Source organism: Bacteroides sp. AF39-16AC, assembly GCF_003602735.1.
Taxonomy (GTDB): domain Bacteria; phylum Bacteroidota; class Bacteroidia; order Bacteroidales; family Bacteroidaceae; genus Bacteroides; species Bacteroides uniformis.
In genome coordinates, this window is record NZ_QTLN01000009.1 from 102,370 (window position 1) to 160,040 (window position 57,671).

Genomic DNA, 57,671 nt, shown 5'->3' on the forward strand with positions numbered 1-57,671 from the left:
TTTAAATTTATAAATTTAAAGTTTTCAATTATGAACAAAAAGTTTCTAAGTGTAATCCTGTTCAGCGCCTTAATGGTTGGCACTGCAGGAACGTTCACTTCTTGTAAGGACTATGATGATGACATCGAAAACCTGGACAAGAAGACCAGTGACTTGAACACACAGCTTACGACTTTGCAATCTGCTTTGGATGCCGCTAAGTCTGATATCGCTGCTGCCAAGTCTGCTGCTGATGCTGCCAAAGAAGCTGCTGCCACTGCAAAAGCAGAAGCTATACAGGCTGCGGTTGACAAGGTTAATGAGATGTTGAAAGATGCTCCAAGCCAAGAGGCATTAGATGCATTAAAGACTCAAATTTCTGCCATCGAAACAAATTTGGCTACAATTTCAGGTACAGTAGATGCTAATGCAGCTGCCATTGCTCAGTTAAAGATTCAAATGGTTGCTGTTGAAAAGTACAAAGAGCTAATCGATGCTAATGCTGAAGAAATTGACAAAATCAATGTTGCAATTACAGCTATCAACAAAGCAATGGAAGACGTGGCAACTACAGCTGATGTAAAAGCCATAGATGACAAAGTTACCGCTATTGCTGCCCAAATTAGCAGTATCAATGATGGTTTAGTAACTCTGCTTACTAAAGAATTAAGAAGTTTAGTATTCTATCCCGAGCTGTATGTAGGCGGTATTGAGGCTACTGAATATGAAGCGATGCGCTATACGTATAAGAAAACTTCTACTACTACTGAAATAGAGTTTAATGACGAGCACTCGCCGGCCGTAAAATGTGTAATTACAGAACCTGTGGCAAATTGGAACTATGTAGATGACAAAAAAGATGTATTTGCTCCGATTGATACAGTTAAGTATCACATGAATCCTTCAAGTGCATTGATTGATAAGTTGGCTGATCTTAGCTTTGTCTCAAGAGAAACAGAATACATTACACGTGCAAATGACTCCAAGTTGAAATTTAAGGTTGAAAACATGGAGCAAAAGAAAGACGGATTTATCAGTGTAGGATATTCTCTTGATAAGACTGTTATCTATGACAAGAAATACGATAACGCTGAAAAGGGAGAAGCTTCTATTTTTGCTCTGTCCGCCAATGTAAAGAAGGCTGACAAAGACACTACCATTACTTCTGATTACGCAATGGCGTACATTTCTGAGGTAACTCCTATGGCTATTGCTTACAAGAGCAATGACCTTGTTGATGGTCGTGTCAATACTGCCGTTGAATGTTCTACAGCTAATAACCCTGATGAATTATGGACTAGCGTAAAAGATGCAATCACACATGCTCCAACTTTGCAAGTGGCATACGATGAGTCCATTGACTTAAAAAAGGTATTGGCCACCCATTATGATTGGAACACTGAAACAAAGAATAAAGGTACACATAAAATTTGGCCTTACGGTGCAGAAGCCAAATTCGGTTTGAAGTATGACTTTGCTTTAATTCAGTATAAGACCGGTAATAATGTGACTTCTGACAGCAAATATGTACAACAAGACATTACAAGTGGTGTCATCACTCCTTCTATCGTAAATGAAAAGGGTGAAACATTGAATCAACAAGGAATCTCTTCTGTAGGAAAACGCCCGTTGATCCGTGTTCGCGTACTTGATAATCAAGACCGTGTTGTTTTGGTTGGTTACATCAAATTGCAAATCATCAAAGAAGCCGGTTATAAGATTACGGACGAATTCCCGAAAGACGCTAAATTCGGATGCGACGGAGTTAAGCTGGATTTGACTTGGGCTGAAATCTCTTATCAGTTGCTTGAGAATACCGCTACTCAATCCAAAGACGAATTTGATGCTCTCTACAAATTTACTCAGAATAATTCTGTTGGTACACAATTTGAATTGACAAGCAGTAACGAATGGAAGGCTATCACAGATGCCAAGAAGATTTACGGAGAAGTTGAGGAAGTTGCAGATCCTCACGGAACTACCAATACAATTTTGCGTTGGACTCTGTCAATAAGTGATATGCAACGTATTTATCAAGAAAGCGATTCTCACTCAAAGACTATCTACGTAAGATATGAAAGTAAGCAGGGCGAAACAGCAAATGCTCCGATTTACATGCCATTGAAGGCCACTGTTCTGAAGCCGGTAGGTGCTGTTAAGACCAAGATTGCTGAATACTGGTACGAAAATGGTACAACTACTCGTTTGAATGTGGCTTATCCGAAGGATGGCGGTAACACATTGCAGTATGTAGTTGAACTTGATCAGGTATGGGAAGTAGTAGGTGATGCCAACAAACCTCAATTTGGTCCGACTGCAGGTTTTGCTTCTTATACAGATGCTATATTTGCTAAACAAGCTGTCAATAGTGCAGCCGGTGGTTACAAGTACTTCTTTGCAGCTACTAACGACGAGTACGAATTACCTGCAACTGGAACATTAGCTAAACCTGGTTATTTCTTGTATGTTGATAATACAAAGGCGACAGATATCTTCGCAAAACAATATGATGCAAGCTATGACAATACATTGGAATATGCATTAAAATCAGATCAGGGTGTCTATACGAATACAAAACTGTATGCAGGAAAGACCCGTGCAGCCAAAGTAGAAATTGCAGAAATTAATCAAGCAACAGGTAAGATTACATACAAGCAGAATTCTACATCTGAATTCTTGTTGAACTATTATGGTCACTCCAATGCACAGTTGGTTGCACAAATCGGTGTTGTGCCTTATACTCCGTGTGCTATAGCAATGGCTACGCAGAACAGTGTATATCCTGCCAAGTTCTTGCGTCCTATTGATGCCAACCCGGTAGAAGACGGTGAGTTTACTGATGCCGAGGCAAATGGTTCTAAATTGAATATCGCAGACTTGTTCCACTTCTCCGACTGGCGTGATAAGAAGTTTGTTGACTTTGATGCTGATCCGGTGGACTACTCAAACGCTTGGTTGTTTGCATATTATAATGTAAAACAAGTTAAGGTGCTGATTGATAAGATCACTACTGATATGAACGGTCACGATATCAACAACAAGTTGTTGTCTCAGGTGTCAACAAAAGTTAAGTTCTCTCAATTGAATCCATCTGGCGCAGATGTGACTGGTACTGGTGTAACTGTTAGTTTCGCTGCTTACAACAAGCAATCTGCTGGTACGAAAGCAACTTACGATGCTATCAAGGCAGCTATGGGACAAATCAAGTATGAGAACAACGGTAACAACGTAGGTACTTTCAAGGTACGTATTCCGGTTGAGTTCACTTACGATTGGGGCGTTATCCAGAAAGTGTGGGTAGATTGTGTGGTTAAAAACACCATCGGCAACAATTAATGATGTAAATAGTTACATTATACTACACTAATGAAAGAGGGGTATGTTCATGAGGGCATACTCCTCTCTTTATAAATAGAAATGCAATGAAAAAAAGAGTAATAAATCTCACGCTATTTATTGCGACTGTTCTTATCGGTATGAATTCATGTACCAATAGAAAAGCGAGTGTAACAGAAGACGTTTATAATATTAGCTCCCAAGATACGGCTGTTGTCTTGAAATTAGCTTCTTCGTGTATGGACGCTCTGCAAGAAGGCAGAACAGAAGCCGCATTGGAAATGATGTATGTTACACGGAATGATACTCTGATGCCAATCAGTAACGAACAGAAAGTGAACATGGCAAGACGATTCAAGCTTTTCCCTGTATTGGATTATACTCTGGAAAGCTTCGGTTTTTCTCAGTACACCGGAAATGAAGTGAAATTCAGGGTGAAATTTGCTGAAGAAGATGCAGCGGACAATAAGCCTGCTGCTTATACCAGCCTCAGATTCTGTCCGGTGAAGTATAACGCAGACTGGTATCTGACCATCGAATCCGAATAAACGAGGTAGCAATTAATAGGTTGGAGGATGTTTCTGAATAAATATCCTCCTTTCCATAGAATTACTATTGCATGTTTTCTATCAGCCGTTCTTTAACAGCTTTATAGCCTTCAATAGGGTCAAAAGGCTCATCTGGACGAAGAAGCAATTGAGTATCACCCAGAAAATCCGGATCAACCATCTTTTCTTCCATATTAGCAACGAATTGTTTGTATGTGGGAGGTTGCTGAACTGCAAAACTCATGTAGCGATGATAGCAGCGCATGAGTTCGTTTACATCAACTTCTGCTTTTGTCAATGCTACATATAAGTCAAATAAGTCACGCCCTTTTTTACGTTGGTATAATGCTCTCAGTTTCGTGCCCAGAAGTTCATTAAGCCGATAGGTTGTAATCTCACATTCTCCCGTGAACCAACTATTCTCAACTATAAAAGGAATCTTTACCAATCCCAGCTCATTGAAGTGCTCAAAGCAATTAATTTCAATCTTCAATCTTATCTGGATTGTTGGCGGAAACTCTGATTCCATTCTGAACAGCATTGTATTATTATAGCGTTTCTGTTTAGTAACACGATTCGGTAAAAAGTCCAATACTTCTCCTAATCTGAACATAATGGGCTTGATTGGTCCCGGATTTATTTGTACTAAATCAATGTCTTCACTATAGCGTGGCTGTGGAGAAAGATAAAGTTTGTGTAATGCCGTTCCTCCACGAAAGGCTAACTGTGAAGAAAGGAATTCATCACTAAAAATGGCAACCAATGCACGTGAGATGATTAAATCCTGCTCGATTTGCGCATTATCATTCCACGGCACCTGCTTACTCCATTGTATGATAGAGGCTCTGTTAATCATATGTCATCAACTTCTATATTTGTATTTATTTTTATCTTCCAGCGCGTATTCTTCTCCTGGACATCAGCACTATGGCGCGTGCTGAGGAATACGTATTTGAACGTTCTGGTGTATTTGCATAACAAATCATATAAATCATTGGCTCGTTGTTCTTCTTGCAACACTACATCTAAAATGAATCCAAGCCGCTGAATTGCCGCTAAAGAGGTGTATGCAAACAAAGATTCTGAAATCTTCGAAAAGTCTATCAATTCCGACAATTCTTCCAGTATGGTTGCCGCACGTGACAAGCCACCAATATGTTGTTCATATTGTACAAGATCTACAGCCGTCAGCTCTGCATTCGAATAGTATATGGTACCCGTTTCTGAATTTCTTGTTAGAAGAAACTCAGAAGGCATTTTGTTTCTATAATTCCACACCAACAGATTATTCTTTGTAGGAGATACTGAGGACTTAGGCAAAATTGTTGTGACAGAAAACCTCTGTGGACGTTGATGAGCTGAACCGAGAAGCTCTGCTGCATTGAGAAGACTTATATAATAGGGCTTATCCAAATAAGACATCAGTTGGTCAATGTAGTATATAGGAGGAATAATACCTTTTGCCGCATATTGGGGGGGCATAATTACATAGAACCCTCGATATACAGGTACTATGATTTTTTGCGTAGAAAGGCGGAACAAATCATTTTTGATAGATTGTTCTGTTATATTGGGGAAAAATCGTCTTACAGTACTAAAGGAAAATGTAGGTGTTCCCCCAATTTCTAATTCTCTTATCCATTCTCGAATTGACATATCCGTCCTTTTTGGTGCAAAAGTAATCAAAAAACGATTATCTTTGCACTATTTCGGGACAAAATTTAGAATCATGCCAAACAAATTAAATCTCATTAGTTTCAAGTACAAGTTCCAATAAAAGTAATAGGTTGATTTTATTCTAATTTGCTACACTCATAATTTACTTTATCATATCCAACTGTTATTATAAAATATTTAGTCCGATATAACAAAAGTATTCAATGGGAGAGCATTCTTTTTTTTATTTCTCCTCTCAATTGTATATAATTGCAAGATAAATCTTTTATAAATTATTTCGAAATGAGAAAGAATGAAATTACCTTACAGGAGATGTTCTCGACAATCGTTGAAGAACTTCGGGAAAGCGGGAGATGGGGAACGGCACACATCTACCAGGCCTCCTCAAATGCGTTCTCCGCATTCACCAACTACCAGGCGCTGCCTCTGCGGAAGTTAAGCCCTACGGTACTCAAACGCTTCGAAAACCACCTGCGACACAGGAACTGCAGCTGGAATACGGTATCTACTTACATTAAGACAATCCGCTCCACCTACAACAGGGCTGTGGATATGAAGTGCGTACGCTATACTCCCCGGCTCTTCGAACATGTATATACGGGTACACGGGCCGATAGGAAGAAGGCTTTGGAAACATCGGATATCAGCTATCTGGTACGCGAAACGGAAATGGGGATGCAGGAAAAGGCATTTCCCAATAACCTGCAGAAAACCAGGATATTCTTTGTACTCATGTTCATGCTGCGAGGCATTCCGTTCGTCGATTTGGCCTATCTGCACAAGAGGGATTTGCAAGGCAATACACTATCGTACCGCCGCCGAAAAACGGGACGCGCCTTGACAGTGGCGCTTACCCCCGAAGCCATGCAGATGATACGTCTGATGGCCAGCAGGAATCAGGATTCGCCTTATCTATTTCCCATACTGCACAGCGAGGAAGGCACCGAAGCGGCATACCGGGAATACCAGTCGGCACTCAGGGGATTCAACCAGCGGCTGGCTGTACTGCGGCAGTGTCTGGGCATGAAGTCGGCACTGAGTACCTATGCGGCAAGACATACCTGGGCCACAATGGCTTATCATTGTGAAATTCATCCGGGTATCATTTCGGAAGCCATGGGGCACTCCTCCATCACGGTGACAGAAACCTATCTGAAGCCTTTCAGCAGCAGAAAGATTGACGAGGCCAACCAGAGGGTAATTTCTTTTGTAAGAAGCGGAGCGTGTACAGTATAAAAGACGTTACTTCTTTTGATAGGATAGAATAGATTTGTCGCACATTTTCCGGAATCTTCAAAATGAGTTTTGAGGAACGGAATGGCGTTGTCTTTACGGAGCTCCCATCGGTGCTATCAATGGACTGTCATTCAACCTTTTGAACTGAAAGATACATACTTTCATTCTTTGAAAGCCTCATTTCATCCCTTTCCCACTGTCATCTTTCTGGACTTCCAATCCTCTTTCCAATATCCTAACGGGCTGATTTTTACTATTTTGAACAAACCCCACCTATTTTATCCTTATTCCTTGATTATTAATGGAATTAACAGGATTTCATTACCTGCGAAGTAACGGAAAAAACACATATAAAAATGTGAGGAAAAATACTGTAATCGTAGATTTTATTATTTTTCATTTTTTAAATTTATAAATTTAAAGTTTTCATTATGAACAAAAAGTTTTTAAGTGTAATCTTGTTTGGAGCCTTGATGACGGCTACTACAAGTACGTTCACATCTTGCAAGGACTATGATGATGACATCGATAATTTGCAGGAGCAATTGGACAAAAAAGCTACAGCTGAAGACTTGAATAGCAAAGTAAGCGCATTGGAAAGTGAAATTGCTGCTGCTAAGTCAAGTGCAGAAGATGCAGCGAAAAAAGCTCAAGAAGCTTTAGATAAAGCTACAGGAGCTGGTACTGTTACAGATGCTGACTTGGAAGCTCTAAAAACTGATTTAGAAGCTAAAATAGCTAAGTTAGCAGCTTTAAAAGATGTTGAGGAACAAATTGCCAACCTTAAATCTGAACTGACCAATGCTATTGCAGGTAAAGCAAGTCAAGAAGAATTGAAGGCTCTTGCAGAAAAGGTGGCTAAATTACAAAATGAGGCATTAAATCTGATCGGCCGTCAATTGACTAGTTTAGTGTTTAAGCCTGATTTCTATTATCAAGGTATTGAAGCTATGTCTGCGTCTACATTTGCGTATAAGGCTTTGACATTGAAAGTTGTTAATGCTGATGCGGATTTTTCTAAAGATGCGGCAACAATTGCAACTACGCAGTCTTATTTGACTCCAGGATTGACTGCAGATTATCACATGAATCCGTCTACTGTAGATATAAATAATATCGCAGAACTGACATTTATCTCCGATGATAAGAAATACACTAAAGCTGCAGGTGCAGTAGTGAAAGCTGAAGTTATTGGTAAAAGCTTAGCTCCAAACCAACCAGGTGTTTTGAGAGTAAAAGCAAAATTGACTGACGGTAGCATTAAAGACATTGACAAAGATGGACTCGTAACAGTATTGGCTTTGCAAGCTCATTATAAAGATGCCAAAGTAGATACTATAATTACTTCTGATTACGCTGCTGTAAAAGCGCAAGAAATCAAAGATTTAGTATTGGCAAACGCAAAAGTACAACCTAATCATGCTGACGGAGAAGGTCACTTGTATACGACTGCAGCTGAAGCTATTCAGAATGAACCTCAAATTCAAGTTGCATGGAACAGCGAAGGTGTAGATGTTGCTGAATATATTCAAACACACTATACAACAACTACCAATCAAGATATCGCTTGGGATAAAAATGCAAATGAAGGTCTTGTTGAGAAAGATGGTTTCAAGTATATTTATGAATTGGTAGGTTATTTTGCCGGACAAAATGAGACTTCAGAAAGTGCCCATGCAAATTGGAAGGGTGCTATATTGAGACCTCAAATAACCAAAGGTGGTAAGCAACAGGCATTTGGTGCTGAACAAAGCAAAGCAACCATAGGTCGTATGCCGTTGATTCGTGTCATCTTGAAAGATACTGTACAGAACCAAAATGTAGCCGTTGGTTATATTAAAGCTGAAATTACAACAACTCCGGAAGAGAATGAAATTACTGTTATTGATCCGTTCAACTTTACTGAAGGATATACCGTTAATTGCTCTCAAGATAATTTGATTAAGAAATTAACTTGGGATCAAGTGGAAGAACAAATTTTAGCTAAACTTGATATTTCTAAGGAAGAGTTTGAAAATACTTATAAACTTGACGCTACGGATAGCGATGCAAAGCAATTCACTGGGGCAAGTGCAGATGCAGTAGAAGTTGCGAAGAAGATTGGGGTAGTTTCTAAAACAACTGCTGATACGGAAGGCCATATGACAGAAGTATTGCAGTGGACAATAGGAGCTAATGACGCTTATGAACTTTTCACAGAAAAAGCAAGTATAAATGCTGTCGTTCGTTTTGTTAAGGAGAATAGCAATAAAACTGCACACTATGTGTATGTAACATTCAACTGGACACCGAGTCCACGCAATGTTACTCCAGCCGGTACTATTGCCAATACTACAAAACTTGACTATGCTTGGTTTGCAAGTGGTAGTACAGAAGCTAAGAGCGGTTATGATGAAATCCATCAGAACGTAAAAGTACCCAATAAGGGTGAAGGCGCAGATAAGTGTACTTATGTAAATGACCTTTTGAATGTATTTGAAGGCAATAAGGTTACTATCAGTGGAGTAGATGCAGTTTATGCAGATTTCCAAGATAATAAATTAACTAAAACATTCCAGTTCGTTACTCCGCGCATAAAGGATGTTTATGGCGTTTCTAAACATAACAAGTACAGATTATCTGTTTCTACGGATGGATTAACTTTATCTGCAACTAAGCTGGAGAACAATCAACCAACCGGAGCTTCTCAAAAGATAGCAGTAATTAGCAATTCTGCTGTGACATATCAAGAAACTGATTACGCAAAAGATATCTTGAACTATGCTGGTCGCACTGAAATGAAAGATGGTGAAACTCTTTGCGGTCGTGTTAAAGTTGTTGCAACAAACGAATGCAAAAAGGACTTGAAATTGAGCAATTATGAATTTGATGTGAAATTTATACGCCCTATTAATGTAACTTCTAAGGATAATGAAGGCTTGAAAGATGCTATTAATGACGGTGACAAGCTTGACTTCAGCAAGGTATTAGCATTTACGGACTGGCGTAATAACAAGGAACAAAATGAGTTCAGTCCGGAAGGATATAACTACTATACTTACTATGGAGTTGAGAAGATTGAAGTAGATGAAGCTAATATCACAACTAATTTGAATGGTGGAACATTGGGTGAAACATTGTTGAGCTCTAAGAGTAATAATATCGAAATAACATATACTCCGTCTACAGAGCCTATTGATGGTACACATATGGGTATTCTAAACTATAAGAACAATGGTAATGAAGTTGGTAACTACCAAATTCAAGTTCCTGTAAAAGTAACTTATAAATGGGGTGTTATTGAAGTTAATATTGTTATTGATGTTCACGGAACTGTCTAATCATTAGATTAAATAGAAATCTCCAATAGAAAGAGTGCCTTCAAAAGAGGGCACTCTTTTTAATCTATAAAGACGTCTACATATTGAAATTATGTGGTCAGTTCACTTGGAGTGAAGTGAAGAAGCTATTTCTCTTTCATTTTTTCGCTATATATTTTAATATAGCTCCAGCCTATTGATACCAATCATAATAATATGCCCCCAAAATCACCTAACAAAAATAGATAAAAGAATGAAAACGATAAAGTCTTTAAGTATACTGTTGTATGTACTTGTTTTGATGACAGCTTGTAAACAAGAAAAGAAAAGAGTAGAAAGTATTGCCCCCAAAACATCCTCTATCATGGTACTCTCACAGCGAGATACAGCAACTGTGACTGAGCTTGTAAACCGATTCATGACTTTAGCTCAAAATAAAGAGTATGCCGAAGCTGTAGCCATGCTATACAAAATGGATGCTAAAATACCTAATCAAGCACCAGAACCTTTAGATAATGAAGACATGCAACATATTAAAACATTATTTGAACTCTTTCCTATCTATAGATATAAAATTGATAATATACAATTTAAAGAAGCCGAAGATAATGAAGTAAGATGCACCGTTTACTTTACCGAAACTAGAAAGACCAATTGGTACTTTAAACCAGTACGCTATCTAGGGAATTGGAAATTATGCATGAAAGATTCAGGAATGGGTGATAAAGCCATCTGATAAACTTTTCAATTCCCATCAAAAACGCAAGAAAGGCCCTCCTTTTTGTAGGAGAGCCTTTCTTATATTATATTCCACAAATCGTTTTACTACATTTAGAAGAGATACGCCGCAGACACCTGCCAAGTCTTATTCTTGGCACCGATGGCATCACCCGCATTCTTCCACGTAAATGAGTCGCCCATCGGGAGCTGATAGGTCACGCCAACCTGGAGATGCTTCAGCAGCTTCACACCGGCACCCAGATTAAGTGCCACTTGAGCCTTCTTGCGGTCTACGTAATCCTTCTTCTTGAAGTCGAAGAAGAAATCGGGACCGGCAGCTATATAAATACCCAACAAGCTACCCAAGCCAATGGTATATTTCAGATTTACGGGTACTTCCAGTCCTGTTTGCTTCACCTCGTCCTTGCCGCGCTGAGAGAACAGCAAAGCACCATCAACACCCAAGCCTACAATGGGAATGGTAAACTCAGCCATCGGACCAATAAAGAAACCGGTAGAATTATCCTTGTTTCCCTTATATCCGCCATCCCAATCTATTTTCGTCATATTCACACCACCCTTAACACCCCACTTCAATAGTTGGGCCTGGGCAGGCATAGCCATAAACATACAGCATACAGCTATCACGAAAGCACTAAAAATCTTTTTCATAATCAATTGTGTTTAATATTACGGGACAAATATATGCAAATTCTTCCTAAAGAAACAACGTATGTTAGCATTTGTTCATTTACGAGAACAATGAATCACAAAACGCATTACCTTTGCAACCTGAATCAAAGAAAGATACCACACAGATAAAATAAAAAGCTATGATAAAAATCAGAAAGACGCAACCCACAGACATTGCAATCCTTATGGACATCTTTGAACAAGCGAAGCACATCATGCGGAAAGACGGAAATATGCTGCAGTGGAGAGGCAACTACCCTTCCAGGGAAATCGTCATAGCAGACATCGAACAAGGAAACAGCTATGTGTGCACCGACGATACCGAAGAAATTATCGGAACCTTCGCCTTTATCCGTGGAAACGACCCCACATATACGCATATCTATGAAGGAAAATGGGTGGAAGATACGCTTCCTTACGGCGTCATTCACCGGCTGGCAAGTACAGAACACAGCAAAGGAGTGGCCAATGCCTGCCTGCAATGGTGCTACGAACAAATACCCAACCTACGTGCAGATACCCACCGGGACAATCATATCCTGCAATACATACTGAAGAAGCACGGATTCAAATATTGCGGCATCATCCTTCTGGCCAATGGAGACGAACGGCTGGCATTCCAAAAAGTAGAAGGATAGACAAGGAAACCACGAATCTTTCATTTAAAGGAGTTATCAGCCGACAAGTCGGCTTAGGAGTTAAAGCCAATACTCGTGCGTATGTATTCACAGAAGTATCGGCTTTAACTTCTTCAACTCCTGACGGAGCGGAGCGAAGTGATAACTCCTCCAATTCCTTTAAATGAAAGAACCGGGCAAGAAAACTCAAATAATCATAACCCTTCAAACATTATCTGCCATATAATTGTATATATAGCAGGTTTCCACAATGTTGTGGAAAACAAAAACAAGATAACATATGAAGGATTATAAACGTATGACAGTCGGCGAAATCGTAGCCGACAACTTCAACAATGCCGGGATATTTGATAAATATGGCATTGATTTCTGCTGCCATGGTTCCGCACTGCTTCCCGAAGCCAGTAAAACTGCCGGAGCCGATATGGAGAAGGTGATAGAAGAAATAGAGCATCTGGCTCCGACAACCTCCGAAAATATTGATTTCAAGAGTTGGCCTCTGGACTTATTGGTGGACTATATTCTCAAAATCCACCACCGTAATATCCGTACACAAGGTCCCGAGATTGAAGAACTGCTGGATAAAATATGTCGCGTACACGGTGAAAAACATCCGTCACTCTACAATGTGCAGGCTCTCTTTCATGATTCCCTCTCCGACCTCAATGCCCATCTCGACAAAGAGGAACTGGTACTGTTTCCCTACATCTATGAGATGGTAAAGGCTAAGCTGGAAAATACTCCCCTGCCCGAATTCCACTGTGGAAGCATCGAAGCTCCCATATCCGTCATGATGGCAGAACATGACATTGAAGGAGAACGCTATCGCCACATAGAGCATCTGACCAACGGCTATACAGCTCCAGAAGATGCCTGCAACAGTTACCGCCTCGTACTCCAACAGCTTAAAGCATTTGAAGAGGCCTTGCACCAGCACATCCATCTGGAAAATAATATCGTTTTCCCACGCTCCATCAAAATGGAAGCAAAATTAAGAGAACAGCCATGACACAAATCAGAATCAAACGGGTATATGAAGAACCCAATGCAACAGACGGCTACCGTGTATTGGTGGACCGGCTGTGGCCTCGCGGCATAAAAAAGGAACATCTGAAATACGATGTCTGGGAAAAGGATATTACCCCTTCACCTGAATTAAGAAAATGGTTTCACGAAGACCAAGCGGAACACTGGGAGGGGTTTGCAGCCATGTATCGCAAGGAACTGGAAAATTCGGAAGCCGCCCTTAGGTTCATTGACACCATAAAACACCACCATACCATAACCTTACTATATGCTTCCAAAGCACCGATATACAACCATGCACGCATCCTGCAACGGTTTCTGCAGGAGCACTTAGACTAATTACTCACAATCTTTACAGTAAAAGCAAAGATGAACTGTAACTCTGGAAAGGCTGTTCAACGAATTGGTGCTACAAGGACACAAACTTCTTTTTCAAGTCGTCCACTCCCATTCCCGTAAAATAATCCTCGATAAAGTCCCAGCGCTGTTCATCCGTCAGCTTATCTGTTCCGAAGAAGAAAGAGAACAAGTCAATCTGCTCCTGGAATATCTGCTCGTTGGTATCCAGAATCAGATTGCGGTAATCATCGCCAAGCGCAAGTTCCTGCAGAGTTTCGGGGTCATTGAAACGGACAAATACGCAAGGCGTACCGCCACCCTCCACACTGAACGAAAGGCAGTCGAGCATAGAAAGCAGATTAAGCAGCATATTCAAGTCCGAGAAAGGAGTGCAATAAAACAACAGGCGGTCTCCCTTACTGCCCACTATACGTTGGCTAAACAGTTTTTGATAGCGCGACAGAAGCAAATCAAAGCCTTTGGTCACCGTAAAAGAGAGTTCATTGGAATCTTTCTTTTTCACACTGCTGATATAGCTCACACTGCGGCCTTCCTCCGTGCGGCTCTCCAGCAGGGAACCGATAAAGCGTTTGGCAGAGCGCACGTCCATGCCATGCTCGGCAAAGACAGCCCGCAGTTCTTCTTCATCAAAACGTCCTTTCGACTTTATCAATGCCGTTTTCAGCATCATTGTCAGGCTCTTGAACAAGGCATCCATCCGCTCACGGATGACAGTGGCATCTTCCTTTAACAACACCTCATGCTTGCCTACAGATACGGCACGGGCACCTTCCCGCAACGTTCCATTATTCAGCTTCTGTTTGAACTCCTTGTAGCCAAGCTCCGGGAAACGCTCTTCCCAAAGCGCTTCCAGACGTACGACGTAAACCCCGTCCTCCCCTTCTACCTTTGTCAGATAGCTATGGAATTCACGGGCAAAGACATCACCCGTCTTGTCCTGGACATATCCTTCGGTCAACAGATTCTTGGGGCTGATTTCAAGCAGATGCCTTCCATAACGCTGCATCAAATCGTCTTCCAGCCAAAGCAAGGCAGTCTTGATGAGCTGTCCCAACTCTGCTTCATACTCCAGCTTGTTCTTTGTACGCGGCAGTTTCACCACAAACTCGAAATCGGACAAAGACACCATGATTTCCGGTTTCTCCCCTTTCATGCGGTACACTTCCATGAGCTTTCTCAGAATAAGCACCAGCTGTTCCTGGGCAATGTTCCCCGTCTGATGCAGACGCTTCATATAATAGAAATCCCGTTCATGGTAGTCGGTAGCGGCAATGCCATGTATCTCCGTATCACGCGCGGCACGCCCTATCTCCTGAATATAGTCGACAAACGTACTGGATGGCGCCACATGGTATACACGGTCTATATCACTGATGTCCACTCCCATACCAAAGGCTTTCGTAGCCACAATCAGTTTCTTGGTCCCTTCCTTGAACTCCTGCACAATGGCAGCTTTCTGTTCCTTTTCCTTCTTGCCATAATAGGAAGCCACCAGACGCCAGTCTGCCGGCTTCACCCACGTCTTCAGGCGCATGTCGATGCCACCCGCAAAAGGATAATAGAGCAATGTCTTGTGTCCGTCCAGGAAGTCCTCGACCCGCGCAGCCACCACGCGCTGCTTTGCCTTGTCGTATGTCTCCCCGTCCTCCATCTCCATCTGACGGATGTCAAAGCCAATATTCCGGCGCTTCACCGTACCTACATAAAGCACACAAGGCTCCATCTGCAAGGAACGGATAGTCTCGAATATCATGTCATTGCCCCCTTTGGGATTCCAGACAGCCGTAGCGGTCAATGCAAACAACGGGAAATTATAGCCGAGAGTCTGTTTCAAAGCAGTCAGGTAGCGCCCCAAGAACCAGTAGTCCACACGGAACTCCTTGCCCCATGTCGTTACCGTATGCGCCTCATCGACCACCACCAGACCGATGCGGCGCTCGCCTACAAAATGCTTGATGTCGTAAGAGAGAAGCAATTCCGGCGAGAGATAGAACAAATCAATCTCCCCCTCACGCACCTGCCGGTAAACCTCCATCTTCTGTTCCGGCGATAAATCGGACGAGGCGTATGCCACACGCGCATACCCCAGTTCCTGCAGACTTTCCACCTGGTCTACAATCAACGCCTTCAAAGGGGAAACCACAATGGTAAGCAGATTATACTCCTTCCCCAAATAGATGGCAGGAAGCTGGAACAACAAGGATTTTCCGGAGCCGGTAGGGGCAGTCAACAATATATTGTCTACCTGCGTTTCACTTTTCCAAGCCTTTTCAGCCTCCAGTATAACGTTCTCTATCAGCTGTCCCTGCGAAATGCAGAGTTTCTCTTTTCCCTTGGACAAGTCATCGTAAATCTCAAGATTACGAAACTGTTCGTAGCCGTAAGTCTCCTTTAAAATCGTGTTTATGGTTTCGCGGCAGTTTTCAGGCAGATACCTTCCCTTCAAATCCGGTAACCGGCGTGTCGTTGCTTCTTGTACATTCATTATTATTGTAGTGTGGGGGTATTAAAAAGAAAAGAAGTAATTCTTCAACCATAGTTATCGGTTTTGGAATTACTTCTCCCTATGTTTCAAAATATTACCAGACATACCGGTAAGTTTTTTCTTTTAAAGCGTATCAATATTCCTCCTCATTGAAGAAAAAGTCCTCTTTGCTGGGATAATCGGGCCAAATATCTTCTATGCTTTCATAAATCTCGCCCTCATCTTCCATTTCCTGCAGATTCTCAATCACTTCAAGCGGAGCACCCGAACGCATGGCATAATCTATCAATTCATCCTTAGTTGCCGGCCAAGGAGCATCTTCCAATTTAGATGCTAATTCCAATGTCCAATACATAGTCTCTAGTATTAAAATTGTGAATATTAAGTCCTATTTCTATTTTTCGGCAAAAGTATAACAATTTATTTCACTTGCAACTATTATTCCAAAATATTTCACCTTTTTTGTCGTCTTGATTCATTTTACGGGAAAGGACGAACAAATAATCAGACAAACGGTTCACGTAAGCCAGTAATTCCGAAGAGATTTCCACTTGTTCGGCCAGAGCAAGAATCCGACGCTCTGCACGACGGCAAACCGTACGGCAAACGTGGCAGACTGCCGCACCGCGACTTCCGCCGGGAAGAATAAAGGCTGAAAGAGGAGGTAAAAGAGTATCCAAACGGTCTATCTCCCGCTCCACCATTTCCACCTGCTCCGAGCTGATGATACTGGCTTCTTTCAGCTCCATTTTCTCCCGGTCTGTGGCCAGATGAGAGCCTACGGCAAAAAGTCTGTCTTGCACTTGCTGCAGAAAATCTTTATCCTTTCCGTCAAGCAGGTACGTGATGAGAAGACCCAGATTGGAATTCAGCTCATCCACCGTACCGTATGCCTCAAGGCGGATATGCGTTTTAGGTACACGGGTTCCGCCTACAAGAGAGGTGGCTCCTTTATCTCCGGTTTTGGTGTATATCTTCATAAGGAATTAATGTTTAGGGGTTAGGGATTAATGTTTAGCAGCCAGTAAGTGGAGCTAAGCACTAATCACTAACCGCTAATCACTATTGAAACGCCTAAAGATAATCAAAAGTTGACAATATAGTCTTGTTTTATCTTTGTTTTATCGAAGAATATGATACCAAGGTCATAAAGGTCGAACGTAATGCCCACCCGTCCGTCCTGCTTCATGCGCTTCCAGAGGGCAAACATCTGCGGAGTGTAACGGATACCCTCAATCACAAAAACAGACTTTCCCCTGGTACGGGTGGAACAGATGCGGAAGACCTCCTCTACAAAATCGGGATGACGATAATCGTGCAAATAAAGGAAATCAACGGGAACACCACTCTCCAGAAAGAGCTCGGAAAGGTCGGAAGCCGAGGTATAATCTGCCCCCTCCTTCCCCGCTTTCAGATAGAGGGCAGAAGCGGCAAGCGTACCGGCATCTACAATGGTCTCCGGCTGGGTATAGTTTACCAGACGGAACAGAAGGCGTTTTACTTTCTTCGATTCGTACTTCCAACGTTTATCTTTCTCCAGCTCCAGTTGCTTCTGTGCCTTGGCCAGCTCTTCATATTTATAATAAGCCGTACTTTCGTAAATTACATGCGTAATCAGGTTAAAGGCAAAAGGAGAATGTACACCGTAGCCGCAACGGTGCCGGAAACGGTACAGCCAGATAAAAGGCCGTTTTAGAGTAAGCAAAATACGATTCATTATTTTAATGCGCTAATGTACCTTCGAAAGTCACCCCTTCACCCGAAGAATAATTCTCCGTAACAGTCAGGAGTACCTTGTTATCCTCAAAGCAGAGCGTAAGCCCAAGAGCGCTTATCCAGTTGACATAATGTACTTTCAGTTGCAAAGCATCAGGTGACGCCCACGCATAACTGCCTGCCACCTGGAAAGGGCCTTCTATACCCTTAAAACGCCCCTTTGCAGCAACCGAATACGGAGGATAGCCATCAATTGCCGCTTTCGACCATTGCTTATAGCCAAACGGAAGACTGTATGTCTTTCCGTCTTTCTCCACCACAGTCATCACTACTTCTTGCTGCTTGAATTGCAGCTCGATGGATTGCCATCCGTATTTGTTCTCTCCGAGCAGGATGCGCTTGCCTGCGTATTTCTGTGAAAGGGAGGAAGCAGCCTTTCCTTGCACTAACGGCAGTTGATAAGAACGCTGTTTCTTCTGCAGGCGCTTGTAGTCCTTACCGGGCGCTAATACCTGGTCACCGACCTCCGGCAACAAGCGGTTCCAGATCAGACGACGCTGCCGACGACCGTCTATCAATGTACATTCGGTAATGACCACTACCATATCCTTATCCGGAACAATCAGAATGTATTGTCCCAAAGCCCCGTCAGCACGTACAGCACCCGGATATTCGCAAAGCCACATCTGATAGCCATAATCTCCTATCTGTCTGGTCATCATCTGCTCCACCCAGGAAGCCGGAAGCAACTGCTTGCCTTCCCAAACACCCCGGTTCAGCAGCAACAATCCGAATTTTGCCAACGACTCGCTCTGGATATGCAGTCCCCAGCCACCGGTATTGATGCCTTCGGGGCTTATCTCCCACGCAACGTCCGTGATATGCATCGGGATGAAAAGCTTCTGCTTCAGATAATCCAGCAAGGTCATGCCCGTCACCTTCTGCACAATGGCAGAAAGCATATAGGTACTAATCGAATCATATTCAAACTTCTTGCCCGGAGTTTTCACCGGTTTGGCAAGGAAGGTACGTATCCAGTCGGAAGTGAGGTTGCGCATATTCCAGTCGGGAGTGATACCCGACGTCATGGTAAGCAGGTCACGGACAGTCATGTCTGCCAGATTAGCGGAAACCGAATCCGGAAGAAGTTCCGGGAAGAAGGTACCGACACGGTCTGTCAAGCGCAAGCGGTTGTCTGCAATGGCAAGTCCTACGGCAGCCCCGACAAAGGTTTTGGAGCAGGAATACATGGTATGGCGATATTCCGGCGCGAACGGAGCCGGATAGATTTCTCCGATGACCTTGCCGTGACGCAGCACCACCACGCTGTGGATATCTGTTTTCGGCAATGCCATCAGTGAATCAAACAAGGCAGTGACAGCCTTGGAAGGGACTCCTTCTGCCTCGGGTGTGGAACGTGGCAACTCATTGATTTGTGCATGAACTGCCAACGCTCCCAGCAAGCCGAGAAACAAGAAGAAAAAACGTACTCTATTTTTCATAATTATCTAAGATATTTGTTCTACATGCACTGCAAATGTACAGCATTCGGACGCGAAAGACAAATAACTTGATAATTTTGTCGGAGGGGAACGTTCCTATAAGAAATGTATGGTCACCGCCTCTCCCTTGTTCAAATCCAACGGAAATGCCGGTTCTTTGTAAGTACGCGTGCGTCCTCCTACCTTCACTTCGGCACGGACAGCACTTGCGGGCATCTTTACTGTAAATTTACCCGGAACAAGAGCGGTAACAACAGCCCTCGTTGCCCGTCCATCCTTCCAGTCCAGGTCTATGGAAGCACCGCCGCGTACGCGCATTCCACGGAAGTTGCCGGCAGTCCAGCTATCTGGCAGGGCAGGAAGCAGATGGATAAAGCCCTCATGACTTTGCAGCAGCATTTCGCCGACTCCCGCCGCGCCACCGTAGTTGCCATCAATCTGGAAAGGAGGATGCGAACAGAACAAATTAGGGAAAGTGCCGCTACCATGACCTCCCGTCGCAGCATCGACAGCAGGATGCAGCAAACTCTTGAAGAGTTTCCAAGCACGGTTTCCGTCACCCAAACGAGCCCAGAAGTTTATCTTCCAAGCACGGCTCCAACCGGTACCCTCATCTCCACGACGGTTCAAGGTCATCCGGCAGGCTTCGGCAAGCTCGGGGGTAGCCTCCGGCGAAATCAGGTTTCCCGGATGCAGGCCGTAGAGATGGGAAACGTGGCGATGGTGCACATCCACTTCCTTATAATCCTCCAGCCATTCCTGCAAATATCCTTCCTTACTGATTTGCATGGGTGGGAATCTCTTCAGGTCCGCCTCAAGCTTCGCCACATAATCCGCATCACAATCCAGCAGGCGGGCGGCGGTAATGACATTGGTATAAAGCTCGGTGAGCAGTTGCACATCCATAGTGGGACCCATACAGATGCTGACGGGAGTCACGCTGTCACCCGGCACATAGAAACTATTTTCCGGAGAAGAAGTGGGGGCAGTTACCAGCCAGCCATGAGAAGGCTCCTGCACGGTGGTGGAACTAAAGAACCGGGCGGCACCTTTCAAGACGGGATAAATACGACGCAGATAATCCCTGTCTTGCGTATACAGATAGTGTTCCCACAGATGGGCACACAGCCACGCACCACCGGTATTGGTCGCTCCCCAGGAAGGATGTTCACCGGGAGCGGTGTAATTCCATACATTGGTCATCATGTGGAGCACCCAGCCATCTGCCTCATCGCCATAGAAAGTACGCGCACTTGCTTCTCCCGAAGGGACAAGGCGCTCCATCAACGTTGTCAACGGCTGATAGAGTTCGGAAAGTCCGGCTTGCTCCAAGGGCCAGTGGTTCATCTGGATATTGATGTTCGTATGATAGTCCCCGTTCCAGGGAGTCGATACTCCATTTGCCCAGAGTCCTTGCAGATTGGGCGGCAGACTGCCGGGACGGGTACTGCTGATAAGCAGATAGCGTCCGTAGTTATAGTACAGAGCAGCCAATGCCGGCGACTCCTGCTGTGTGAAGCGGAGGATGCGCTCGTTCGTCGGGAGCGTATCATCCGGCGTGGCAGGAAGCGTCAAGGAAACACGGTCGTAGAGGAAACGGTGGGCAGTGACATGGTTGGATAATGAAGAATGGAGAATGGAACATGGAGAATTAGCGGGGGTGGTGAAAGGACGGAGCAAGCTGTCGCAGACTTCCGCATAGCGTTCGCCCGGGAAGTCTGTACCGGCAGCGGCATAGGAGGTAGCGGCAGAAAGTATCAACCAGGCTTCCTGCCCGTTCTTCAAGCAGATACCATTTCCCGGGCTGACAGATGATTCACCACCGTTCTGCACGAGTTGCATCGCCACACGGTATTTCATACCATCCAAACCGGGTTTACCGCTTTCCAACATGCCGTCCATCAAAAGGGTGTTCCCTTGGACAGTCACCAGGCTATGTTCTGCACGGCTCAAACGGGCAGAGAAGTTCAGAGTCCCTTCACGTCCGGCAACCAGATGAATCAGCATGACATCACGGTCACGGGAAACAAAATACTCACGGCGATAATCGACATCTTCCAGCCTGAAAGCCGTGTATGCCACCGCATCGCGCAAGTTGAGCCAACGGCGATAGTTGTTTAATGGAGAGTTGAGAATGGATAATGAAGAATTGTAGGTAAAATCTATATCCAAATCACCCAATACCTGATAGGTTCCATATCTCCCGTCAGTCTCCTGCTTCTTCGGAACGAAACTGCTGTACATCAGCTCCTGTGCCTCTCGGTTCTTTCCCTCAAACAACAGTTGCCGGATGGCAGGCAGACTCTTCGAAGCATCCGGATTGCTATAATCCGCCTCCATTCCGCTCCATAATGATATTTCATTCAGCACAATGTGCTCACGGAGAATGCCTCCGTCGGGCATCATGCCCAAGCGTCCGTTGCCCAAAGGAAGAGTCTCCTCCCAGATAGCGGCAGGTGACGTATAGTACAACTGATGATTACAACTGTCGGCAGGCGCATCGGCTGCACGAAGCAGCAACGAGGCTGCAAGCAGAAATAGAGTGGCAAGTGTCTTCATATTGTTTTTTGATTCTGATTTCAGGCTGCAAACTTACTGCATACACTTTGCAGCATTGCTGCATACCTTTTGCAGTGACGCTGCAAAGCAATTGCAGTAGCGCTGCAAAAGGTATGCAGTACCACTGCAAAACAGTTGCACTGATTTTGCAGTGGTTACGCACTGATTATAAGATTATTGCATTTCGAACGAAACTACACCACGGACGTCGGCAGACGAAGCGCAAACGTATGCCTTGAACTTACCCGGTTCGTACTTCCAAGCTGCGGAAGCCTCATCGTAGAACTTCAAATCATCCGGAGTAAGGGTGAAAGTCACGTTCTTCTCCTGGCCCGGTGCCAAAGCGACTTTTGCAAAATGTTTCAGTTCCTTTACAGGACGAAGCACACTGCATTTATCATCGCCTACATAAAGCTGTACAATCTCTTTTCCGGCAATGCTACCCGTATTCTTCACGGCAACTGTCACCGTCAGCGTACCGTCGGCAGCCATGGCCTTGGCAGAAGCCACCGGTTTGCCATATGTAAAGGTAGTATAGCTCAAGCCATGACCGAAGGGGAAGAGTGCCGGAACCTTCTTGGTGTCGTGCCAACGATAGCCCACCAGAATATCTTCCTTATACTCCTGCTTAATGCTGTCGCCCGGATAACTGAGTTCATCAAAAGCATGTGCACCGCAATCCGTCAACTTGGCAGGGAAAGAAAAGGGCAACTTTCCGCTTGGATTCACCGCACCACTCAGGATGTCAGCCAGAGACTTGCCACCCATGGAGCCTAAATACCAGCCTTGCACAATGGCAGGAACCCGGGATACCCACGGCATTTCCACCGCATTACCACTGAGAAGCACCAGAACCAGGTTCTTGTTTACCCCCAGCAAAGCTTCAATCAGTTCATCCTGCCCGAAAGGCAAGCCGTATTCCAGACGGTCGCCGCCTTCACAATCCTGGAAGTGGTTCTTGTTCAATCCGCCTACCAGTACCACCAAGTCTGCCTTTTTCGCCATTTCCACGGCTTCTGCACGGAGTGAGTCTACCACATTCTGCGGAATTTCATCTGCACGGCCGTACATCGGACGACCGGCGGCATAGCCTTTCGCATAGGCTACCTTATCACCATAAACGGCACGCAAGCCATCCAGCGGAGATACCATATCCTTCACTTTCAGTTCGGAAGAGCCTCCTCCCTGATTCAGCAAGCGTACGGCATTATCGCCCACCACCAGGATATTCTGATACTTGGCTGCATCAATCGGCAGCAACGGGGCACCTTTCTTTATCACCGGAGCATTCTTCAACAGCACAATGCCCTCATTGCCTATCTCGCGGGCAGCGGCATAATGCTCTTCCGTAGCTACCGAACCATAGGGTTTCTGACGGTTCATCGCCGTACGGAATATCAAGCGAAGAATGCGGGAAGCCTTGTCATCTATTGTAGACATCGGCACTTTGCCATCTTTCAACATCTGGAGGTAAGGGTTGGCAAGGTAATAATCGTTATAGGTAAATACACTCTCGGACGTCAGACCGTTGGTGTAAGAACCCATTTCAATATCCAGACCGTTGACGGCAGCTTCATAGGTGTCGTGGGCACCGCCCCAGTCGGTAATGACACAGCCGTCGAACTTCCAGTCATCTTTCAGAATCTTGTTCAGTGTGAAATCGTTATGGCAGGCGTGCTGGCCGCGAATCTTATTGTAAGCGCCCATAATGCTCCAGGCACCTCCTTCTTCTACCGCAGCCTTGAATGCAGGCAGATAGATTTCATGCAAAGCACGGTCGCTAAGATTCACATCAATATGTCCGCGCCACAGTTCCTGGTTGTTCAGCGCATAGTGCTTGACACAAGCTGCCACTCCGTTCTTCTGCAACTCCTGGATGTAAGGTACGCACATCACACTGGCCAGATAAGGGTCCTCGCCCATATATTCAAAATTACGCCCGTTCATCGGAGTGCGGTAGATGTTGACGCCGGGGCCCAGCAACACATCCTTTTCACGATAGCGCGCTTCCTCACCGATGGCCTTGCCATACTTGGCAGACATGTCCGGATTCCAGGTAGCGGCCAGACAAGTCAAGGCCGGGAAAGCGGTAATGCTGTCATTGGTCCAGTTGGCATATCCCCAGTCATTCCAGTTGATTTCGGCACGGACACCGTGAGGGCCGTCGCTCATCCAAAGCTCGGGAATGCCGAGCCGCGGAACACCCGCACTGCTGAATTTACTCTGCGCATGGCAAAGGGCTACCTTCTCTTCCAGCGTCATCCGGCTGAGGGCATCCTTTACACGTGCTTCAATAGGTTGCGCATCGTCCATATAGACCGGTGTCTGTGCAGACACGGTACTGATGGAGCATGCAAGAAATAAGGTTGCTAAAAATTTATTCTTCATGTCTTAATTGGTTAATATGCTAATGTGCCAATTAGCACATCAAATTATCATTTAACTTTAATCGCCGTCGTCGCCTTCTCCAGTCCATCAGCCGTAGCCGTCACCTTGACACCACCCGGTTCACCGTTGTTCTGCAGTACCACCAGGCACTTTCCGTAGAAAGCCTTGCGGTGGTTGTCCTTGAACTTCTCCATAGAGATGGGGCTTCCGTTATCCACTCCAGCAATGAAGCCGGCACCTTCTACGGCAAAGGTCACATCGTTTTCGGCATTCGGACACAAATTTCCATCTTTGTCCAGAATCTCAACCGTAATGAAACTCAAGTCTTTGCCATCTGCCTGAATGGTACTGCGGTCGGGGCTGAGACGAATCTGCGCAGGTTCGCCCGCTGTCCGGATTTCCTGCTCGGCCACAGTCTTTCCTTCCTTGCGGGAAACAGCCTTTACCGTACCCGGCTCATACTTCACGCGCCACATGACGTGGAAATCGTCTTTTCCCTTGCTGCGCACACCCTGCGACTTTCCATTCACGAAAAGCTCCACTTCGTCGGCATTGTTATAATATGCCCACAAATCGATGTCTTGTCCCTCCGTCCAATTCCAATGCGGGAAAAGATGCAACACCGCCTTATCCGGACGCCACTCGGACTGATACATGTAGTAGACATCCTTCGGGAAGCCGGCCAAGTCGATAATGCCAAAGTAAGAGCTGCGTGCCGGCCAACCGTAAGGAGTAGGCTCACCGATATAATCGAAGCCCGTCCAGACGTATTGTCCACTGATAAAGTCGTTGTTCTTCACATGACGCATAGTACCTTCGTGACGGTTGCCCCAAGGAACATGACAGTTGTCGTAGGAGGAGCAAGAGAACGAGGCATCATAGAAAGGCTTGTCCCAACGTTCGGGCCAGATGAACATCGAATCACTCGGCATCCGGTAGTAACCGCGTGTCATCAGGCCGGAAACACTTTCCGTCACGATGAACGGCTTGCCGGGGAAGTTCTCGGGAACACCTGCAAACCAGTCGTCATGGTAATTGAAGCCGATAATATCAAGCGCACCGGAACGGAACAAATGATTGTTCGGGTTCGGCTCGTTGCAGCCTGCCGTCACGGGGCGCGTGGCATCGAGCTTTCTCACCATATCTGCCAGTTTCTTTGTCAGCAGTGAGTTGACGGACATTTCTCCGTCCTTTGCCAGCATATCCGCACTGTGACCGAAGTTCAAGACCAGATTGGCCTCTTCCAGACTCAAGGTGTCGGCTTTGGCATCCGTCCACTGCTCCAGCACTTCGTTGCCGATACTCCACATGAAGATGGAAGGATGATTGCGGTCACGCACGATAAGGTCAGTCAAATCGCGTTCGTGCCATTCGTTGAAATAGCGTGAATAATCGTGGCGGGTCTTTTTCTTGCGCCACATATCAAAGGTCTCGTCCATCACGATGAAGCCCATACGGTCGCAAAGGTCGAGCAACTCCGGTGCGGGAGGATTATGGGAGCAGCGGATGCCGTTGCAACCCATTTCTTTCAGAATCTCCAACTGGCGCTCGATGGCGCGCGTATTCACCGCAGCTCCCAGGCAACCCAAGTCATGATGCATGCAGACACCATTTATCTTCACTTGTTCACCATTCAGGATAAATCCTTTTTGTGCATCGAAGCGGAAAGTACGGATGCCGGTAGGAGTATAGTAACGGTCGAGTACCTCGCCGGTCTCTTTATTCTTGAGGATGCTTTCTACCTTATACATATAAGGTGCATCAATACTCCAGAGATTAGGATTCTTCAATTCTATTTCCTGCTCCATTTCTGCCGGAGCGACAGGCATCAGCTGAGCTTCCGACACAGCCTCACCCACCACATGACCGTCGGCATCCACTAACCGGGATTGCAGGACGACATCAACCAGAGGAATAATTTCCGAATCGAACACAACATATGTACCGTCGGCCTGCTGCACGGAATCTTCCGTCTGCATCTCTACATCGTACTGCAAACTGGTACGTATCTTCAACCGGGCACTGTTCTTCGACACTTCTTCTGCCGTCACGTAGGTACCCCACTGTGCCACATGCACCGGATTCAGTTTCGTCAACCACACATTACGGTAGATACCGCAACCGGAATACCAACGTGAATTGGGTTGTTCGGCATTGTCCACTCTTACAGCAATCACATTCTTCTCCCCCCATTTGATATAAGGAGTCAAATCATAACTAAACGAGATGTATCCATAGGGGCGTGTTCCCAGTTCATGCCCATTAATATAAACGGTGGAGTTCATATAGACACCATCGAAATCTATGCGATAGCGCTTGCCCTCATCGACCTTATCGGCAATAAAAGTCTTACGATACCAACCTATACCACCAGGCAGAGCACCTCCCCCTGTTCCTGACGGATTGTCCCGACTGAACTCTCCTTCAACAGCCCAATCGTGGGGCAAGTTCAGTTTCCGCCAGTCTGCGTCATTATAATCCAGACGGGCTGCCGCCGTATCATCTCCCAAGCGAAAGGCCCAGTCGGCAGTAAAATCCAAGCTACGGTCATCGCCAGCTACCTCTTTAGGAGCATTGCAACCGGCCAATAGGGACAGCCCGATGGCCAAAGACAATATGATTTTATTCATGGTAATAAATATCTAAAAGATTATCGAGTGCCTACTCCTCTCTCACAGCTATTCAGAAGTGGGGAAGTGCCCGGCACCGAGGAACGACGAGATCGGTACCGGGAAGACTTCTCTCCCTGGCACCGTCGTCTATCATTCTGATTATAATTTTACGGTTTGTGCTTTTCCGTCATACTTCACCGTTGTGCCTTTCGCCTTCAAATCGAACGGTTGCGGCTGGTCTTTGCTTACCTTCACCACATTGAAAGTACGTTCCTTCAGCATACCGGGGAAGTCACCCGTACGGTCGCCGATAACCAGTGTACCCTCAGCATCGTTATAGGCAAACGGTATAGTGGCATATTGTCCCTTCTCGTAGTTATAGTTCACACCTTCATCCTCATAGAGCGTAAACGCGCCGTCCTTACCCGTATAAACATAGAGAGTGATTTCCGAAGCCGGTTTTTCATCACTGTATTGCATATCCGGACCATAAGGTACAATGGCACCTTCGCAAACGTAGAGCGGGATACGTTCATAAGGAGCATCCACTGTCAGTTTCTGGCCACCGTTCACATACTTACCGGAGTAGAAGTCATACCAACCGCAGCTTGCCGGGAAATAAACCTCGCGGTTGCGTGCACCGTATTCGTAAACCGGAGCCACCATCAGGGCAGAACCGAACATGAACTGGTCACCTATATTGTTGACGTTTGCATCAGCTGTGAAGTCCATTACGAGCGGACGCATGATGGTATAATCATTGAAATAAGTCATACCTGCCAAAGAATAGATATACGGCATCATGTTGTAACGCAGCTTCGTATAATAAACGATGGAGTTGTAGCACGGATGTCCTGCCGGAGCGATATTCCAAACCTCACGGTACGGATACTGGCCGTGTGCACGGAACAACGGGCAGAAAGCGCCGAACTGATACCAACGGGTATTCAACTCTCTCCATTCCTTATAATCAGCATTTTCACGTCCAGTCTTGTTGAATTCCATCTGACCAGCCACATAACGGTTCTCTACACAGAATCCGCCGATGTCCATGGTCCAATAAGGGATACCGCTGACAGCAAAGTTCAAGCCGGCAGAGATTTGCGCTTTCATATCTTCCCAACGGGTAGCGATGTCACCACTCCAGGTGGCAGTAGAATAGCGTTGCAATCCTGCAAAGCCAGAACGTGTCAACAAGAAGACGCGCTTGTCCGGTTCCACGCCGCGCTGTCCGTCATAGATAGCTTCAGCATTCATCAGTGCGTATGCATTGAAGAACTTGGCAGAGGGGCCGAGTGCCGTCGGGCCGCAAAGGTCCTTGCGGTATTGCAAATCCGTACAGTCGCGTATGTTCGGTTCGCTGGCATCCATCCACCAAGCGTCAACACCCAGAGGATAGTAGTGGTCTTGCATCTGCTTCCAGAAGAGCTTGCGTGCATCGGCATCGTATGCGTCATAGAAAGAGCCCAGATAGCCGGGGCCTACCCAGTCTTTGATGCTGTCTTTGATAGCCTGCTGATACATCCAGCCTTTTTCGTCAAATTCCTTGAAGTGTTCGGTCGTAGCATAGAACTTGGGCCATACGGAAATCATCAGACGTCCGTTCATGGCGTGGATGGAGTCGACCATTCCTTTCGGGTCGGGGAAACGTTCGGGGTCGAACTCATGGCTTCCCCAAGAATCCTGCTTCCAGTGCAGCCAGTCGATTACGATATTGTCGATAGGAATCTGACGTTCACGGAATTCCTTCAAGGTGGAGAGAACCTCCTCACGCGTATTGTACTTCTCACGGCTCTGCCAGTAACCCATCGCCCATTTCGGCATAATCTGGGATTTACCTGTCAATGTACGGTAGCCGCTAATCACATCGTCCATATCATCACCATAAACGAAATAGTAGTCTATTTCATTCTGCATTTCACCCCACCAGGAGAGTTTGTTCTGTTCTTCATCAGCCACCGGACTCAATACCCGCAGACCGCAGTAAGAAACACCGGCATCAGGCTTCCACTCTATCTTCAACGGAACGCGCTTGCCCGCTTCCAGATTGACAGCAAACTTATAACTGTTAGGATTCCAAGCCGTACGCCAACGTTCGGGAACCACCAACTCATTATCAATATATACTTTCATGTAGCCTGCATAGTAAAGGATGAAGCGGAACAAGCCGCTTTCTGCCGGTTCTATTTCTCCCTCATAAACTACGTCGGACCCTCCGAACGGGAACTCCGCAGGCAAATTAATCACCTTACTCAGATGTGCGGCACGGTCCAGATGTTCAAAATAAAGAGAATCCTCACGACGTACAAGGGTTTCCACGTCTTTCTTGCCCGGAATATATGTACCGGTCAAAGCACCTTCCTTGCCCTCTTTATCATAAAGTTTGAAGACATCACCCAGCTGTGAGTAATCGCGCGGGTCACCGAAACGGCAGAGCGAATAGCTGTCCCAAAGCACACCGTAGTTCTTATTAGACACGATAAAGGGTACAGACACCTTTGTATTGTACTGGAACAGTTCCTCATTCTTACCTTTATAGTTGAACTCATCCGCCTGGTGCTGGCCCAAGCCATAGAAAGCCTCATCATTGCCTGCCGACTGGAATACCTGACGTACTGTATATCCTTTCGTACCTTCCACTTCCACCGGAGTAAAGGTCCGCCCGTCAGAGTCTTCAGCCAGAATCTGCTTGCCATCGGTATCCGTGAAGCATACCTCACCCGTTGTCTTGGACACAATGGCACATAATTCCGATGTCTTGACAGTCACTTCATCGCCCTGCTCTTCGACCTTAAAGTCGGTCTTATTCTGTTGAGGGATCACAATGAGACTCTGCTCCTTTGAAAATTCCTTCTCAGGAGTAGCCGATACATGAATGAGCTTCTCACCCATTACTTCCAATCTTACTTTACGCACATCCGTCGGTTGCTGCTGCTTGACTTCCACAACAACACCGTTCTCGGTCTTTTGGAATCCGCCTCCGGAACATGCGGCGAGCATCCATCCGGCAAGCAAATAAACTGAAGTGTTTTTCAATTTCATATTACTGTTTTTAAAGTGAATTTTCTCTGATGTAAAAATAGAAAATTTCCTCCAAAAACGAGCCCCCCTGATGTTGAAACAAAAGGGCGCTTTTGATTCCCCTAAAAAACAATATGTTTCCATAAAGGGTATCTTTTGTTATTTGCCCTCTCTTTCCTGATAAACAGAGGGCAAAACACCGAATTCATCCTTGAAATATTTGCTGAAATACTTGGGGTTGTTAAAGCCCAACTGATACGCTATCTCCGATACATTCTGCTGACTCTCGCGCAGCATCTGCGCCGCTCTTTTCAGACGGATGACACGGATAAATTCAATGGGTGTCTTACCGGTTATCTGCAAGAGTTTCTTGTAAAGATGTACCCGGCTCATACCCAATCCCCGGCTCAACTCTTCTACGGACAAGTCACACCGACCGATGTTCGCCTCCACATATTTGATGGCATTTTCCACCAACTTTTCGTCCAGCGAAGTAATGGCTATCTCGCTCGGTTCGGGGTCGATGAGCGACTTTGCCTTGCGCTTCTTGCTCAGGTCAATCAGCTTGCGCATACGCAGAATCAGGATTTCCACATTGAAAGGTTTCGTCACATAATCATCTGCACCGATGGTCAACCCCTCCACTTTATCTTCCACAGCCTGCCGTGCAGTGAGCAATATCATCGGAATGTCACTCGTGCGTTTATCGGTCTTCACCCAGCGACACAGTTCATTTCCATCCATCTCGGGCATCATTACGTCGCTGACAATAACATCCGGCATCAGTTCCGGTATTTTCTGCCAAGCTTCCCGGCCATTAGAAGCTGACTGTATACGGAAATACAAGCTCAGACTATCTTTCATGAAGGCAACCAAATCTTCATTATCATCCACAATCAGGGCCAACGGCTTCTCTTTTTCATCTTCATTATCCTCCCCCATATCGTCCGGCAGTTCATCCGGAAGCGGCTCTTCTTCCATATCCGGCAAAAGTTCCTCATGCTCTTCCACCTCTTCTGCAAGCAGTGCAGGCTTGGAAGGACTTACATGCACATGTTTAACCGGAAGCTCAATCAGGAACACACTACCGGACCCCACATTGTCAACAACGCGCACCGTGCCCTCATGCAGCGTCACAAAGTCGCGTACCAGGCTCAAGCCAATACCGCTACCCGTTGACTGGTGTTCCGGTTCTTCCTGCTCCACCTGATAGAAACGTTCAAAAATTCGCTCCTTGTCTTCATCCCTAATGCCAACACCGGTATCCGATACCTTTATCAGCAATCTTCCGGACATCTCTTTCGACATTTCCAATGCCACATCCACACGTCCCCCGTCCGGGGTAAATTTGAAGGCATTGGATAGAAGATTCATCACAACTTTACCAATTTTATCCTCGTCGAATGACATATTCAGCGATTCCATGGCCGAAAAAAATGTCAGATGTACATGTTTCTTTTCAGAAAGCATCAGGAAAGAAGCACATATGCTACGCACATACGCCACAATATCCCCCTCGGACAAAGTGAGATGCAATCCTGCCATCTCATTCTTACGGAAATCGAGCAACTGGTTGACCAAATTCAACAAACGCTGCGCATTGCGGTACATCAGTTGCAGCTTGCCATGCAGTTTTTCGTCCGTAATCTCCTTCATCATACTTTCCATCGGCGATATAATCAGCGTAAGCGGCGTACGCAACTCATGGCTGACATTCGTAAAAAAGCGGAATTTCATCTGGCTCAACTCCTCCCTCTTCTTCGCATCTTCCTCTATCTGGCGGATTCTGAACTTATTACGTTCCCTCCGTTGTACGGCATAAAGTGAAAAGGAAACAACTCCTACTATCAGAAGAGCATAAACGATATATGCCCACGGAGTCATCCAGAAAGGCGGAAGAATGACAATCTTGAGCGAAGCCTCTTCAGTGCCCGCATATCCGTCACTGTTTGTAGCCTTCACTTTTAAGATGTAAGTCCCCGGAGCCAGATTGGTATAGGTAACGCGATGCATATCGGACATACTCGTCAGCCAGTTCTCATTAAATCCTTCCAATTTATAGAAATACTGTGTCTTTTCGGGCAGCACGAAATTGTCCGACGCAAACAGCACCGTGAACACATTCTGCTTATAATCCAAGACAACTTCTTCTGTTTCATTCAAAGCTTCCTTCAAGATGACACGTCCTGCATACTCCTTGCCCACCTTCACGTCTTCATTGAACAACTGGAAACCGGTAAACATAACCTTGGGCAACGTACGGTTATACTTTATGTTGCCCGGCTGGAAGCGATTCAGCCCATACAGTCCTCCCACTACAATCTCGCCCGTATGCAGTCGTTTGAGGGAACGCTGGTTGAAGTCACAACTCTGCAACCCGTCCTTGTCATTATAGGTATAGCAACGGAACACGGGCTGCTCCGTCTTGCTGTCAACGGACAACACCACGTTTATCAGTTCTCCTCCGGTGCTGATCCATATACTTTTGTTTTCATCTTCCGTAATACCTAATATCAATAGTTTGGAGAAACCGGGCTTGATAGGCACTTCGTACAATTCATCCCGTTTGCTGTCATATACATTCAAGCCTTCACGCGTGGCTATCCATAGCAAACCGCGACTATCTTCGTAAACTTGATTGATATTTTGGTTGGAAAGTCTGGTCTTACCCGATTTTGTACCTGCAAAATTTGTAATCTCGCCGGTCCTCAGGTCCATGAAAGCCATCCCTGCCGAAGTACCGATAACCAGATTATTGTCACAGCTGATGCAGAGGGATGAGATATAGTCCGACACAAGGTTTGAATTACCTGTAGAATAGGTGGTAAATATCCCCGTCTGAGGATTCAGGCATTGCAATCCTCCCCCTAACGTACCGATCCAGATATTTTTGTCCGCATCTTCTGCCAATGCCCATACATTGTCATAGACCAGCGAGTTACTGTCTCCCTTACGGGACCGGTAATGGATAAAGCGGTTCCCATCATAGCAATTCAGTCCGCCCCAGAAAGTACCTGCCCACACTCTGCCGCTACTGTCCCGAAGAAGGCAGACTATGACATCACTCGAGATAGAGTGGGGATCTGCCGTATGCGAAAAAACCATACGTTCATCTGTCACGCTATTCCAGCGCACCAGCCCGCGGTCGTTGGTTCCCAGCCATACGATGTCACCGCCTCCGTCCTCCACGCAATTGATGTCGCCTACATCGGCAATACCGAACTTGAAAATGCTTTCATTATAGAAAGAGATGCCTTTCTTGTAGGTTCCCACCCACATCGTACCGGCCTCATCTTCATAAAGAGCCGTTATTGTATTGTTGGACAGAGTACGCCCGTTATTAGGTTCATTCGCCAGACGGATTTTCCGTCCCGCCGGTTCTATCAATTCAACGCCATCCTGATCCCTGCCTACCCATATACATCCGTATTTATCCTGTGCCACTGCACGTACGGTATTGTAGGTGTCCGTTCGGGGAGAACGCTGTTCCCAAACCTTCTGAGAAAGGCTATAAATCCACATCCCCTCCACACTGAATATCCACGCCCGCCCACTATGGTCGACAAACAAATCAAAGGTAGCATTCTTTACTTCCCTGCAATCTTCGGCAATGTCCGGATTGGTCCACTTGATATTTTGCTTTTCCTCATCTATACAAACCAAGATACCGTTACTCAGAACCAGCAGGATTCCTTCGCCGCATTCTTTCATGTCGGACACTTCGGCTTTCGCAAGCAGTTCATCCGCCCCCTTTACTGCTACGGCATTTTTCTGTTCCTCTCTATAGCTGTAAACACCTTTACCATTAATATAGATCCAGAAAGTCTTTTCCTTATCAATATAAATAAGTGAAGGATTTCCGGTCAGACCGATGTTCCACATCCAGGCTTCCACATTACGGTCAAAAACATCGGAAGCCGAGTTGTAAATGGCATACCCGCCTCCCGTACGTATCCACAAATTACCGGACGTATCTTCTTGTATATCCTCGACATAACTATCGGGAAGAGATTTCTCATCATCTTTCTGGCTGCGATAAATCTTAATATTGTAACCATCATAGCGATTCAGCCCCGAAGCTGTACCAAACCACATGAATCCGTTTGAATCTTTATAAATGGCATTAACCTGATTATTGGAAAGTCCGTCTTTCACTTCCAAATGTTTAAACATGTAGTTGTGTGAAGCAGCAGAGAAACATACCATCCAAACCCACAAGAGCAGTAGTTGCAGTCTTTTCATACTATCAGAGCTAAGGAAAGTTATTTTTATTGCAAATGAAGTGAAAAACGAACAGAAAAGCAAGGAAAGACAAGGATTTTTAAAGAAGGAGAAGCATATCTCTCGCGGACATACTTCTCCATAACCAATCAAAAAAAACTATATCAACAATCCTTGTAACCTATAAAACCTATTTATATGATACTTTTGAAAACTGTCTTTTATTCTATCCACCACTCAATCAGTAAGGGTATTTACCGGCTGCGGCTCCCTTCATGATGCCCTCAATGGCATAAGCCTCCTTCGCCGTACCCGTACCACGGTTCATGTCACCGCCGGTTTCCCAATAGAAGGGGACGCAACCGTGGTTTTTCGCCTCGCGGGTGACTACCTCATTCCAATAGGCGCGGCTCTTGTTGTGCATCTCCTGGTCAATGTCGGGATAGGCAGGTTCGGCAGTACCCTCTATCTTGTCTTCTTTTGTACGCTTCATGGCGCTGTATTCACCCACAATCACAGGAATTCCTTTATCTGCATAGGCCTTCTTCATCTTCTGGAACTGTTGCTTCACATAATCTTCTTCGTTAGCGGTGGCATTGTGAATGGAGCCGGACACATGATTGTCCTTACCCCAATAAAGGAATACCTTGCCCCAGGTTTCGTCATGGTTCATCATGGTGAACTGATAGGGATCATAGAAGTGGACTTCCACCATCAGACGGTCGGGCACTTCGTCCTTGGGCATCGTGTAGTCGTTCACCGTCTTGTCGATATTGGTATAAGGGCCTTGCACAATCAGGCAACGGCTCGCATTATTTCCTCCGGTGGCACGCACGGCATCAATGAAGGTCTGTTCATATTTCAGAATGGCATCTATGGCCGATGTCCCAACGTTCCCCTGGTCTTGCTGTCCGGGTTCGTTACATCCGGCAAAGAGCAGGTGCTCGTCATAAGCATTCAGTTTATTGGCAATCTGTGTCCAGATAGCTTTCTGCTTGGCATCTACTTCGCTGCTGTAACCATGAGTGATACTCTCTTCGAGCCAACCGCCATCCCAATGGATATTGACAATGGCATACATATCATTGGCTACACAGTAACCCACCACTTCGCTCACCCGGTCGAGCCATACAGCATCTATCTCATAGGTCGATGGATTCACAATGTAATAATCCCACGCACAAGGGATGCGTACCGCATTAAATCCCAATGCCTTCAGCCCTTTGACATATGCCTCGCTTACTTTAGGATTTCCCCATAACGTTTCGCCCGCTATCTTGTTCTTGTTATCACAAGCTTCCAGCGTGTTGCCGATATTGATACCTGCATACATCTTGGCGGCAAGTGTCCTGGCATCGCTTTCCATATTGCCGGTTTCGCCCGCACCCTGCTTTACGGTCACAGTCTCCGTCAGGCTACCCAAAGTAAAAGAGATATGGCCTTCGCGCGCTCCCAAAGGATTGGGAGAGACGGTAAACTTGAAAATCTTGTCTTCCATGGCACGGGTATTGACCGCCTTTATCCAAGAAACATCGGAAACGGCTTGTACGTCACCATTGGTTTCCACCACTACAGAGACATCTCCTCCCGCAGCTGGCAGGTCGAAAGAGGTAGAGTTGGATATGATTAGTCCGTCGGCAGCCGTCTGTTTCACTGTGAAGCTCCCTACTTCGCTGCCTCCGGCTTTCACCGTTACCTTGGCTTCACGGTCACTCGTGTCTGTATTGGCTTCTGCCATAACGGTATACTTCAAAATACTATTCGAAGCAGAACTTTCGGCAGTAACCTTACACCACTCCGGTGCGCTGCTGGTAACTTCCAATGCAACGTTCGACTTGATGTTCAGCGTACTTGTTCCTCCGGTCTTGGAGAAAGTCATTCCATCTGTCAGAATGTTCGCGGGAATCGTTATTTCCGGAGTCACAGTATCATCATTGCCGGAACATGCGGCAACGAAAGAAGAGAAAAGCAGTGCCGACAGCACCAGGCAAATTTGGAATTTTTCAATGATATTCTTCATCATGTCTTTACGTATTAAAAATAATGGTTAAATCAGTGAAAGCAAAAGTAACGGAAAAGGCGGAAAACACACCGATGTCATGTTATCTGCAACGGTATCATTTGTTTCCGAATAGGGTTCAAAAGTAATCATTGAATGACATCGGACACATCCGGCTTGTTTGAACCGAAGGAATACTTTATTTTTGCGTATAAATACTTCCTTCAACTACTGATTCGTATATCTGATAAACTATTTAAAATACAATGTACTTATGAGAAAAAAGATGATGTTATTTTTAGGACTGGCGCTCAGCCTGTCCTGCTTTTCACAAAACCGGCAAGGTTATCAAAATCCCGTTATTCCCGGTTTCCATCCCGACCCGAGTGTCTGCCGCGCAGGAGATGACTTTTATCTGGTCAACAGTAGTTTCCAATATTTTCCGGGCGTACCGTTGTTCCACAGCAAAGACCTCATCAACTGGGAACAAATCGGACACTGCCTGACGCGCCCCTCACAACTGCCGCTTCACGACGCCGGCCCGTGGGGAGGAATCTATGCACCCACCATCCGCTACAACGACGGTACATTCTACATGATTACCACCAACGTGTCCGACAAAGGCAACTTCCTTGTACACACTACCGACCCGCGTGGCGAATGGTCAGAACCCATATGGCTCAAGCAAGGCGGCATAGACCCGTCCCTCTATTTTGAAGACGACAAGTGTTACCTTGTCAGCAATCCGGGCGTAGGTATCTATCTGTGCGAAATCAACCCCAAAACCGGCGAACAACTCAACGAGTCCAAACGCATCTGGAACGGCACGGGCGGACGGCACCCTGAAGGGCCGCATATTTACAAGAAAGACGGCTGGTATTATCTGCTGATTTCCGAAGGCGGCACGGAATACGGCCACAAAGTGACAATAGCCCGTAGCCGCGATATAGACGGCCCGTACGAAGAGAATCCCGCCAATCCCATCCTGACCCACATCAACAAGAATGCACAAAACAGCCCGATACAAGGAACCGGCCATGCCGACCTGATACAAGCCCCTGACGGTTCGTGGTGGATGGTGTGTCTCGCTTTCCGTCCGCAAAGCGGCAACCATCACCTGCTGGGACGCGAAACGTTCCTTGCTCCCGTGCGCTGGGACAAGAATGCCTGGCCGGTAGTAAACGGAGATGGCACAATAGCCCTGCAAATGGATGTGCCAACCCTACCGCAACATCCTCTTGCCCCCAAGCCTGCACGCACCGATTTCAAAAACGGCAAATTAGGTCCCGAATGGGTTCATATCAGAAACTATCATCCGGAAAACTATACTTTTGCTTCCGGTAACCTCCGTCTGAAAGCAACCCCCGTAAACCTGAACAACGGGAAAGGCAGTCCTACTTTTGCCGGCCGCCGGCAAGAACATATCGACTTCACAGCCACCACTTCCATGCAACTGAAAAAAGCCGCCAGTGGCGACGAAGCCGGCCTGACGGTCTACATGTTCGAATCGTCCCATTACGATTTATTAGTCAAGCAATTGGCAGACGGGAAACAAGCTGTAGTATTGCGCTACCAATTGAATGAATTGACCCATACGGAAAAGGAAGTTATTCTGCCCCAGGGGAAAGTACAACTCCGTGTAAAAGGCAGCAACGAAATCTATTCGTTCGAGTATGCCACAAACGGAAAGGACTTCAAAGAACTGGGCCGAATGAATACGCGCTATATCAGTACAGAAACTGCCGGTGGCTTTACGGGAATCATGCTGGGATTGTATGCCGTCTCCGGTTCTCAAACCTCAAAAGCATATGCAGACTTTGAATACTTTGATTACGAAGGAAAATAGCAGCCAATCTTAGAGAAAGCCCCTGCTTTTCTCCGCTTCCGCCCTTTTGTCTGTCCGGTTCAGTACAAAGATTCATGAACGGCCCACTTAGGTGAACAAGTTTGTTCACCTAAGTGGGCTGATTTGTTCACTACTATGAACAAGGCGGACCACTTTAGTGGAGATACCATAAAATCACTATGTTTATCGCAATAAGTACCCATCCCGTCCGAACAAAGTACAAGGCAAAGAGCTATCAAAGCGCCGCCTTACGGACCACCTCCTTTATTTTATTCTCTCTATGGTTCTTCAATCTATATCAGAACGATGCACACCGGTGAGGGCAAAACAAAAAATCCGGGATGGCCTGCATCCCGGATTTCCTATCTAACCAGTATATTTCCGTCTATCCCTCTTACCATTCAGGAACAGAGAAAAGAGTGTGGAACGTGAACTTCACTTCCATAGAACTGCTGAAACCAAGTTCCTTGATAACATCACCATCAGGAGTACCGAAAGCGCACCCTTTATCCTTTGTTGCCCCATAGCAATTCCAAAGTTCCAGACGATACTTCGGGGATTCATTGGCATCGAGCACTTTGGATGCATCAAATGTCACTTCCTTGCCATCCAGATAGAGGTTGTCAAGTGTGGCATGTAAACCGGGGAAATACTTGTAAATGTCAGCCACTTCAACGAAGGTCATGATGGAACCTGCCGCATAGTCGGCAGATTCGTACTTAATGTCGAACTGAGAAGCCACAAGGCTGTACTGGAAGTTCTCGTATTTCACCTCGAACGTAGCTCCTGCGTTATATCCCCATGCACTTCCCCAATCCGGATTGACAGTAACCAGATTGGGCGTATAAATACCTGCACCGGTACCGTCGGTAATGACGGTGCAGACAATCTCAAGCTTCTCCTTGAAATGGATGGCAGGCTCGGTACCTTGATTTTCTACATTGCTGAACGGACTGAGGGGAACTGCATTGCCTACAGAACCAGCCCCATAAGCATTGAACAACTGAACACGGTACTTACCGTTTCCTTCAATGTCGCCATAATAGAAGCGGTTGGCATCAAACCGGATGGAAGTACCGTCCAGCTTGATGTCGTCAATGCGTACAAACGAATTGGGATAGCGCTTCGCCATACCGGCAAAGTCAAGCGTAAACACCATAGCATCGGTACAAGTTCCATCGAAAACAAACGTGTGCTGTCCAGCCAAGTCTTCGGGCGAAATGGCTGCAAGCGGTGCATCCCAACTTCCTCCCCATGATGAATCGGCGATATTGAGCAACACCGAAACCTGCGCATCGGCATCGGCCTTGGCCTGGCTGTAATAGTTCAACGAATAGCCATAGTCGCCATCGGGCAGGGCAATCTGCAAGCCGTCGGCAGTCAACGACAGAATGTTCAGCTTACCGCTCTTTGTACCAATCGAAGTATTGGCGCAAAGCACATCTATGTCGATGTCAATCACTTTATTCGCCTCGTCAATCGTAAACTTACCGGTTTCATCGGTCACGGTACCGTCTTCGGCAATACGATGAATATTCACCGTACCGTCCTCCTTGAGCTCCATATAACCATAGTCCTTTCCGTAAGTATAACCTATCCAGCCATTATCCGTACCCATCTCCCAATGAATCTGCTGTTCAATGTTGGGTTGTCCGTTGGAAACCGTACTCCAGTTGTCCGTAACACCCCACTGCGTGAAAGGTCCTTCAAACGCGTGCTGCTTACCGTCCTGGCCATTGTCAAGATACCACTTCTGATAGAGCAGAGCCTTGTTGAACGGTACGTTCTTGGCTGTGGAAACAGCGCGTACAGCCATACCTTGATAAACTGCGGCAGTGATACGGTGATTGACAGAAGCTGCAAACTGGTAACCTACCGCAAATTCTGTATTGGAAGAGTTGACAGTACCGGTGAGGTAATATCCTTCAGTACCCAGCGCTGTCACATCGTTTGCCACACGCGTACCGGCTGCAGGCAGGAAGATGGAATTACCATTAGGACCGGTGAACTTGAAACCTGTCACTCCATTCTGCTCAGTCCACTCTTTCTGGCACAACGTGAAGAGTTCCTCGAAATCATCGGCAGTAGGCAGTGTGGCACGCCCTTGAAATGCACGGAAAGCCAAGTCGGAAGCCGTTTTATAAGTATCGGCCGAAGCATAGTCGGCAGGGTCGATGCTATTGTTGCATCCGGTCAAGTCACCGAATCCGAAAAGGCCACCCAGTCCAGTCTCGCTCTTGGCACCCACATTGAAGCGAGCCCACATCACGGAGAGTCCCAGGTCGACAAGGTCATTGTCGAGATTGAAGTCATAGGCAGGAGTAGTGAAGCTCTTCACCTCACCATACACAATGCCGCTACCCAGATTGAGGTAAGCCGCATAATAGTATTGCGTTTCGGGCACCAACCCTTCATGGACGAATGAATAGCTGTCCTTAAGTTCCTCACTCTTCACTATAAGGCCTGCACGAACCGCTTCTACATCGGATGAAGTAGAGATAACAACACCACAAGTAGCATCGGCCGTAGCATCGGTCAGCGTTCCACCCAATACAGCCGAAGCGAAGTCGACAGATGCGGCATCGGCAGTAGCCACCTTGGCATTGGTGGTGAGCAGGCTCTTCACCTCGCCCCTGTAATACACCTTGCCCTGCAAGCATACATAAGCCTGATAATAGAGCGTGGAGTTATTGCTCAACCCATTCAACTGAGCACTGAAGGCGCTGCCGTCATAAGCAGCCTGCACGTCCTCGGGCAGGTTGTCTTGCGCAGAGCCATAGAAGAAGCCGGTCTTATAGCTTCCGGCATCCATGCCATCCAACCCGGAGAGCGTGGCATGGAGCGTAGCGGTAGTGGCGGTCACATCGGACGACCCCGTCACCACCGACGATTCGTTCAGAATCGGGGTGGTGTGGATAGTATAGTCGTCATCTTCACTGCACGAAGCCAGCGAAAGACCCAATGCAAGTGAAAGTATTCCTAAATATATCTTTGTCTTCATATATACTAAATTCATTTAAGTGGTTATTCAATGGTCATCGAAATTATCTCAACCTTCACATCCGGCTGTCCGTCTTCGGTGGCAGCCACAGTAGCAAGTCCCTTATTCTGGATACCGATACAGATACAACTGCTTCCTTCGTAAGTCACAGTGGCACCGGTGGTATTGGTCACGGACACAGTCTGTACAGCTCCTTCGGCAGTGTCAAAGGCCACGGCGTGAGCCAGGTTGTAGCAGTCGTCTTCCCAAGCATTTCCGATGTTATTGTCCATAATCACGGTCTTAGGAGTCGCGCCCTCGTTCCAAGTGATTCCACTCAGCACTTTGTACTGTATCTTCAGCGTCTGGTTCTTTTTCAACTTCACCTTCGTGATGTCGATCGGCCATCCCGCGTCACCACCGCCCCAAGGATTGTAGAACTGCAAGCGCAAACGATCGGGATTTCCGTCACCGAAAAGAATTTGTACCTTGCTGTTGTCTACCTTGATTTCAGTAGGCCCGGTAGGTCCGGTAGCGATAGGTTTGTAGTTGAGGTTGGCACAAAGATAAGAATCCACGGCTCCCTTGTCATTGGTCGTTGCAGGCACACCCATCTGGAAAGAGCTGGTGACATCGCAAGCCATTACGGTAAACTCGCTTCCCTTCACTTCCACCGTGCGCTTATCACCGGTAGCGGTGAGGACGGTTATCTCAACCGGATTGCCGTCGGCATCCATAAATTTCAATTTGTCGTCTTCAATGGCAAGCTTACCGGCATTGGTACCGTCATCCCATTTGTAGCCATCGGCCGTGCTGCTCAATACCAGCTCATAGTCGGCAATGGAAGCATCGGCCACAGGTGCCCATGAAGAACCGTACTGTCCCTTCACTACGCTTTCCCAAGCAGCAGAGCCGCCATTCCACCATGTCCAGTCATAAGGTTCTTCATCATTGATGAGGAAGCGTGCCTCATTGCCCACATAGGTGACACCGTTGATTTCAGTAGTGAACAGTTTGGTTGCCAAATCTTCAATGGCAGGCTGTTGTACTTCGGCAGGCTGAAGCAAACCCGGATCTTCAGTCGGTATGATACTGGGGTCATTATAAGCCTCTTCGGAAATGAAGTTCCACACCAGCCACCACGGACCTTCGCTATTGGTACGCATCGTAGCTACCTGCAGCAGATAAGGAGTACATTCTATAATCTTGATGTCGTTGGTATAGTTGGAACAGACATCATCAAAACCCTCGTTATGCAATGAATAGGTACCGCCATAGAAAGATATGACAGGGCGTTTCGGGTCAGACACATTCAAGTTGAAAGTTCCGGTGGCATCCGTCGTGCCCGAAGCAGCCACCCGATGAAGTTCCACCGTACAGCCTTTCACAGCATCCAGGCCGAAAGTGATGTACGACTGGAAATAGGGGTCGTCTGCCGGAATGAGCCACGATTGGATACCCGGATCCCAGTTGGGAGCCCAATTGGCGCTACCAATCATAAGGTCGGTAATATTGCTTCCATCATTTTTCACATCAGTGTGGCTCATGTACATCACCGGTCCCGAACAACGGCCAATACCAAAGTTCTTGTCAATGGGAACCCACTTACGGCTCTTGCCCACTCCACCTGCAAGGTTAGCCCAGATAGGGTCTTCGAGCATGGCAAAGTTATTGGTCTCTACCTTGAAGGTATATGGTTCGCCATATACCGGACCTGCCGGTGTGGAAGCGCCGAAAGTCACGCTATATTCTCCGGCAAAAGGAAGTGCCAAGTCAAGAGTGGTCTTTTGAGAAGGACCGCTTGGAGTGACCCACAAGGGAGTGGCTCCCTTGATGAGCGAAGTCAGATGAATCGTATTAGGATCATTGGCATCAGGGGTCACCGTATAGGCGATACCTTCCACCAGATCATCGGAGACATAGGTTTTTGCCCCCATCTCGTACTCTTCGGGCGAGCAAGCGGAAAATATCAAAGCCGCTCCTGCCAATATGGAAAAGAATGATTTAAGTCTCATATCTTATTGTTTTTATTTTTTATTTACTCTATTAATGGTACTCACCATCCGGGATTCTGCACAAGCACACTCTGTGAAAGGTTAATTTGATTATAAGGAATCTGGCTCAAGCCTTTGGTGGCTTTCACACGGTCGGCCCGTATGGTTACCGCATCATCAGTGCCTCCACTCTTCACCTTGACACCATTCAAGGCGAGCTTCTCGGCTGCCACGTCTATACCTTGACGCAGGAGATCCCAATAATTAATGCTTTCAAAAGCAAATTCAAGACGACGTTCTTCCATAATAGCTTGTTGAGACACACTCTTAGCTTGATAGTTGGCCGATACTGTTCCGTTGTCATCAACCTGATAAGCACGCTTACGCACTTGGTCGAAATAAGTTTGCGCATTGGGGCTGCCCAGTTCTGCGGCCATCAACAATACGTCGGCATAACGGATAATAACGTAGTCTTGGCGGTTCTGTGTCTGGAAGTCACCGCTACCATCCTGCTTACCGGCATGGCTTCCATCGGCATAGCAAAGGGGAGCATACTTCTTCACAGCATAGCCGGTATATTCACGCCAGTCATTAAAACTGGTGGTAAAGTCGGCCGAACCGGTGATTCCTTCCCCTACCAAATCAATGATAGAAGCCGAACGGCGGAGGTCACCAGAGGGAAACGCTTCCACAAAATCAGGATTTACCGTCAATGCGCCCCATCCCTTGCAATAGGGAGCAGCATTAAGCTGGCGCATACCCAACATCACCTGCCAACGGTTGGAGTCATTATTCCCGTTATAATCCTGAGTAGCGGTAAATTTCAACGCAAGAATGGTTTCCTTGTTTCCATCACCGGCATATGTACCCTTCAAAGTTTCATAGTCTCCTTTTTCGGCCACTTTTGCAGAAGAAGCCGGCCATAAATTCTTGAATTGCGGTACCAAACCATATTCTCCTGAAGCGATTACGTCTTCTACAGCAGCCAAAGCTTCGGCACGAGTCACCTCTACAGGTTCTTCACCGTAATATCCGGTATAGAAAAGATAGGCACGTGCCAGCAAAGCCTCGGCGGCATATTTTGTAATATGTCCGTCGTTCTTGGTATAGTCGGCCTTGGGATAAGCGTCACCGGGAATATTCTCGATAGCATATTTTAAGTCAGTAAATATGGCACTGAACACCTCTTTGGCAGGTGAAGGAGCGCGATTTTCGTTTACCGGTTCCAGAAAGAGTGGGATATTCCCCCATAAACGAACCATATCCAGATAAAGCAATGCACGCAACGTACGACATTCGCCCATATAGATACCACGTTTGCTATCCGATTCATTCCATACAATCTGCTCTTCATGAGCTATCAGCTCGTTGCAACGATAGACGCCCGCATAATAATTTTTCCAGTCACCTTCGTATAGGTTGAGGTCAGCCGGCGATTGGGAGATGTCAAAACGGTCAATGGCCTGATAGCCACGTCCATCGGCATTTCCGGTAGCGCCAAAACACTCGGCACTCATCACCTCGGAAGCCATATAAAACCCTACCATCATGGCTGATGAAGTCTGGCGCCAACCATCATAACAACCTATCAGAGCACGATAAGCATCTTTTTCAGTCTTATAGAATGTACCGGTTGAAGATTCAGTCTTCGACGTAACATCGAGAAAACTGTCGGTACACGAAGCCAGTCCCAAACTCAGGAGCAGGACACTTGCCATAAATATATTTTTGTTTTTCTTCATATCAGTCTATATTTTAAAATTTCAAGTTAACACCAAACAATACGGTACGGGGACGGGGGTAATAACCTAAATCAACGCCCGACACCCAACCTTGTCCGTTATCTCCTTCGGGACCATAACCTATTTCCGGATCCATGCCGTCATATTTGGTAAATGTGAACGCATTCTGTACCTGAGCATAGATACGGCACTGGCTGATGGCCTTACATCTCAGTAGCTTGGCAAAGTCGTAGCCCAAAGTAATGTTACTGATTCGCAGGTAATCACCATCCTGCACGTAGAGGTCTGAGAACTGCCAGTTGAGATTCTGGTCTGTGACACGAGGTATGCGATTGCTGGTTCCCTCTCCTGTCCAACGTCCTAAAATTGCAGTAGTATAATTGGCTTGCTTGGAGGTATGGTTACGATAGCTCTGGACAATCTGCTGTCCGAAAGCACCGTTGGCCACTACAGAGAAATCAAGTCCTTTCCAGTTGAAACCGAGATTGAAGCCCATAGTGAAATCAGGAATACCGTTACCAAGATCGGTCTTGTCAAGCTCGTTCACCCGTCCGTCATGGTTGATGTCCACAAACTTCACGTCACCTGGTTGTACGTCAGCTTGCAGCACACCGTTACCAGCCTTAATCCAATCCTCTATTTCTTGATTGTTTTGGAATATGCCTGCTGTCTTGAAACCATAGAAATAACCGATAGGCTTACCATTCTCGGCACGATAGAATTCAGGAGTATTGTCATACAACTGGTTGGTAGAGCCATGAATGATACCATCGTCGTTAGGAATCTCTCCGACCTTATTCTTATTGTAGGCACCGTTGATACCGATATTGTAACTAAAGTCTTTGCCTATTTGGTCATTCCAAGTAAGATTGAGTTCCACACCGGTGTTTTTCACTCCACCGCCATTAATATAAGGAGCACCTGCTCCGGCAGTAGCAAGAATAGGAGCCACCACGAGCCAGTCTTTAGTATCTTTAATGTAGAAATCGAAATTAACACCCAGGCGACTGTTGAGGAATCGGGCATCAAGACCGATATTGGTCTGCTGTGAAGTCTCCCACTTGATGTCAGCATTAGCCAGACGACTAGGGTAAGCTCCCCAGTTGGTTCCGAGCTGTGCCGCAGCATCCGAGTCGCCGTAACCGCTGCCGAAAAGATAGTGTGTATTGGTACTCTTGATAGGAGCCAGATATTGGAATGCGTCAATGTTGGCATTACCCACTTGTCCCCAGCTGGCACGTATTTTCAGGAAGTCGAGCCAGTTTTGCGTACTTTCCATGAATTTTTCGTTAGTAATGGTCCATCCTGCCGATACCGAAGGGAAGTAACCAAAACGGTTGCCTTTGGCAAAGTTGCTCGAACCGTCTGCACGCAAAGTAGCATTGACCATATAAGTTTCTTTCCAGTTCCAACCCAATCGGCCGAAATAGGACACCTTGCGGCTCTCGGTATGCGGATTGCCACTGGCACCCAAGCCGTTGGTCGAATCGGAGGCCGTTCCGTTGCCCACAAAAGCATGCTCCCAATCATCAAAACCTTCTTTCAGCATACCATTTTTAGCTTCGATATAAGTGCCCTCGTAACGATAGGCTTCCATACCCAGCAAGGCGTTGAACGAATGTTCTCCCATAGTCCAGTCATAAGAAGCCGTATTGGTCCATGTCATACCCAAAGAGTGATTGGCATTTTGAGATACGGTAGTACGTTCTTCATTATATATATATTGGCTGAACTTGTAGAGAGGCTTGAAACTACGGTATTCGCTGGAACCATAAACCACACCGAATACAGACTTTATCTTCAAATTCTTGACAGGCTGCAATTCAGCATAAACATTACCGGAAAAAGTAGCCGTTTTGTTCTCATTGTTGCTGTCGGTCATCATTAAACCATAAGGGTTTCCATCACCTTTATTCCAGTCACTGGTACTGGTGTCATTGTAAGGCGAATCATAAAGATTATTATCGCTATAGACAGGAGCGATAGGCGATGTTCCGAATGCACCGCGTAAGGTATTATTATATTGGTTGCCTACACTGATACCGTTATTCATCTTATATACAAAACTCACCTGCTCGCCCACTTTCAAAATATCCTTGAAAAGTTTGTGCTCGCTGTTCACACGGAAATTGTAACGCGAATAGTTAGACACATCCGAACCGCCGACAATACCTTCCTGACTCATATATCCTAACGAAAGGGCATAAGTGGAAGTTGCGCTTCCACCAGTGACACCCAGCGTATAGCTCTCCGTTGTGGCATTATCTTTGAACATAGTATCTACCCAATCCGTATCATACACATTGCCATTGGCATCGTAAATAGACTGGTATTGGCTCCAATCGTAAGCCGAAAGTCCGCTATTCAAAGCCTGCTCATCCATAATGGCCATATACTCTTTTGCATTCAGCATATTAGCCTTACGAGCTACATTCTGTATTCCATAATAAGCATCGAAACTAATCTGCGCTTTACCTTCGCGCCCTTGCTTGGTAGTAATAAGCACTACACCATTAGCACCGGCCGAACCGTAGATAGCCGCACTAGCCGCATCTTTCAGTACATCTATACTTTCAATATCGGCAGGATTCAAAGTAGAAATATCACCACCCACACCATCAATCAGATAAAGAGGAGCACTATTTCCCACGGTACCAAGACCACGGATACTCACTTTCATGTCAGCACCCGGTTGACCGGAAGTCGAAGCAATACTTACACCCGGTGTCTGTCCCTGCATAGCCTGCAAGGGATTGGTTGTATTCATCTTGGCTATTTCGTCACCCTTCACCTGAACAGTGGCACCCGTCACCAATTTCTTCTTCTGGACACCATAGCCCACTACAACCACTTCATCCAACATTTCCGTGTCCTCCTTCAGCACCACATTGATGACGGAAGAAGTACCTACCTTGATTTCCTGTGATTGATAACCGATGTAAGAAAACACCAGTGTCTGTCCTTGTTGGGCACTTACCGAATACCGGCCATCAATGTCGGTAATTCCACCCGTAGCGGTTTCTCTCACCTGCACGCTGACACCTATCAACGGCTCACTATCCGTAGCCGATGTCACAACACCCGAAATGGTCTTGTTTTGAGAAGGATTAGCCTGCAGGCTACTGATTGCAGGTACAAGAAACAAAAGTACCAATGCAACACGGCATAAACGCAGATTTATGCACTTTTCCAAGAATGTTTTTCTCATTGTACATTATTTAATGGTTAATATCAAAGATTCATTGTGTTCTTCAATTAATACCAAAGAACTCGGATGCAAATGTATGGAGGAACAAGAAAAGAATGTCGAGAAATTGTTACGAAGAGTATATGATTTCGTTAATCAAGGCTTCTAAAATGTTACTAAAAAAGGTATAATTTGTTTTCCGTCCCTTCTCTAAGCCTTTTGAAGAGGGGCTATTCTTCCCATTCCCCTCAATACCGGAATTGGTTTCACCTCACTTTTCCATCCCCAATATACTTTCTCCGGAGTACAAAGAACCATTTCTTTCTAAAAACGTTCTCAAGGAAGAACAACCTAAAGCTTAACAGATAATGAAAAAATTAGTAGTATTTGCAGTACTTGCCGCAATCGTGGCAAGCTGCGCCGATGACAATCCGCCCCAGATAGAAAAAAGCAGTGAGTTGGTATCACCACGACTTTTGATGGACGTGTCCACAGAAAGCGGACAAAGCCCGCTGACCGGCATACTGACCATCATGCCCTGCAAGGCGGGCACCTCTATTTATTATGGAAACTACATAAACCGGAAGCTGACACCTTTTTACGGTTACTACCAAGTTAAAGACGGAGCTTTCTATAACGATGGCGTCAATCGAGAGTTATCCTTACCCGCAGGTCTCTATAACATGATTTATTGGGGAACCCCTAAATACGAGGAGCCGATTTATGCACATCCTCTCATGAGGGACCCGGTCTACATCTTAGGCGAAGACATGTCCCGGCAACACTTCTCCCTATTCAAAATGGAAGCGGACACAACCTATTATCCGGTATTCGACCTGGTACACGCCGTCCAGCCTGCCAACATTGGAAGTGAGGACCTGAAAGCATCCCTCAAACGGGTAGTGACCGGACTGAAAGTAATCATCAAGGACAAGAACAACGGCATCCTCAGTTCGAGCATCGACAGCATGGTGGTGCGCATCACCAATATTGCTGGAGAACTGAATTTCTACACCGCCGCTCCTCAAGGAAGCCCACGCACAGTAGCCTTCCCTCTGGTCCGTTCCGTCGACGGTACACAAATGAGCAACGCCACCGTCATGCTCTTCCCTTCTTTCGGGAAACCGGAATTCCAGATGAGCATCATACTGAAAAATGGAAACGTGAAAAGTTTCAAGCAAACATTGAACGGACCTTTGGAAGCAAACTCCAAACTGACCCTGACCCTCACTCTGGGAGACATCTTTTCCGAAGAATCATCCGGAGAATTCACCCTTGACAACTGGAACGAGGAAAGCCAGACAATCGATGTCCCTTCATTGGATTGAGCTTGCAGCATCAAGGAAAGATAGAACGGTGCGCGTCCATCTTATAAAAAGGCAACGTGAACCAGAAAGTGGAGCCCTTGCTCAACTGTGACTCCACCCCTATCTCTCCTTTCAGTTCCTTCACAATGTTTTGCGAAATGGCCAGTCCCAGTCCGGTACCTTGCTTAAAGGAATCCAGCTTCACAAAGCGGTTAAAAATCCCCTGCGCATTCTCAGATGATATCCCCGTCCCGGTATCGGTGACATAAAAACGGATATAGCTATTTTCGGGCATTCCGTAACCAATGGTAATGCTACCGGCAGCAGTAAACTTCAGCGCATTACTGATGAAGTTATTGAATACCTGAGTAATTCTGCGCTGATCGGTATACAGCAGCAAACCGGGCAATGGCGTAACCGTGACCAGACGCACGTCTTTATTGGTCAGCCTGATACTTGTAGCCTGCTCTATCTCGGACACCATTTTATTGATATCCACGTTAGCATAGACATACTCCAATGTACCGGCTTCTATCTTCGACAAATCCAGAATGTCATTGATGAGCTGCAACAGCAGTTCATTATTCCGCTCTATAATATCGAGATACTCCACCCGTTCTTCCTCAGACACTTCCGTGGCCAAAATACTCGAAAAACCAACTATTGCATTGAGCGGAGTACGTATCTCATGACTCATATTGGCCAGGAAAGCCGATTTTATCCGGTTGGACTCCTCAGCCTCCTCTTTGGCCAGACGTAGCTTGCGCTCCATGATTTTCAAATCAGTAATGTCCCAAGCAGTATAAACAATCCACTTGCGACCATCAGAAAGCTTTATAAAATTATTGTTCTGGAAGGTAAACCGCTCCTCGTTCTTCTTGGTAAAAAAACGTCGTATACCTTCTTGTGGAATCCCCGTCTTGACCAACTCTTCATCCTCCTTCCTAATTAAAGCCGCAGCCTCTGGCATTGTTTCAAAATCCGTCTTGCCTATAGCCTCTCTGGCCGAACATTCAAAGAGTTCCTCTGCCTTTTTATTCCAAAAAGTATAGCGCATCCCATCATTCACATCCTTCACTTTTGCCGCAATGGGAAGATTATCAAGAATGCCTTCCAACAGTTGCAGATACCTCTCCCGGTCCCTTTCCCTCAATTTCTTCATCCGCCTCTGCATGAAGAAAAAGAAGAGGCACAGCACCAATGTACCTAAAAGAATGGAAATATAGACCATCTCTCTTTGAACAAACCCGTCGGGAATATCAAGCCTTTCCTGCAAGGTGAAAGCAGTATCGAAAAGTTCGGGGCTTTCAGCCATTTTGTCAGCTAATGCCGGATGAACAAAGATTATACAAAAAGAGAAGAATATCGTCAGTAACCGAATACTTCCGAGAGGTAAAAAAAGAGGAACATGTTTTGTCATAATTGGCAAACATTTAATAATTAAATAGTTAGATAAGATTCCAGCTACTGCAAATTTAGAAAAAAATAAATGCGAAAACAGTATCTACGAAATAAATTTGCATTTTACACCCATTATTTTGTATTTAATGCCGAGAAGAGAATATTTTGAGAATAACCCAATACAAAAGGATGATACAGCACAATCAGCTAATGCCTATATGAGCTTATCAGGAAGGAATCGTCGCTTTTCAAAACATGAGATTAAAACCTTTTTTACGTCCCGTATTGTATTTCTCAATCTCTGACGCAAATGATTTTTCAGCTGCGCTGCCATAAAGTCCAAGAAAGGCTGACTGTTCTCATCTTCTTGCGACTGCCGCAAAGAAAGAATATAGTCGCCCCTATCTTCTTTAAAGATTTTCGTCGGAAAAAGATGATGGCAGAACTGGATATAGTTCATCAACAAACGAGCCGTTCTCCCATTGCCATCTACCCACGGATGAACGGTTACCAAATTGAGATGAGCATTGAAACTCAATTCATATCGTTCCCGAAATGTTTCCATATTCTTTTGCTTTTCTCTCAATATAGAACAAAGTTCTTCTACTTTAGCGGGAACTTTAGGATAGCTCATATAAGAACACCCGCCCACCCCAGCAGTAACGCCGCACAAACGAAATTCACCTTTAGAAGAATCAAAAGAACCGCCCATTACATTATATACACTCCCAGTAGTACGCATTAGAGCAGCATTCAATTTTTGTAAGAAAACAGGCGTAATTTCCGCATTTTGTGCACTTTCTTCTTTGGCGAGTTCGTATGCCTTCTTCAAATCCTCATTCATCAGATGATAGACCAACGGCTTTCCTTTAGCTGTTATCCCCTCATCAAAAAGCAACTGGGTATCCAATTCGGTAAGTGTAGAGCCCTCAATAGCAGTAGAATGGGTAATAAGCGAATAGAGGTAGTACTTTTCATAGTCTACCGACTGACTGATACCAAGCCTCACAAATTCTTGATTCAGTACTTCTATCTCTTGCCAGATATCTGTTCCCATGAGCAAAGGGCATAAAAGATAAGTATAAAAAGAAAGCGGGAAAAGCATTAAAACTTTCCCCGCTTCTTTATTTCGTACCCTTAACCGTTCTGTTCTCGAACCAATTCCTACATGATTTGGATTTAATTTGGGAACTACGGGAACTGATACCATTATAAAAGCCAACCTTTTATATTTGGATTACATCATTTCAAATTAACTATTTCTCAACCACAAAGATAAAATATTTAATGATACAAAGCAAGTATGGTAAATAACATATTAGTTTGTAAGTGAATTAAGGTTTATCTCTTATGTGATTAATAGACAAGACATAGCACCGTAACTCGGCTCTTAAAATACCCTATTTTAGCAGGTATGGTTAATAAGAACAAACGACTCTGTATCTAAATTTTCTGGTCCAGATATTTTTTCTGTGAAATCAACCTACTATTCTTTACATTCTTACTTCATTTTACTATTTATCTAGTATAAAATCAATTAATATGGATAATATAGGAAAAAGAATGTATCGTAATCTTGGAGACGATACCAAAGCGAAAATCAGTCAATCATTAAGAGGTAGAAGCAAGTCAGCTTCGCATATCCAAGCAATATCACAAGGCATGAGTAATTACTGGAAGACTATACCAGTCAAACCAGATGACAACTCAAGTGACAAGACAGAAAAAGAGGGGCAATAATCCCCTCTCTTTTCATAGTCCTTTGATATACTCCATTATCAAAGGGGGAAATTGTAGCCTACAGAGTACATTTCCCACAAGAATAAAAGAATAACTTTAATTTTTTAATGACATCGCAATATGAAACGAAACGATTAATCACTTTTGATAGAATTAAAATTAAATCCAACTATAAATATCTTCTCAATACTAAAGTGAAGTTTAATGAAATGTTTCATTCACGTAGTGGAGAGAAAATAGGTATATTTTATAGTTCTAAAGATGATATAAATATACCTTATAACCTTTATATAGCTGTCAGTTATATAAAACAAACCTTAACTCTTGAATTTTCCAGTAAGATTTTGAAAGAAAAATATCCAGACTTAATTTCAAGAGATACTATCAAAGAATGTCTAACCAATATAAACCAACTAAATATTTGTGATATTGACGTAGATAGTATCTTATCAAATGGGGCAATTACATCAGTAGATGTAACTTATGATGCAAACCTTATTCTAAGTGATAATCTTCTGGACGCTCTTAATTCGCAAGTAAACAACTATAGACGCTTCAAGTGGGCACATTACGATAAAGAGGGAATTATGTTTACTAAAGATGTGAAATCCAAAGATTGTACGGAGACAATCACCTTATATAATAAAGAAAAAGAAATATGTACCAGCCACAATAAAGACTTTTTAAATAGCCTATCACAACCACAATCAGTAATAGACTATTTCAAAGAGAAAACCAGATTTGAAATTACATTAGACACGCCTAAAAAGATAATGAAGTATCTGAATTTGACCGATACCAAAATATTCAGTGTACTAAATTCCGATACAAACCCTATCCTTGCTCAATTTGACAAGGTTTTCGGTAATTCTACAGCCAATATGCCAAACACAACTTTTGATGATTACGAAAATTGGGCAATGAAAATCATTCTCGAAAGGTACAATGGTGACTTAAAACTACTAGAGCAGGATGTTAGAAGTAAATTCAGTTCACGCAGCGGAGCAACAAAACGAATGAAAAAGTTTGAAACGGTTTATCATGCAATGACATCAGCCTCAACTAGCGAAAACCCTATTGAAAAGATACGTAATCTGTTACTTTGATGAGGCTTATGTATCAAAACAAAAAGTGTATCAATATAATCTATCAAAAGACCTATTGATACACTTTTTTTTGTGTCAGTTTAATCTAAAAGATTATTGTGATTAATTTTTGTGATAAAGAACTCTACCTTTTATCGTATATTCACTACCATTTTTTGTGAACTTAAAATCATCATAACGAAGCGTTATAGTTTCAGAGGTCACATTATCCACAACGACTTTTCCACCTACTGTAGTATAAGTATAGCTAGAGCCTAAATCTGTATTTTTCACAAACTCTTTAACTTTAGCATTAAGTTCCATTCCGTTGGTTAGCTTATCTACACTAGCAGCATCATTACTTGCAATCGTAAAATAACTTATATCCATAAGACTTTCTGGATTACTAAAGCCAGCCTCAAAACTAATAGACTGACTATAAGAGTTGTACGACACAGATGCAGACTCATCATTAAGGTACTCTTTACCATTGATAATAATGGTATTTTCAACTTTTCCATTGTCATTGTCATCATCACTGGAACAAGACATAAACACACTAGTAGTTAAAAGAACTACAAACAAAATAAATACATTCTTTTTCATCTTATAAGAGTTTATTAATTAAGAATTTGTTAGTTATCATATATGATAACCAGTCTGCAAAGATAAGCCCTTTTCTTTGTTATCACAAATGATAACTACAGAAAAATGAATGAGCAGCAACTTTTTATTAAAATAGGAGACAAAATAAAGGAAATAAGGCTTGAAAAAGGAATAAGTCAACAAGACTTGGCAGCTAAATGCAACTTTGAAAAAGCTAATATGTCGCGAATTGAAGCTGGACGCACCAATCTGACGATAAAAAACGCATATAAAATTAGTCTTGCTTTAGGAGTTAGGCTAAAAGACCTATTAGATGTAGAATAATTACTTTACTTTTTAGGCATCGTTATCAAAAAACCTTTTCTTATAGTGCATAGAGAGTTCTGATACGGCTTTTCTTCTTTCAATCCATAATTTCTTAATGTCCCCAATGCGATACCCAAGTCTTTAGGACTGAATTTCGTATAAATTGCAGAGAGTGAGCCAAAATAGTAATGTTGTCCGTTGTATTCAACGTGAACAACTGTTCTTTCTTGTTTATTATCCATATTGTGTATATTTTACTCCACAAAGGAATGATAAATATTTAATATTTACCATATTTCTAGCCTTATTTAACGCTATAAATGATTTATATTAAATATACGTCACTATCTTTGCATCATAAACAAGTAACACCATGAAAAAAGTAGTAATCTTTGCACGAGTATCAAGTACCAACGGAACACAAGACTATGAACGTCAAATAAATGATTTGAGAACATTAGCCTCAGCAAACAACTGGGTAGTTGAGGCTATATTTGCGGAGAAAGTATCTGGAGCAAAAAAGAACATAGAACGCATAGAACTAATGAATATGATAAGCTATATCAACTCACACAATATAAATAAAGTATTAATAACCGAACTATCCAGACTTGGACGTGATACCCTACAAGTTTTACAAACCATAGAGATACTCAATCAAAACAGAGTATCAGTATTCATTCAAAATTATAATATTGAAACACTTACTCCAGAGGGAGAAATCAATCCAATGAGCCAATTTCTTATCACTATACTTGCCGAAGTAGCACGTATGGAGCGCAAGACCATTCGAGAACGTGTAGCGAGCGGCTATCAGAATTTCCTCAATAATGGTGGTAAGGTAGGGCGAAAAATGGGATATACGAAAAGCGATGAGGCTATGAGGGAAGAGTATGGAGAAGAAATTAGACTCTTGAAAAGAGGGTATTCACTCCGAAATACCTCAAAACTGACGGGAACAAGTATCAACACCTTGCGTAAATTAACCAAATTAACATAATTTACACATCAAAAGTGGTAATTGTATTTATAGGTCGTATATTTGCAATGTTGGTACATCAATTCACTTAAAAAAATATCTTTTACTTCAAATAATGATATATGGGGCAAGAAGCACATTCATGCCTAGGCACTTCCTTGTCTTGTGGATTGATTGAATGTGTAAGAATAAGTTGCATCATACATTGCAACACAATAATACCAGTATCTAATGATACCATTGGAACAATGCGCAGCGATACTCAATAAAGGTAAAGAAAAATACGATAATGAGAAAGTAAAAATAGTGAGACAATATCTATACCTATTAGCAGAATTGCAGATAGAGAATGAAAAAATAGCATTAACTAAAAAACAAGAATTATGAATGCAAATGTGATAATATATTGTAGAGTAAGTTCGGATGAACAAACATTAGGAGCCAGCTTAGACATACAAGAAGAACGCTTACGGAAGTATTGTAACCAAATGGGATATAACATCATTGATAATATCCCATACAGAGAGGACGAGAGTGCTAAAACATTTGAGAAACGTCCTGTTATACAAGGAATAATGAACTATATACGTAAGAACAAAGGTAAAGTGAATAAGTTACTATTCTTGCGGTGGGATAGATATTCACGAGATATTATCAGTGCCAGTGAAAACCTAAAAGAATTAATCAAATTGGGAGTTGAACCAAATGCAATCGAAGCACCTTTAGACTTCAATTCTGACACTTGGCCCCTTTTATTGGGAGTACACATAGGCTCGGCACAATGCGACAACATCAAGAGGTCAAAAGCCACAATGGACGGTATTCATGGAACATTGGCAAAAGGGAAATGTGCTAATAAAGCACCAAGAGGATATAAGAATGTACGTATTAGCAAACATGAAACCCATGTAGAAATAGATACCAATACAGCACCATTTATACAAGCCATATTTAAGGAAGTGGCTAAAGGCATTGAAACACCTTGTTATATCCGTAGGAAGTTTGCAAGAAAAGGATATAATATACCCGAAAGTTCATTTCTTGAAATGCTACGTAACAAATTTTATATCGGTAAAATTCGTGTGCCAGCATACAAAGGAGAACACGAATATTATGTAAACGGTGAACACGAAGCAATTATAGATGAAGAAACATTCTACAAAGTTCAAGAAATATTAGACGGCAAAAGAAAGAAAACACCTAAACTATCCAAAGCCATAAATCCTGACTTATTTTTGCGGAAGTTTTTAATCTGCCCCGTATGTGGTTGTGCCTTAACTGGTGCTACAAGTTCGGGCAATGGCGGCAAATACACCTACTACTTTTGTTGTAACAATCAAAAACATATAAGAATGAGAGCAGAGAACGTAAACGAAGAGTTCGCTCGATATACAGCCCAATTAAAGCCCAATAAAACGGTATTGGACTTGTATAACGAAATTCTAAAGGATTTGCAAAACGAACGCAAAGGAGAAAGCAAAAAAGAAGCAGCAGCACTGCAAAATGAACTTTCTACCGTCCAAAAACGTATCAATAGCATTGAGGATAAATATCTGGACGGAGACTTAACCAAAGAACAATATAACAGAATGTTGGAGAGATACACAAAAGAAGCCTCAGCCATGCAACAACAGATTGAAATGCGTGAGAACCCTAACCGTGGTAATATCGAACCAAAACTAAACTACTCTATCAATCTGATAAACAATATAGATAGCTATATAAGAAATGCGTCTGTAGGAGTAAAAATTAAGCTGATAAGTTCGATGTTTCCCGAAAAAATCGAATTTGACGGAAAAACATATCGAACCAATTCTTATAACAAAGTTCTTGATTTAATCTATCAGCAAACCAACGAGTTACGAGGGGTAGAAAAGAAAAACGGAGAGAGTTTTTCAACTTTCTCCGCTTCAGTACCCAGACCCGGTACAAACCATAGAAATCATAGGAAAATAAAAGAATTTATCTTCCTTATTATCAATCACTTGAGTATTTCCTATTTTCTCTATTTTTGCCATATTTTGCCCATTTTCCGTTATTCAGTACACTTTTAGTACACTTTGAAATATCATTTTCTTTTGTACCTTTGCAATATCGGAAAACAAAAGAAAATCAACTATTTAGCGTAATCACCCGGTTATGGTACCTAAATCGGGATAAAACCTCTAAACAATGGCAAAGTTAGAAAATAAAACGAAAGAAAACCCCAAGTTAGAGCAAAATAAGCTCTCGGATGGTAGAATCAGCCTTTACTTAGAGTATTATTTAGGTAGAGAGGAAAAGCCCGTATTAGATGAAAACGGCAATCAAGTGTACTATGATAGTGGAAAGATGCAAGGTAAACCCAAGTTTGCAGTAAAGCATAACAGGCGAAAAGAAAACCTTAGTCTGTATCTGATAGATAAGCCCCGTACCCCTGCGGAACGCCAGCAGAACAAAGAAACATTGGAGCTTGCCACAAAGATACGTGCGGAGCGTGAGCA

Annotated in this window: 37 protein-coding genes and 2 pseudogenes (1 of these 39 running past the window's edge); 17 read left to right on the forward strand and 22 right to left on the reverse strand. The window is 44.7% G+C overall.

Annotated elements, in window-relative coordinates; all coding sequences use genetic code 11:
• Positions 1 to 30 precede the first annotated feature (30 nt).
• Positions 31 to 3,315, forward strand: coding sequence for a hypothetical protein (locus DW039_RS09965; protein ID WP_117704070.1), 3,285 nt, complete (start codon positions 31 to 33; stop codon positions 3,313 to 3,315).
• 86 nt (positions 3,316 to 3,401) lie between these two features.
• Positions 3,402 to 3,863, forward strand: coding sequence for a hypothetical protein (locus DW039_RS09970; RefSeq protein WP_005833590.1), 462 nt, complete (start codon positions 3,402 to 3,404; stop codon positions 3,861 to 3,863).
• A gap of 64 nt (positions 3,864 to 3,927) precedes the next feature.
• Here the strand turns inward: DW039_RS09970 and DW039_RS09975 are convergent, their stop codons facing one another.
• Both DW039_RS09975 and DW039_RS09980 read right to left on the reverse strand, forming a co-directional pair.
• Positions 3,928 to 4,719 (reverse strand): nucleotidyl transferase AbiEii/AbiGii toxin family protein, encoded by a 792-nt coding sequence (locus DW039_RS09975; RefSeq protein WP_005833587.1) that lies wholly within the window; start codon positions 4,717 to 4,719, stop codon positions 3,928 to 3,930.
• Positions 4,716 to 5,519, reverse strand: coding sequence for a type IV toxin-antitoxin system AbiEi family antitoxin (locus DW039_RS09980; RefSeq protein ID WP_061412092.1), 804 nt, complete (start codon positions 5,517 to 5,519; stop codon positions 4,716 to 4,718). The genes DW039_RS09975 and DW039_RS09980 overlap by 4 nt, the downstream gene beginning before the upstream one ends.
• A gap of 303 nt (positions 5,520 to 5,822) precedes the next feature.
• Between DW039_RS09980 and DW039_RS09985 the strand changes: the two genes are divergently transcribed.
• The 3 genes from DW039_RS09985 (at position 5,823) to DW039_RS10000 (ending at position 10,811) form a co-directional block, all read left to right on the forward strand.
• Positions 5,823 to 6,776 carry a site-specific integrase gene (locus DW039_RS09985; protein WP_117704069.1) on the forward strand — a complete coding sequence of 318 codons (954 nt, stop codon included), beginning with the start codon at positions 5,823 to 5,825 and terminating at the stop codon, positions 6,774 to 6,776.
• Positions 6,777 to 7,207: 431 nt separating this feature from the next.
• Entirely contained in the window at positions 7,208 to 10,096 is a 2,889-nt protein-coding gene (locus tag DW039_RS09995; RefSeq protein WP_120381899.1) for a hypothetical protein, read from the forward strand.
• A 232-nt stretch (positions 10,097 to 10,328) separates the two neighbouring features.
• Complete coding sequence (locus DW039_RS10000) at positions 10,329 to 10,811, forward strand: hypothetical protein (RefSeq protein WP_117963040.1); 483 nt, start codon at positions 10,329 to 10,331, stop codon at positions 10,809 to 10,811.
• A gap of 95 nt (positions 10,812 to 10,906) precedes the next feature.
• Here the strand turns inward: DW039_RS10000 and DW039_RS10005 are convergent, their stop codons facing one another.
• Complete coding sequence (locus DW039_RS10005; RefSeq protein WP_008661942.1) at positions 10,907 to 11,467, reverse strand: porin family protein; 561 nt, start codon at positions 11,465 to 11,467, stop codon at positions 10,907 to 10,909.
• Between the two features lie 161 nt (positions 11,468 to 11,628).
• On the opposite strand from DW039_RS10005, the gene DW039_RS10010 reads away from it, so the two are divergent.
• The 3 genes from DW039_RS10010 (at position 11,629) to DW039_RS10020 (ending at position 13,491) form a co-directional block, all read left to right on the forward strand.
• Complete coding sequence (locus tag DW039_RS10010) at positions 11,629 to 12,126, forward strand: hypothetical protein (RefSeq protein ID WP_008661945.1); 498 nt, start codon at positions 11,629 to 11,631, stop codon at positions 12,124 to 12,126.
• Positions 12,127 to 12,406: 280 nt separating this feature from the next.
• Positions 12,407 to 13,135: an iron-sulfur cluster repair di-iron protein gene (gene ric, locus DW039_RS10015; protein WP_005824443.1), complete on the forward strand. Its 729-nt coding sequence runs from the start codon at positions 12,407 to 12,409 to the stop codon at positions 13,133 to 13,135.
• Positions 13,132 to 13,491 (forward strand): DUF488 domain-containing protein, encoded by a 360-nt coding sequence (locus tag DW039_RS10020; protein WP_035447724.1) that lies wholly within the window; start codon positions 13,132 to 13,134, stop codon positions 13,489 to 13,491. Before ric ends, DW039_RS10020 begins: the two co-directional genes overlap by 4 nt.
• Before the next feature lie 70 nt (positions 13,492 to 13,561).
• On the opposite strand, the gene DW039_RS10025 is transcribed toward DW039_RS10020, so the two are convergent.
• From DW039_RS10025 to DW039_RS10075, 11 genes are all read right to left on the reverse strand, one after another.
• Positions 13,562 to 15,997: a DEAD/DEAH box helicase gene (locus DW039_RS10025; protein ID WP_120137828.1), complete on the reverse strand. Its 2,436-nt coding sequence runs from the start codon at positions 15,995 to 15,997 to the stop codon at positions 13,562 to 13,564.
• A gap of 133 nt (positions 15,998 to 16,130) precedes the next feature.
• Positions 16,131 to 16,352, reverse strand: coding sequence for a DUF2795 domain-containing protein (locus DW039_RS10030; RefSeq protein WP_002558131.1), 222 nt, complete (start codon positions 16,350 to 16,352; stop codon positions 16,131 to 16,133).
• 70 nt (positions 16,353 to 16,422) lie between these two features.
• Positions 16,423 to 16,977, reverse strand: a complete 555-nt coding sequence (locus tag DW039_RS10035) for a cob(I)yrinic acid a,c-diamide adenosyltransferase (protein WP_120137829.1) — start codon at positions 16,975 to 16,977, stop codon at positions 16,423 to 16,425.
• A 104-nt stretch (positions 16,978 to 17,081) separates the two neighbouring features.
• Positions 17,082 to 17,714 carry a hypothetical protein gene (locus DW039_RS10040; protein WP_044467963.1) on the reverse strand — a complete coding sequence of 211 codons (633 nt, stop codon included), beginning with the start codon at positions 17,712 to 17,714 and terminating at the stop codon, positions 17,082 to 17,084.
• A 4-nt stretch (positions 17,715 to 17,718) separates the two neighbouring features.
• On the reverse strand, positions 17,719 to 19,215 hold the full coding sequence (gene bas-suc, locus DW039_RS10045) for a 3-succinylated cholic acid synthase (protein ID WP_044467962.1): 1,497 nt from the start codon (positions 19,213 to 19,215) through the stop codon (positions 17,719 to 17,721).
• A gap of 96 nt (positions 19,216 to 19,311) precedes the next feature.
• Complete coding sequence (locus tag DW039_RS10050; protein ID WP_044467961.1) at positions 19,312 to 21,774, reverse strand: glycoside hydrolase N-terminal domain-containing protein; 2,463 nt, start codon at positions 21,772 to 21,774, stop codon at positions 19,312 to 19,314.
• Positions 21,775 to 21,948: 174 nt separating this feature from the next.
• Positions 21,949 to 24,162 (reverse strand): glycoside hydrolase family 3 C-terminal domain-containing protein, encoded by a 2,214-nt coding sequence (locus DW039_RS10055; RefSeq protein WP_120381901.1) that lies wholly within the window; start codon positions 24,160 to 24,162, stop codon positions 21,949 to 21,951.
• A 47-nt stretch (positions 24,163 to 24,209) separates the two neighbouring features.
• On the reverse strand, positions 24,210 to 26,792 hold the full coding sequence (locus tag DW039_RS10060) for a glycoside hydrolase family 2 TIM barrel-domain containing protein (protein WP_120381902.1): 2,583 nt from the start codon (positions 26,790 to 26,792) through the stop codon (positions 24,210 to 24,212).
• Positions 26,793 to 26,933: 141 nt separating this feature from the next.
• The gene (locus DW039_RS10065) at positions 26,934 to 29,816 is read right to left on the reverse strand and encodes a TIM-barrel domain-containing protein (RefSeq protein WP_120381903.1); all 2,883 of its coding nucleotides are present in this window, start codon (positions 29,814 to 29,816) and stop codon (positions 26,934 to 26,936) included.
• Positions 29,817 to 29,954: 138 nt separating this feature from the next.
• Positions 29,955 to 34,037, reverse strand: a complete 4,083-nt coding sequence (locus tag DW039_RS10070) for a hybrid sensor histidine kinase/response regulator transcription factor (RefSeq protein ID WP_207810782.1) — start codon at positions 34,035 to 34,037, stop codon at positions 29,955 to 29,957.
• Between the two features lie 220 nt (positions 34,038 to 34,257).
• On the reverse strand, positions 34,258 to 36,039 hold the full coding sequence (locus tag DW039_RS10075; protein WP_118264286.1) for a cellulase family glycosylhydrolase: 1,782 nt from the start codon (positions 36,037 to 36,039) through the stop codon (positions 34,258 to 34,260).
• A gap of 250 nt (positions 36,040 to 36,289) precedes the next feature.
• On the opposite strand from DW039_RS10075, the gene DW039_RS10080 reads away from it, so the two are divergent.
• Entirely contained in the window at positions 36,290 to 37,861 is a 1,572-nt protein-coding gene (locus DW039_RS10080) for a glycoside hydrolase family 43 protein (RefSeq protein WP_120381904.1), read from the forward strand.
• Positions 37,862 to 38,255: 394 nt separating this feature from the next.
• Here DW039_RS10080 and DW039_RS10085 read toward each other — a convergent pair whose 3' ends face one another.
• From DW039_RS10085 to DW039_RS10100, 4 genes are read right to left on the reverse strand one after another with little or no spacing between them, the layout of a single operon-like run.
• On the reverse strand, positions 38,256 to 40,877 hold the full coding sequence (locus tag DW039_RS10085; RefSeq protein ID WP_120381905.1) for a hypothetical protein: 2,622 nt from the start codon (positions 40,875 to 40,877) through the stop codon (positions 38,256 to 38,258).
• 8 nt (positions 40,878 to 40,885) lie between these two features.
• Positions 40,886 to 42,856, reverse strand: a complete 1,971-nt coding sequence (locus tag DW039_RS10090) for a hypothetical protein (protein ID WP_120381906.1) — start codon at positions 42,854 to 42,856, stop codon at positions 40,886 to 40,888.
• Positions 42,857 to 42,897: 41 nt separating this feature from the next.
• On the reverse strand, positions 42,898 to 44,577 hold the full coding sequence (locus tag DW039_RS10095; protein ID WP_016272026.1) for a RagB/SusD family nutrient uptake outer membrane protein: 1,680 nt from the start codon (positions 44,575 to 44,577) through the stop codon (positions 42,898 to 42,900).
• Between the two features lie 13 nt (positions 44,578 to 44,590).
• Positions 44,591 to 47,785 (reverse strand): TonB-dependent receptor, encoded by a 3,195-nt coding sequence (locus DW039_RS10100; protein WP_022401823.1) that lies wholly within the window; start codon positions 47,783 to 47,785, stop codon positions 44,591 to 44,593.
• Positions 47,786 to 48,132: 347 nt separating this feature from the next.
• Between DW039_RS10100 and DW039_RS10105 the strand changes: the two genes are divergently transcribed.
• Positions 48,133 to 49,092 carry a FimB/Mfa2 family fimbrial subunit gene (locus DW039_RS10105; protein WP_005833650.1) on the forward strand — a complete coding sequence of 320 codons (960 nt, stop codon included), beginning with the start codon at positions 48,133 to 48,135 and terminating at the stop codon, positions 49,090 to 49,092.
• A 10-nt stretch (positions 49,093 to 49,102) separates the two neighbouring features.
• Here the strand turns inward: DW039_RS10105 and DW039_RS10110 are convergent, their stop codons facing one another.
• Both DW039_RS10110 and DW039_RS10115 read right to left on the reverse strand, forming a co-directional pair.
• Positions 49,103 to 50,491, reverse strand: coding sequence for a PAS domain-containing protein (locus tag DW039_RS10110; RefSeq protein ID WP_005824402.1), 1,389 nt, complete (start codon positions 50,489 to 50,491; stop codon positions 49,103 to 49,105).
• Between the two features lie 229 nt (positions 50,492 to 50,720).
• Positions 50,721 to 51,529 (reverse strand): annotated as a pseudogene (locus tag DW039_RS10115) (Fic family protein).
• Between the two features lie 485 nt (positions 51,530 to 52,014).
• Here DW039_RS10115 and DW039_RS10120 point away from each other — a divergent pair.
• Both DW039_RS10120 and DW039_RS10125 read left to right on the forward strand, forming a co-directional pair.
• Positions 52,015 to 52,212, forward strand: coding sequence for a hypothetical protein (locus DW039_RS10120; protein ID WP_016268862.1), 198 nt, complete (start codon positions 52,015 to 52,017; stop codon positions 52,210 to 52,212).
• Between the two features lie 107 nt (positions 52,213 to 52,319).
• Entirely contained in the window at positions 52,320 to 53,318 is a 999-nt protein-coding gene (locus DW039_RS10125; protein WP_057098936.1) for a hypothetical protein, read from the forward strand.
• A gap of 102 nt (positions 53,319 to 53,420) precedes the next feature.
• Here the strand turns inward: DW039_RS10125 and DW039_RS10130 are convergent, their stop codons facing one another.
• Complete coding sequence (locus tag DW039_RS10130; RefSeq protein WP_057098937.1) at positions 53,421 to 53,903, reverse strand: hypothetical protein; 483 nt, start codon at positions 53,901 to 53,903, stop codon at positions 53,421 to 53,423.
• 105 nt (positions 53,904 to 54,008) lie between these two features.
• Here DW039_RS10130 and DW039_RS10135 point away from each other — a divergent pair, with 105 nt between their 5' ends.
• A complete protein-coding gene (locus DW039_RS10135; protein ID WP_005791420.1) occupies positions 54,009 to 54,227 on the forward strand; it encodes a helix-turn-helix domain-containing protein in 219 nt (72 codons plus the stop codon).
• Positions 54,228 to 54,232: 5 nt separating this feature from the next.
• Here DW039_RS10135 and DW039_RS10140 read toward each other — a convergent pair whose 3' ends face one another.
• On the reverse strand, positions 54,233 to 54,451 hold the full coding sequence (locus DW039_RS10140) for a hypothetical protein (RefSeq protein WP_016268865.1): 219 nt from the start codon (positions 54,449 to 54,451) through the stop codon (positions 54,233 to 54,235).
• Between the two features lie 131 nt (positions 54,452 to 54,582).
• Between DW039_RS10140 and DW039_RS10145 the strand changes: the two genes are divergently transcribed.
• The 4 genes and pseudogenes from DW039_RS10145 to DW039_RS10155 form a co-directional block, all read left to right on the forward strand.
• Positions 54,583 to 55,209, forward strand: coding sequence for a recombinase family protein (locus tag DW039_RS10145; RefSeq protein WP_120381907.1), 627 nt, complete (start codon positions 54,583 to 54,585; stop codon positions 55,207 to 55,209).
• A gap of 210 nt (positions 55,210 to 55,419) precedes the next feature.
• Positions 55,420 to 55,575 (forward strand): hypothetical protein, encoded by a 156-nt coding sequence (locus DW039_RS20915; protein ID WP_165853111.1) that lies wholly within the window; start codon positions 55,420 to 55,422, stop codon positions 55,573 to 55,575.
• A pseudogene (locus tag DW039_RS21475) lies at positions 55,572 to 57,116 on the forward strand (recombinase family protein); the annotation flags it as partial. The gene DW039_RS20915 and the pseudogene DW039_RS21475, both read left to right, overlap by 4 nt.
• Positions 57,117 to 57,360: 244 nt before the next feature.
• Positions 57,361 to 57,671, forward strand: the 5' end (the start) of a protein-coding gene (locus DW039_RS10155; RefSeq protein ID WP_120381908.1) for a site-specific integrase. Its footprint extends 913 nt past the window's final position; only the first 311 of its 1,224 coding nucleotides appear in the window; its start codon is at positions 57,361 to 57,363; the stop codon falls past the right edge of the window.

What these genes read in the sequence shown, in the direction of transcription:
- DW039_RS09965 (WP_117704070.1), top strand. Translation starts at nt 31, where the DNA reads ATGAACAAAAAGTTTCTAAGTGTAATCCTGTTCAGCGCCTTAATGGTT.
- DW039_RS09970 (WP_005833590.1), top strand. Translation starts at nt 3,402, where the DNA reads ATGAAAAAAAGAGTAATAAATCTCACGCTATTTATTGCGACTGTTCTT.
- DW039_RS09975 (WP_005833587.1), bottom strand. Translation starts at nt 4,719, where the DNA reads ATGATTAACAGAGCCTCTATCATACAATGGAGTAAGCAGGTGCCGTGG.
- DW039_RS09980 (WP_061412092.1), bottom strand. Translation starts at nt 5,519, where the DNA reads ATGTCAATTCGAGAATGGATAAGAGAATTAGAAATTGGGGGAACACCT.
- DW039_RS09985 (WP_117704069.1), top strand. Translation starts at nt 5,823, where the DNA reads ATGAGAAAGAATGAAATTACCTTACAGGAGATGTTCTCGACAATCGTT.
- DW039_RS09995 (WP_120381899.1), top strand. Translation starts at nt 7,208, where the DNA reads ATGAACAAAAAGTTTTTAAGTGTAATCTTGTTTGGAGCCTTGATGACG.
- DW039_RS10000 (WP_117963040.1), top strand. Translation starts at nt 10,329, where the DNA reads ATGAAAACGATAAAGTCTTTAAGTATACTGTTGTATGTACTTGTTTTG.
- DW039_RS10005 (WP_008661942.1), bottom strand. Translation starts at nt 11,467, where the DNA reads ATGAAAAAGATTTTTAGTGCTTTCGTGATAGCTGTATGCTGTATGTTT.
- DW039_RS10010 (WP_008661945.1), top strand. Translation starts at nt 11,629, where the DNA reads ATGATAAAAATCAGAAAGACGCAACCCACAGACATTGCAATCCTTATG.
- ric (WP_005824443.1), top strand. Translation starts at nt 12,407, where the DNA reads ATGAAGGATTATAAACGTATGACAGTCGGCGAAATCGTAGCCGACAAC.
- DW039_RS10020 (WP_035447724.1), top strand. Translation starts at nt 13,132, where the DNA reads ATGACACAAATCAGAATCAAACGGGTATATGAAGAACCCAATGCAACA.
- DW039_RS10025 (WP_120137828.1), bottom strand. Translation starts at nt 15,997, where the DNA reads ATGAATGTACAAGAAGCAACGACACGCCGGTTACCGGATTTGAAGGGA.
- DW039_RS10030 (WP_002558131.1), bottom strand. Translation starts at nt 16,352, where the DNA reads ATGTATTGGACATTGGAATTAGCATCTAAATTGGAAGATGCTCCTTGG.
- DW039_RS10035 (WP_120137829.1), bottom strand. Translation starts at nt 16,977, where the DNA reads ATGAAGATATACACCAAAACCGGAGATAAAGGAGCCACCTCTCTTGTA.
- DW039_RS10040 (WP_044467963.1), bottom strand. Translation starts at nt 17,714, where the DNA reads ATGAATCGTATTTTGCTTACTCTAAAACGGCCTTTTATCTGGCTGTAC.
- bas-suc (WP_044467962.1), bottom strand. Translation starts at nt 19,215, where the DNA reads ATGAAAAATAGAGTACGTTTTTTCTTCTTGTTTCTCGGCTTGCTGGGA.
- DW039_RS10050 (WP_044467961.1), bottom strand. Translation starts at nt 21,774, where the DNA reads ATGAAGACACTTGCCACTCTATTTCTGCTTGCAGCCTCGTTGCTGCTT.
- DW039_RS10055 (WP_120381901.1), bottom strand. Translation starts at nt 24,162, where the DNA reads ATGAAGAATAAATTTTTAGCAACCTTATTTCTTGCATGCTCCATCAGT.
- DW039_RS10060 (WP_120381902.1), bottom strand. Translation starts at nt 26,792, where the DNA reads ATGAATAAAATCATATTGTCTTTGGCCATCGGGCTGTCCCTATTGGCC.
- DW039_RS10065 (WP_120381903.1), bottom strand. Translation starts at nt 29,816, where the DNA reads ATGAAATTGAAAAACACTTCAGTTTATTTGCTTGCCGGATGGATGCTC.
- DW039_RS10070 (WP_207810782.1), bottom strand. Translation starts at nt 34,037, where the DNA reads ATGAAAAGACTGCAACTACTGCTCTTGTGGGTTTGGATGGTATGTTTC.
- DW039_RS10075 (WP_118264286.1), bottom strand. Translation starts at nt 36,039, where the DNA reads ATGATGAAGAATATCATTGAAAAATTCCAAATTTGCCTGGTGCTGTCG.
- DW039_RS10080 (WP_120381904.1), top strand. Translation starts at nt 36,290, where the DNA reads ATGAGAAAAAAGATGATGTTATTTTTAGGACTGGCGCTCAGCCTGTCC.
- DW039_RS10085 (WP_120381905.1), bottom strand. Translation starts at nt 40,877, where the DNA reads ATGAATTTAGTATATATGAAGACAAAGATATATTTAGGAATACTTTCA.
- DW039_RS10090 (WP_120381906.1), bottom strand. Translation starts at nt 42,856, where the DNA reads ATGAGACTTAAATCATTCTTTTCCATATTGGCAGGAGCGGCTTTGATA.
- DW039_RS10095 (WP_016272026.1), bottom strand. Translation starts at nt 44,577, where the DNA reads ATGAAGAAAAACAAAAATATATTTATGGCAAGTGTCCTGCTCCTGAGT.
- DW039_RS10100 (WP_022401823.1), bottom strand. Translation starts at nt 47,785, where the DNA reads ATGAGAAAAACATTCTTGGAAAAGTGCATAAATCTGCGTTTATGCCGT.
- DW039_RS10105 (WP_005833650.1), top strand. Translation starts at nt 48,133, where the DNA reads ATGAAAAAATTAGTAGTATTTGCAGTACTTGCCGCAATCGTGGCAAGC.
- DW039_RS10110 (WP_005824402.1), bottom strand. Translation starts at nt 50,491, where the DNA reads ATGACAAAACATGTTCCTCTTTTTTTACCTCTCGGAAGTATTCGGTTA.
- DW039_RS10120 (WP_016268862.1), top strand. Translation starts at nt 52,015, where the DNA reads ATGGATAATATAGGAAAAAGAATGTATCGTAATCTTGGAGACGATACC.
- DW039_RS10125 (WP_057098936.1), top strand. Translation starts at nt 52,320, where the DNA reads ATGACATCGCAATATGAAACGAAACGATTAATCACTTTTGATAGAATT.
- DW039_RS10130 (WP_057098937.1), bottom strand. Translation starts at nt 53,903, where the DNA reads ATGAAAAAGAATGTATTTATTTTGTTTGTAGTTCTTTTAACTACTAGT.
- DW039_RS10135 (WP_005791420.1), top strand. Translation starts at nt 54,009, where the DNA reads ATGAATGAGCAGCAACTTTTTATTAAAATAGGAGACAAAATAAAGGAA.
- DW039_RS10140 (WP_016268865.1), bottom strand. Translation starts at nt 54,451, where the DNA reads ATGGATAATAAACAAGAAAGAACAGTTGTTCACGTTGAATACAACGGA.
- DW039_RS10145 (WP_120381907.1), top strand. Translation starts at nt 54,583, where the DNA reads ATGAAAAAAGTAGTAATCTTTGCACGAGTATCAAGTACCAACGGAACA.
- DW039_RS20915 (WP_165853111.1), top strand. Translation starts at nt 55,420, where the DNA reads ATGATACCATTGGAACAATGCGCAGCGATACTCAATAAAGGTAAAGAA.